The 57,671-nt window shown below is 62.5% G+C and carries 46 protein-coding genes, 1 tRNA gene and 1 riboswitch; of the genes, 28 read left to right on the plus strand and 19 right to left on the minus strand.

The annotated features are described in order from the left end of the window. Positions 1-303: 303 nt before the first annotated feature. Positions 304-804 carry a hypothetical protein gene (locus tag B5G28_RS06955; RefSeq protein ID WP_087247243.1) on the plus strand — a complete coding sequence of 167 codons (501 nt, stop codon included), beginning with the start codon at positions 304-306 and terminating at the stop codon, positions 802-804. Positions 805-885: 81 nt separating this feature from the next. Here the strand turns inward: B5G28_RS06955 and B5G28_RS06960 are convergent, their stop codons facing one another. Continuing rightward, a complete protein-coding gene (locus B5G28_RS06960; protein WP_087247245.1) occupies positions 886-1,089 on the minus strand; it encodes a hypothetical protein in 204 nt (67 codons plus the stop codon). A 114-nt stretch (positions 1,090-1,203) separates the two neighbouring features. On the opposite strand from B5G28_RS06960, the gene B5G28_RS06965 reads away from it, so the two are divergent. From B5G28_RS06965 to secA, 6 genes are all read left to right on the plus strand, one after another. Further along, entirely contained in the window at positions 1,204-2,037 is an 834-nt protein-coding gene (locus B5G28_RS06965) for a bifunctional hydroxymethylpyrimidine kinase/phosphomethylpyrimidine kinase (protein WP_242967501.1), read from the plus strand. Between the two features lie 13 nt (positions 2,038-2,050). Next, positions 2,051-2,557, plus strand: coding sequence for a tRNA (cytidine(34)-2'-O)-methyltransferase (locus B5G28_RS06970; protein WP_087247247.1), 507 nt, complete (start codon positions 2,051-2,053; stop codon positions 2,555-2,557). A gap of 8 nt (positions 2,558-2,565) precedes the next feature. After that, positions 2,566-3,435: a DegV family protein gene (locus B5G28_RS06975; protein WP_242967502.1), complete on the plus strand. Its 870-nt coding sequence runs from the start codon at positions 2,566-2,568 to the stop codon at positions 3,433-3,435. Positions 3,436-3,572: 137 nt separating this feature from the next. Then, positions 3,573-3,663, plus strand: a riboswitch (PreQ1-III riboswitch). Between the two features lie 9 nt (positions 3,664-3,672). Further along, the gene (locus B5G28_RS06980) at positions 3,673-4,212 is read left to right on the plus strand and encodes a QueT transporter family protein (protein ID WP_087247326.1); all 540 of its coding nucleotides are present in this window, start codon (positions 3,673-3,675) and stop codon (positions 4,210-4,212) included. Positions 4,213-4,242: 30 nt separating this feature from the next. Continuing rightward, complete coding sequence (locus B5G28_RS06985; RefSeq protein ID WP_087247251.1) at positions 4,243-4,884, plus strand: HAD hydrolase-like protein; 642 nt, start codon at positions 4,243-4,245, stop codon at positions 4,882-4,884. Positions 4,885-5,157: 273 nt separating this feature from the next. Next, the gene (secA, locus tag B5G28_RS06990) at positions 5,158-8,109 is read left to right on the plus strand and encodes a preprotein translocase subunit SecA (protein WP_087247253.1); all 2,952 of its coding nucleotides are present in this window, start codon (positions 5,158-5,160) and stop codon (positions 8,107-8,109) included. A gap of 67 nt (positions 8,110-8,176) precedes the next feature. On the opposite strand, the gene B5G28_RS06995 is transcribed toward secA, so the two are convergent. Next, positions 8,177-9,355: a phosphopentomutase gene (locus B5G28_RS06995; RefSeq protein ID WP_087247255.1), complete on the minus strand. Its 1,179-nt coding sequence runs from the start codon at positions 9,353-9,355 to the stop codon at positions 8,177-8,179. A gap of 322 nt (positions 9,356-9,677) precedes the next feature. Here B5G28_RS06995 and pyk point away from each other — a divergent pair, with 322 nt between their 5' ends. Then, positions 9,678-11,444: a pyruvate kinase gene (gene pyk, locus B5G28_RS07000; protein WP_087247257.1), complete on the plus strand. Its 1,767-nt coding sequence runs from the start codon at positions 9,678-9,680 to the stop codon at positions 11,442-11,444. Between the two features lie 11 nt (positions 11,445-11,455). Beyond that, on the plus strand, positions 11,456-11,914 hold the full coding sequence (locus B5G28_RS07005; RefSeq protein ID WP_087247259.1) for an S-ribosylhomocysteine lyase: 459 nt from the start codon (positions 11,456-11,458) through the stop codon (positions 11,912-11,914). 70 nt (positions 11,915-11,984) lie between these two features. Here B5G28_RS07005 and B5G28_RS07010 read toward each other — a convergent pair whose 3' ends face one another. Continuing rightward, positions 11,985-12,980 carry a LacI family DNA-binding transcriptional regulator gene (locus B5G28_RS07010; RefSeq protein ID WP_343214625.1) on the minus strand — a complete coding sequence of 332 codons (996 nt, stop codon included), beginning with the start codon at positions 12,978-12,980 and terminating at the stop codon, positions 11,985-11,987. 307 nt (positions 12,981-13,287) lie between these two features. On the opposite strand from B5G28_RS07010, the gene B5G28_RS07015 reads away from it, so the two are divergent. The 8 genes from B5G28_RS07015 (at position 13,288) to B5G28_RS07050 (ending at position 26,753) form a co-directional block, all read left to right on the plus strand. Further along, positions 13,288-14,526, plus strand: coding sequence for an extracellular solute-binding protein (locus tag B5G28_RS07015; RefSeq protein ID WP_087247263.1), 1,239 nt, complete (start codon positions 13,288-13,290; stop codon positions 14,524-14,526). 19 nt (positions 14,527-14,545) lie between these two features. After that, entirely contained in the window at positions 14,546-15,937 is a 1,392-nt protein-coding gene (locus tag B5G28_RS07020) for a sugar ABC transporter permease (protein WP_087247265.1), read from the plus strand. Between the two features lie 2 nt (positions 15,938-15,939). Next, on the plus strand, positions 15,940-16,815 hold the full coding sequence (locus B5G28_RS07025; protein ID WP_087247267.1) for a sugar ABC transporter permease: 876 nt from the start codon (positions 15,940-15,942) through the stop codon (positions 16,813-16,815). A gap of 108 nt (positions 16,816-16,923) precedes the next feature. Then, positions 16,924-18,909 carry a type I pullulanase gene (gene pulA, locus B5G28_RS07030; RefSeq protein ID WP_087247269.1) on the plus strand — a complete coding sequence of 662 codons (1,986 nt, stop codon included), beginning with the start codon at positions 16,924-16,926 and terminating at the stop codon, positions 18,907-18,909. Between the two features lie 13 nt (positions 18,910-18,922). Beyond that, complete coding sequence (locus B5G28_RS07035; RefSeq protein WP_087247271.1) at positions 18,923-20,902, plus strand: amylo-alpha-1,6-glucosidase; 1,980 nt, start codon at positions 18,923-18,925, stop codon at positions 20,900-20,902. Positions 20,903-20,953: 51 nt separating this feature from the next. Beyond that, positions 20,954-22,675 (plus strand): glycoside hydrolase family 13 protein, encoded by a 1,722-nt coding sequence (locus B5G28_RS07040; RefSeq protein ID WP_087247273.1) that lies wholly within the window; start codon positions 20,954-20,956, stop codon positions 22,673-22,675. Positions 22,676-22,711: 36 nt separating this feature from the next. Further along, complete coding sequence (locus B5G28_RS07045) at positions 22,712-24,334, plus strand: alpha-glucosidase (protein ID WP_343215545.1); 1,623 nt, start codon at positions 22,712-22,714, stop codon at positions 24,332-24,334. Between the two features lie 58 nt (positions 24,335-24,392). Further along, the gene (locus B5G28_RS07050) at positions 24,393-26,753 is read left to right on the plus strand and encodes a glycogen/starch/alpha-glucan phosphorylase (protein ID WP_087247275.1); all 2,361 of its coding nucleotides are present in this window, start codon (positions 24,393-24,395) and stop codon (positions 26,751-26,753) included. 95 nt (positions 26,754-26,848) lie between these two features. Here the strand turns inward: B5G28_RS07050 and B5G28_RS07055 are convergent, their stop codons facing one another. The 7 genes from B5G28_RS07055 to B5G28_RS07085 all read right to left on the minus strand — a co-directional run bounded on the left by B5G28_RS07055 (position 26,849) and on the right by B5G28_RS07085 (position 38,358). Continuing rightward, positions 26,849-29,263: a TIM-barrel domain-containing protein gene (locus tag B5G28_RS07055; RefSeq protein ID WP_242967503.1), complete on the minus strand. Its 2,415-nt coding sequence runs from the start codon at positions 29,261-29,263 to the stop codon at positions 26,849-26,851. A 223-nt stretch (positions 29,264-29,486) separates the two neighbouring features. Continuing rightward, positions 29,487-32,003: a TIM-barrel domain-containing protein gene (locus tag B5G28_RS07060; protein ID WP_087247276.1), complete on the minus strand. Its 2,517-nt coding sequence runs from the start codon at positions 32,001-32,003 to the stop codon at positions 29,487-29,489. Positions 32,004-32,027: 24 nt separating this feature from the next. Beyond that, positions 32,028-34,520, minus strand: coding sequence for a TIM-barrel domain-containing protein (locus tag B5G28_RS07065; RefSeq protein ID WP_087247278.1), 2,493 nt, complete (start codon positions 34,518-34,520; stop codon positions 32,028-32,030). A 159-nt stretch (positions 34,521-34,679) separates the two neighbouring features. Continuing rightward, positions 34,680-35,996, minus strand: coding sequence for a TRAP transporter large permease (locus B5G28_RS07070; RefSeq protein ID WP_087247279.1), 1,317 nt, complete (start codon positions 35,994-35,996; stop codon positions 34,680-34,682). Next, entirely contained in the window at positions 35,996-36,475 is a 480-nt protein-coding gene (locus B5G28_RS07075) for a TRAP transporter small permease (protein WP_242956780.1), read from the minus strand. The genes B5G28_RS07070 and B5G28_RS07075 overlap by 1 nt, the downstream gene beginning before the upstream one ends. Before the next feature lie 72 nt (positions 36,476-36,547). Continuing rightward, on the minus strand, positions 36,548-37,573 hold the full coding sequence (locus B5G28_RS07080; RefSeq protein ID WP_087247281.1) for a TRAP transporter substrate-binding protein: 1,026 nt from the start codon (positions 37,571-37,573) through the stop codon (positions 36,548-36,550). Between the two features lie 167 nt (positions 37,574-37,740). After that, a complete protein-coding gene (locus tag B5G28_RS07085) occupies positions 37,741-38,358 on the minus strand; it encodes a YcxB family protein (RefSeq protein ID WP_087247283.1) in 618 nt (205 codons plus the stop codon). Between the two features lie 251 nt (positions 38,359-38,609). On the opposite strand from B5G28_RS07085, the gene B5G28_RS07090 reads away from it, so the two are divergent. Continuing rightward, positions 38,610-39,533 (plus strand): helix-turn-helix domain-containing protein, encoded by a 924-nt coding sequence (locus B5G28_RS07090; protein ID WP_087247285.1) that lies wholly within the window; start codon positions 38,610-38,612, stop codon positions 39,531-39,533. 84 nt (positions 39,534-39,617) lie between these two features. Here the strand turns inward: B5G28_RS07090 and gnpA are convergent, their stop codons facing one another. The 5 genes from gnpA to B5G28_RS07115 form a co-directional block, all read right to left on the minus strand. Continuing rightward, on the minus strand, positions 39,618-41,783 hold the full coding sequence (gene gnpA / locus B5G28_RS07095; protein WP_087247287.1) for a 1,3-beta-galactosyl-N-acetylhexosamine phosphorylase: 2,166 nt from the start codon (positions 41,781-41,783) through the stop codon (positions 39,618-39,620). A gap of 52 nt (positions 41,784-41,835) precedes the next feature. Further along, complete coding sequence (locus B5G28_RS07100; RefSeq protein ID WP_087247289.1) at positions 41,836-42,030, minus strand: hypothetical protein; 195 nt, start codon at positions 42,028-42,030, stop codon at positions 41,836-41,838. A 13-nt stretch (positions 42,031-42,043) separates the two neighbouring features. Next, complete coding sequence (locus B5G28_RS07105; RefSeq protein WP_087247291.1) at positions 42,044-42,943, minus strand: carbohydrate ABC transporter permease; 900 nt, start codon at positions 42,941-42,943, stop codon at positions 42,044-42,046. A gap of 15 nt (positions 42,944-42,958) precedes the next feature. Beyond that, positions 42,959-43,843 (minus strand): sugar ABC transporter permease, encoded by an 885-nt coding sequence (locus B5G28_RS07110; protein WP_087247293.1) that lies wholly within the window; start codon positions 43,841-43,843, stop codon positions 42,959-42,961. Positions 43,844-43,926: 83 nt separating this feature from the next. Next, positions 43,927-45,291 carry a carbohydrate ABC transporter substrate-binding protein gene (locus B5G28_RS07115; RefSeq protein WP_087247295.1) on the minus strand — a complete coding sequence of 455 codons (1,365 nt, stop codon included), beginning with the start codon at positions 45,289-45,291 and terminating at the stop codon, positions 43,927-43,929. Between the two features lie 430 nt (positions 45,292-45,721). Between B5G28_RS07115 and B5G28_RS07125 the strand changes: the two genes are divergently transcribed. Together B5G28_RS07125 and B5G28_RS07130 are read left to right on the plus strand one after the other, a co-directional pair. Continuing rightward, positions 45,722-46,585 (plus strand): AraC family transcriptional regulator, encoded by an 864-nt coding sequence (locus B5G28_RS07125; RefSeq protein WP_087247299.1) that lies wholly within the window; start codon positions 45,722-45,724, stop codon positions 46,583-46,585. A 24-nt stretch (positions 46,586-46,609) separates the two neighbouring features. Beyond that, on the plus strand, positions 46,610-47,710 hold the full coding sequence (locus B5G28_RS07130) for an aminoglycoside phosphotransferase family protein (RefSeq protein ID WP_087247301.1): 1,101 nt from the start codon (positions 46,610-46,612) through the stop codon (positions 47,708-47,710). Positions 47,711-47,821: 111 nt separating this feature from the next. Here the strand turns inward: B5G28_RS07130 and B5G28_RS07135 are convergent, their stop codons facing one another. Further along, a complete protein-coding gene (locus B5G28_RS07135) occupies positions 47,822-48,565 on the minus strand; it encodes a sialate O-acetylesterase (protein ID WP_087247303.1) in 744 nt (247 codons plus the stop codon). Between the two features lie 56 nt (positions 48,566-48,621). Between B5G28_RS07135 and B5G28_RS14665 the strand changes: the two genes are divergently transcribed. Together B5G28_RS14665 and B5G28_RS07140 are read left to right on the plus strand one after the other, a co-directional pair. Next, positions 48,622-48,774 (plus strand): hypothetical protein, encoded by a 153-nt coding sequence (locus B5G28_RS14665; protein WP_158099594.1) that lies wholly within the window; start codon positions 48,622-48,624, stop codon positions 48,772-48,774. 69 nt (positions 48,775-48,843) lie between these two features. Then, entirely contained in the window at positions 48,844-49,116 is a 273-nt protein-coding gene (locus B5G28_RS07140; RefSeq protein ID WP_087247305.1) for a sporulation transcriptional regulator SpoIIID, read from the plus strand. A 55-nt stretch (positions 49,117-49,171) separates the two neighbouring features. On the opposite strand, the gene sigG is transcribed toward B5G28_RS07140, so the two are convergent. The 3 genes from sigG to B5G28_RS07155 form a co-directional block, all read right to left on the minus strand. Beyond that, positions 49,172-49,948 (minus strand): RNA polymerase sporulation sigma factor SigG, encoded by a 777-nt coding sequence (gene sigG / locus B5G28_RS07145; protein WP_087247307.1) that lies wholly within the window; start codon positions 49,946-49,948, stop codon positions 49,172-49,174. Positions 49,949-50,079: 131 nt separating this feature from the next. After that, positions 50,080-50,784 (minus strand): RNA polymerase sporulation sigma factor SigK, encoded by a 705-nt coding sequence (sigK, locus tag B5G28_RS07150; protein WP_087247309.1) that lies wholly within the window; start codon positions 50,782-50,784, stop codon positions 50,080-50,082. Positions 50,785-50,803: 19 nt separating this feature from the next. After that, entirely contained in the window at positions 50,804-51,658 is an 855-nt protein-coding gene (locus tag B5G28_RS07155) for a sigma-E processing peptidase SpoIIGA (protein WP_087247311.1), read from the minus strand. 177 nt (positions 51,659-51,835) lie between these two features. Between B5G28_RS07155 and B5G28_RS07160 the strand changes: the two genes are divergently transcribed. The 6 genes from B5G28_RS07160 (at position 51,836) to B5G28_RS07185 (ending at position 57,575) form a co-directional block, all read left to right on the plus strand. Then, positions 51,836-51,909 (plus strand) — tRNA-Asn (locus B5G28_RS07160). 495 nt (positions 51,910-52,404) lie between these two features. Next, positions 52,405-54,735, plus strand: coding sequence for a peptidase domain-containing ABC transporter (locus B5G28_RS07165; RefSeq protein ID WP_087247313.1), 2,331 nt, complete (start codon positions 52,405-52,407; stop codon positions 54,733-54,735). Positions 54,736-54,846: 111 nt separating this feature from the next. After that, on the plus strand, positions 54,847-55,224 hold the full coding sequence (locus tag B5G28_RS07170; RefSeq protein ID WP_087247314.1) for a hypothetical protein: 378 nt from the start codon (positions 54,847-54,849) through the stop codon (positions 55,222-55,224). Between the two features lie 41 nt (positions 55,225-55,265). Next, a complete protein-coding gene (locus B5G28_RS07175) occupies positions 55,266-55,643 on the plus strand; it encodes a hypothetical protein (RefSeq protein WP_087247316.1) in 378 nt (125 codons plus the stop codon). Between the two features lie 356 nt (positions 55,644-55,999). After that, entirely contained in the window at positions 56,000-56,455 is a 456-nt protein-coding gene (locus tag B5G28_RS07180; RefSeq protein ID WP_087247318.1) for a hypothetical protein, read from the plus strand. Between the two features lie 4 nt (positions 56,456-56,459). Next, on the plus strand, positions 56,460-57,575 hold the full coding sequence (locus B5G28_RS07185; protein ID WP_087247320.1) for an HlyD family efflux transporter periplasmic adaptor subunit: 1,116 nt from the start codon (positions 56,460-56,462) through the stop codon (positions 57,573-57,575). Positions 57,576-57,671 lie beyond the last annotated feature (96 nt).

Consider the following 57,671-nt stretch of genomic DNA (forward strand, 5'->3'; position numbering starts at 1 on the left):
CTCCAGACAAAGACTGGCCTGGCTCCGCTCTCGCTTCGCCAGGCCAGTCTTTAATTCGCTTGTTCTACCCCTTGCAGGCCTCTTTTTTGTACTGTCCGCACAATATGGGGCGGTTCAGCACCGCGGCCAGGGAGGGCGTTTTTTGTTTTGCCTGCGCGGTTTTGGCCCGGCAGGCCCCGGGCCCCGCGCCGCGGAATTTGACGCGGTCTTGACAATTCCTTGAAAGGGTGCTATCTTGATAGTGGGGCAGTTTGCACAGTCCGACAGGCTGCTGCGCCGCCCCTCAGGAAAGGATGTTAGAACATGACCTGTACTCTTTGTTATAAACGGCTGTGGGCAGCCCTGCTGGCCCTGGCAATGATTCTGGCAGGCGGCCTAGCGGCCGGGGCCACCGGCCCCACCGGCGGCGTCACCGCCACATTGCCGGTGGCGGTGTCCTTCTGGGAGCAGGACACCGAGAACCCCTCGGTGGTGAACGACGGCGTGGACGCCAACCGTGAAGCCACCCTGGTCCGCCAGTCCAACGGCACCTACACCCTCCAGCTGCCCATCCAGACCGTCTCGACGGTGGTCTTCAACGGCCATCTGTCGGGTCTGACCATCGGGGATATCTCCTACGACGGCGAGATGTCGGGCAGTCTGGACGACGGCACCGCCGTCCTCACCATCAAGAACCTGCCCTCCTCGGTGCTGACCGGCAGCAACATCAGCCGGTCCCTGCTGGTGACCTGCGTCATCGAGCTGGACATGGATCTGCTGGGTGAGACGACCAAAACGGCCCGGATGTGCGTCACCGTTCTCTGAGCGCTGGGCGCTGGCATCAAAAAGGCTGCGGGGCTCATGCCTGCCGCAGTCTTTTTTTGCCCGGATGCCCCGGGCCGGTGATCAGAAACGTTCCATCAGGTCGTTGGCCATCTGGTCCAGGCGGCCCACCGCCTGCTCGGCGCCCTTGGCCATTTTGCGCGCCGTGCGGCGGACGCCCCGCGGGTTCTGCTGAACGGCGGCCATGACGCCCATAGCGCCCACGGCAGCCCCTGCGGCCATGCCCAGCAGCAGGCCGGCGGTGGATTGTACCCGATTGTCTTTCATACTCAGTGCCCTCCCGTTGTACAAGTTTGGATCATCTGTGCCGTTTTCGGACGGCCTGTCATAGTATGCCCGGGAGGGTTCAGGATATGTATTTATAAAAAGGAGGCCTGTTCCTTGGCAACTGAACCCAAAAAAGTCCTCTGCATTCACGATTTGTCCGGCGCCGGCCGGTGCAGCCTGTCGGTGATCCTGCCGGTGCTGGCGGTGATGGGCCTGCAGCCCATCGCCCTGCCCACCATGCTGCTGTCCACCCATACCGGCGGCCTGGGCCAGCCCGCCCGGCTGGACTGCGAAGCCTATGGCCGGGCCGCCCTGGAGCACTACCGTGCCCTGGGCCTTGTGCCCGACTGCATTTATGTGGGATACCTGGGCACCGAGGCCCTGGTGGACCTGGCCGCCGAGGCCTTCCGGCTGTGGCCGGAGGCGGTCAAAGTGGTGGACCCGGTGATGGCCGACGGCGGCAAGCCCTACAGCGGCTTCACCCCCGCCGTCATTGAAAAGGTCCGCAGCCTGTGCGCTGCCGCCGACCTGATCCTGCCCAACCTGACCGAGGCCCGGCTGCTGCTGGGCCAGGACCTCGCCCTGCCCGCCGAGCCCATCACCCAGGAACAGGCTCTGGACCTGGCCGCCCAGCTCACCCGGATCGCCGGGCGTGTGGTGGTGACCGGCCTGCCCATGGGCAAGTTCGTGGGCTGCGCCGGCGCCGGCGACGAGCCCTTTGTGGTGCGGCACCTGCACATCGACCGCAGTTTCCCCGGCACCGGGGACCTGTTCGGCGCCATCGTCATCGGCTCGCTGCTGCGTGGCAACGTCCTGAGCGCCGCCGCCGACGCGGCCGCCGGCTTTGTGGCCCAGGCCATCCAGCACACCCCCCGGGACGCTGATACCCGGTTCGGCGTGTGGTTCGAGCCGCTGCTGCCCCGTCTGGCCCCCATGGGCGAGCTGTAAACTGGAGGAAGACATGGAACATAAACCCACCTTAAACATCGTCCTAGTGGAGCCCCGCATCCCCCAAAACACCGGCAATGTAGCCCGTACCTGCGCCTGCACCGCCTGCCGGCTGCACCTGGTGGGGCCCATGGGGTTCACCATCGACGACAAAAAATTAAAGCACGCGGGTCTTGACTATTGGCCCATGCTTGATATAACATATTATCAGGGCCTCGACGATTTTTTTGCCCGCAATCAAGGCCCCTTCTATTATTTTTCGACCAAGGCGCCCCGCCGCTATACTGACGTGGCATACCCGGACGGGGCGTATCTGGTTTTCGGCAGAGAAGACGCAGGCCTGCCCGAGGCCCTGCTGGCCGCCAATCAGGACTGGTGCATCCGCCTGCCCATGCGGGAGGGATGCCGCAGCCTGAACCTGTCCAACAGCGTGGCGGTGGGCGTCTACGAGGTTCTGCGCCAATGGGATTTTCCCGAGCTGCTTGACCACGGCCATCTGCGTGACTACGAATGGAAATGAGGATTACTATGAACAAAATCGCGATCCTGACCGACTCCTCTTGCGACATCCCCCAGTCGATGGCCGACAAGTACGGCATCGACATCATGAGCTTCCACATCCTGCTGGACGGCACCGACTATCTGGAGCGTGTGAGCTGCAACAACGAGGAATTCTATGACCTGATGCGTCAGGCCAAGGGCGTGCCCTCCACCGCAGCCATCACCCCCATCCAGTTCTGCCAGAAGTACTGCGAGTATGTGGACGCCGGCTACACCAACGTGATTCACGTCACCATCAACCGCGGCGGTTCCTCCACCTATGACAACGCCGTCATGGCCCGCGGGATGCTGCGGGAGGAGCGCCCCGAGCACAAGATGCGGATTCACCTGCTGGACAGCCACACCTATTCCATGGTGTTCGGCTGGTACGTCTGCGAGATGGCCCGCAAGCTGCGCAACGGCGCCGAGCTGCGCCACGTCCTGAGCGAGTTCGAGACCCAGATGGACAAAATGGAGATCATTCTGGGACCCTACAGCCTGCGCCAGATGAAGAAGAGCGGCCGCATTTCGGCTGCCGCCGCCTTTGCGGGCGAGCTGCTGGGCCTGCGCCCCATCATCAGCCTGATCGACGGCAAGACGGTGGTGGAGAGCAAGGTCCGCGGCGATGACAAGGTCATCCCCGCCATGGTGGACCTGTGCAAGAAAAAGGTCGCCGGTGTGGACGATTTCGAATACATGATCGGCCACACCAACATCAAGCAGGCGGAGGATCTGCGCCGCGCCTGCAAGAAGGCCTTTGGTCAGGAGCCTGTGGTGGTCTTTGAGCTGGGCGGCGTGGTCTCGGCCAACACCGGCCCCGACACCATCGCCATTGCCTACGTGGGCAAGGCCCGCTGAACCCCGGTCTGAATCTGATTTCATCTGCCCCCGGTTTGCCGCCGGGGGCATTTTTCTCTTGTTTCCGGCGTTTTTCTGTGGTATAGTATTGGATAGTGCGCTCTGCGCACTCCTTGAAATCCAAATAGCGACCCAAAGAGCAACTTAGGATTTTAGGCTCCCCGGCGCATGCCGGGCCAAACCTCCGGGGGCTGGCGGCCCCGGAAGGTCAAAATCTTTCCGCTGGAGTATTGTATCATGAACAAGGAAACTCTCACCGTCCGCAAACTCACCCGCTGCGCCGTGGTGGCGGCCATCTATGTGGCCCTGTGCCTGGGCCTGGCTCCCTTCTCCTATGGGGCCATCCAGGTCCGCGTAGCCGAGGCCCTGTGCCTGCTGCCCATCTTTGGCCCCGAGTACATCCTGGGCGTCACCCTGGGCTGCGCCCTGGCCAACCTGCTGGGCTCCACCATGATTGACGTGGTGTTCGGCACCCTGGCCACCTTCCTGGCCTGCCTGTGCACCTATGCGGTCCGCCGCTGGCGTGTGGGCGGCCTGGCCATCCCGGCCTCCATTCCCCCGGTGCTGTGGAACGCCGTTATCGTGGGCACCGAGATTGCGGTCTTTTTCTCCAACACCCCGGCAACCCCGGCCCTCATCTTTGCCAACGCCCTGTCGGTGGGCGCCGGCGAGATCATCAGCTGCTGTGTGCTGGGCGTCCTGCTGGTCCGCCTGATTGAATCCAACCCGCGTCTGGCCCAGATCTTCACCGACGAGACCACCCGCCAGCACGCTTAACCCCCCATACACCCTGACAGGAGGCGCTTTATGGCAGACACGCAGCTTGTGTTCTGGGACTGGAACGGCACCCTGATGGACGACGTGGACTACTCCTGCGACTGTCTGAACGGCCTGCTGGCCGCCTACCACTACCCGCAGCGGTATGAGGTGGAGGAATACCGCAGGGTGTTCGGCTTTCCCATCCAGTCCTATTACCGCCGGGTGGGCTTTGACTTTGACCGCACCCCCTTCCCCCAGCTGGCCGAAACTTACATGGACCTGTACAACGCCCATGTGGACGGCTGCCCCCTGACCCGGGGCGCTGCCGGCGCCCTGGAGGCGATGGCCGCCCGGTGTGAAGGCCAGGTGCTGCTGTCGGTGTCCCGCCGGGACTACCTGGTGGACCAGGCCCGCCGCCGGCAGGTGGACCGGCGCTTCATCGAGATGCTGGGCCTGGACGACATCCACGGCGTCAGCAAAGTGGAGCTGGGCCGCCGGTATATGGCGTCCTGCAGGGCCGACCCGGTCCGGTGCGTCATGATCGGCGACACCGACCACGACGCCGAGACCGCCCGGGCCATGGGAGTGCGCTGCATCCTCTACACCGGCGGGCACCAGACCCGCGCCCGCCTGGAGGCCACCGGCAACCCCACCATCGACCGGCTGGAAGACCTGCCCGGCCTGCTGTAAACTCTGATTTCACCGCCCTGTTTCCCCCGCAAAGGGGCCTTACAGGGCGGTTTTTGCGGTCTGTTCACAGAAATTTTACCTGAATCCGCCGCAAATGTTTGACACCCCTTCCCGCTTTGGTGTATCATAGGGGCAGTGTCATTGGGGCCGGGCCCTGCCGCGGCCCCCTGCACAGCCTTTCCGCTTTCCTGCGAAAGCCGGCGCCGCCCGCGGCATTTTCCGCCCCGGGCCCCGCCTTACAATACACGAACACTCCTATTTTGAGGTGAAACTATGTCCCTGGTAGAAAAAATCTTTGGCACCTTCTCGGACCGGGAGCTGAAAAAAATCAACCCCCTCACCAAGAAGGTCCTCGACCTTGAGCCCACCTATGCGGCCATGTCCGACAGCGAGCTTCAGGCCCAGACCCCGGCCCTGAAGGAGCGGCTGGCGGGGGGCGAAACCCTGGACGACATCCTGCCCGAGGCTTTCGCGGTCTGCCGCGAGGCCGCCTGGCGCGTGCTGGGCATGAAGCACTTCCCGGTCCAGATCACCGGCGGCATCGCCCTGCACCGGGCCAACATCGCTGAGATGCAGACCGGTGAAGGCAAGACCCTGGTGGCCACCCTGCCCGCCTACCTGAACGCCCTGTCGGGCGAGGGCGTCCATGTGGTCACCGTCAACGACTACCTGGCCAAGCGCGACAGCGAGTGGATGGGCAAGCTGTACCGCTGGCTGGGCCTGACGGTGGGCCTGATTGTCCCCGGCCTGGACGGCGCCGCCCGCCGCAAGGCCTACAACGCCGACATCACCTACGGCACCAACAACGAGTTCGGCTTTGACTATCTGCGCGACAACATGGTCACCTACAAGGCCAACATGGTGCAGCGCGGCCACGCCTACGCCATCGTGGACGAGGTGGACTCCATCCTGATCGACGAGGCCCGCACCCCCCTGATCATCTCGGGCCGGGGCGAGGATTCTTCCTCCCTCTACACCCAGGTGGACCAGTTTGTCCGCGGCCTGCGCAAGAGCGTGGTGGTGGAGCTGGAGACCAAGGAGGAGGCCGACGACCAGGCCGACGGCGATTACGTGGTGGACGAAAAGCACAAGACCGCCACCCTGACCGCCAGCGGCATCAAGAAGGCCGAGGAATACTTCAAGGTGGACAACCTGGCCGCCGCCGACAACATGACCCTGGTGCATCACATTGAGCAGGCCATCAAGGCCCACGGCGTCATGAAGAAGGACATCGACTATGTGGTCAAGGACGGCGAAGTCATCATTGTGGATGAGTTCACCGGCCGCCTGATGATCGGCCGCCGCTACAACGAGGGCCTTCACCAGGCCATCGAGGCCAAGGAAGGGGTCACCATCGCCTCCGAGAGCAAGACCCTGGCCACCATCACCTTCCAGAACTATTTCCGCATGTACAAGAAGCTGTCCGGCATGACCGGTACAGCCCGCACCGAGGCCACCGAGTTCACCGAGATTTACGGCCTGAACATCGTGACCGTTCCCACCAACAAGCCCACCATCCGCAAGGACTACCCCGACGTGGTGTATTCCACCGTGGCCGGCAAGTACCGTGCGGTCATCGACCAGGTGATGGCCTGCCACGAAAAGGGCCAGCCGGTTCTGGTAGGTACCGTCAGCGTGGAAAAGAGTGAGATCCTGGCCAAGATGCTCCAGAAGCGGACCCGGGACTTCAACGTCCTGAACGCCAAGAACCACGAGCGTGAGGCCGAGATCGTGGCCCAGGCCGGCAAAAAGGGCGCCATCACCATCGCCACCAACATGGCCGGCCGTGGTACCGATATCATGCTGGGCGGCAACGCCGAGTTCATGGCCAAGGCCCAGATGCGCAAAGAGCAGTTCTGCGAGAAGCTGCTGAACCCCGACGCTCCCCAGGACGCCCTGCCCGAGCAGGTGGAAGCCCTGCTGATCGAGGCCGACGGCCACAGCGACACCACCGACGCCAACATCCTGGCGGCCCGGGCCCGCTTTGACGAGCTGTACCGCCAGTACAAGGACGAAATCGCCTCCGAGGCGGAGGAAGTCCGCGCCGCAGGCGGCCTGTTCATCATCGGCACCGAGCGCCACGAGAGCCGCCGCATTGACAACCAGCTGCGTGGCCGTGCCGGCCGTCAGGGCGACCCCGGCGCTTCCCGGTTCTATCTGAGCCTGGAGGACGACCTGATGCGCCTGTTTGGCGGCGAGCGGGTCCAGAACCTGATGAATTCCATGGGTCTGGATGAGGACACCCCCATCGAGACCCGGATGATTACCTCCACCATCGAGAGCGCCCAGAAGAAGCTGGAAGGCCGCAACTTCGAGATCCGCAAGAACGTGCTGCGTTACGACGACGTCATGAACCAGCAGCGCGAGATCATCTACGGCCAGCGCCGCAAGGTTCTGGACGGCGAGGACGTCAGCGCCGACATCCACAAGATGCTGCGGGACAACATCGACAGCAGCTGCGCTCTGTTCCTGACCGGCGAGGTCAAGGAGGACTGGGACTTTGCCGCCCTGCGCCGCCATTACAAGGGCTGGCTCACCACCGACAACGACTTCCACTACACCGCCGAGGAGCTGGCCGATCTGACCTCCGAGCAGGTGGCCGACACCCTGTACGACCGCGGCATCAAGGTGCTGGAAGACAAAGAGACCCGCTACGGCGCCGCTCTGATGCGGGAGCTGGAGCGCATCTGCCTGCTGCGGTGCGTGGACCGGTACTGGATGGACCACATCGACAACATGGACCAGCTGCGCAAAGGCATTTCCCTGCGCAGCTACGGCCAGAAGGACCCCGTGGTGGAATACCGCATCGAGGGCTTTGACATGTTCGACCAGATGGTGGACTCCATCCGTGAGGACACCGTCAAGATGCTGCTGATGATTGAGGTCCGCCCGGTCCAGCAGGGCCAGCCTGCACCCCAGGCCGCTGCCCAGCAGCCGGCCCCCGCTGCACCTGCGGCAGCCGCTCCCGCTGTTGCCGCCGCCCCCGCCGCAGCGGCCGCTCCGGCCGCCCCTGCTTCGGCTGACATCGCCGCCCTGCGCCAGAAGATGACCGGCCAGAGCGCCGGCGCCCGGGCCGCAGCCGCCGGCCAGGTGGCAGGCGCCGCCAACAAGCCGGTGCGCGTGGGCAAGATCGGCCGGAACGATCCCTGCCCCTGCGGCAGCGGCCTCAAGTGGAAAAAGTGCACCTGCGCCCAGTACCACCCCGACCTGGCATCCAAAAACTAATCCAGCATAAACGCCCCCGCCTTCCACAAACAGAAGGCGGGGGCGTTTTTATCGGCGGGAAAACAGGTTAAGCTTTGATCTCGTTCCAGACGCTCTGGCCGTCCAGGCTGGAGGCGTCCACGCCCAGATATTCACAGATGGTCCGGGCGATGGTGGAAAAGCTCATGCGGGTGCCCAGGTTGACGCCGGGGCGGATCTTTTTGCCGTAGACCAGCCAGGGCACATACTCCCGGGTGTGGTCGGTGGTCTTGAGGTAGGACGGGTCGCAGCCGTGGTCGGCGGTGACCATCAGTATATCGTCCTCCCGCATGCCGGGCAGGAAATCGGTCAGGAACCGGTCAAACTCGGTGGCGGCGGCGGCGTAGCCGGGGATATCGCGGCGGTGGCCGTACAGCATATCGAAGTCCACCAGGTTGACAAAGGCCAGGCCCTCAAAGTCCCGGGTCTGGAGGGCCTGGGTGAAGGCAATGCCGTTGGTGTTGCCGGTGGTCTTGATCTTTTCGGTGACGCCCTGGCCGTCGAAGATGTCGAATATCTTGCCCACGGCGATGACGTCCTGGCCGGCCTTGCCGATCAGGTCCAGCATGGTGTCGCGGGGAGGCTTGAGGCTCAGGTCGTGGCGGTTGGTGGTGCGGCGGAAGTTGTCCGCCTTGTCCCCCACAAAGGGCCGGGCAATGACACGGCCCACGCCGTACTTGCCTTTCAGCATCTCCCGGGCGATCTCGCAGCAGCGGTACAGCTCGGGCACAGGCACCAGGGCCTCGTTGGCCGCCACCTGGAACACGCTGTCGGCGCTGGTGTAGACGATGAGGGCGTTTTCCGCCATGGCCTGCTCGCCGTAGTCCTTCAGCACCTCGGTGCCGGAATAGGGCTTATTGCACAGGACCTTGTAGCCGGTTTTGGCCTCATATTCGGCGATCAGCTCGTCGGGGAAACCGTTGGGGAAGGTGGGCAGCGGCTCGGGGCTGACCACGCCGGCAATCTCCCAGTGGCCGATGGTGGTGTCCTTGCCCATGCTCTGCTCCTGCAGCCGGGCAAAGGCGCCGATGGGGGCGGCGTCCGGCTGGCCCGCCGTCACGCCGTCGATGTTGAACAGGCCCAGACGGCCCATGTTGGGGCAGTCAAAGGCCGGGTCCCGGGCAATGGCTTCCAGGGTGTTGGTGCCCTCGTCGCCAAAGGCGGCGGCGTCCGGCTCCGCACCGATGCCAAAGCTGTCCAGAACGATCAAAAATATACGTTTTGCCATAGTGTTTTAGTCCTTTCTGCGGGGCCCCTGCCGGGCGTCCCGCGGGTCAAAGGGCGCCGGGGCCTGTCCATCCTCCTGGGCGGAGAACGGCGCGCCGGGGCGCTGGTTTGATTTCAGTATACCATATTTCCCCACCCCGCAAAAGAGGCAAAGTCACACTTTCACCGATCTTCCGCGAAGGCTTTCCGGCCTCCAAAACGTTGCCCGTCACAACATTTTCGCAAAAAACTTCTTGCTCATTGGTATCCATCAAGTTATAATAAGAGTGTATGGCATAAAATATCATTCATATACGGCATTGGTATGCCAGGAGGTAAACGCTATGCGCAAAACCAAAATTATCTGCACCCTGGGTCCCTCCACCGACAAGGAGGGCGTGCTGCGGGCGCTTGTAGAAAACGGGATGAACGTGGCCCGTTTCAACTTTTCCCACGGCTCTCACGAGGAGCACAAGGGCCGTTTCGACGCCCTGAAGGCCATCCGTGAAGAGCTGAACCAGCCTGTGGCCGCCCTGCTGGACACCAAGGGCCCCGAGATCCGTCTGAAGGACTTCAAGAACGGCTCCGAGATGCTGGACGAAGGCCAGACCTTCACCCTCACCACCCGCGAGGTGGAGGGCACCAAGGAGATGGTCAGCATCACCTACAAGGACCTGCCCCACGACGTGGCTCCCGGCGGCACCATCATGCTGGATGACGGCCTGATCAAGCTGTCCATCCGCGAGGTCACCGACACCGACATCGTCTGCACCGTCCTGAACGCAGGCAAGATCAAGAACAAGAAGGGCGTCAACGTTCCCGGCGTCCACCTGTCCATGCCCTATATGAGCCAGCGGGACCGGGACGACATCATCTTCGGCATCGAGCAGGGCTTTGACTTCATCGCCGCCTCCTTTGTGCGGACGGCCCAGGACGTCTACGAGATCCGCAACCTGCTGAACATGTACGACTCCAAGATCCGCATCATCGCCAAGATCGAGAACCCCGAGGGCGTCGAGAACATCGACAGCATTCTGGCTGCCGCCGACGCCGTCATGGTGGCCCGCGGCGACCTGGGCGTCGAGATCGACTTCTCCGAGCTGCCCAGCATCCAGAAGTCCATCATTGACCGGTCCTACTCCTTCGGCAAGCCCATCGTCACTGCTACCCAGATGCTGGACAGCATGATGAACAACCCCCGCCCCACCCGTGCCGAGATTTCGGACGTGGCCAACGCCATCTATGACGGCACCTCCGCCATCATGCTGTCGGGCGAGACCGCTGCCGGCGCCTACCCGGTAGAGGCTCTGCGGACCATGTCCCAGATCGCCGAGCGCACCGAGGCCGACGCCCACTACCAGGTCCACCGCCTGAGCCGGATGAAGGTCAACGGCACCACCAGCGTCAGCGACGCCACCGCCCACGCCGCCTGCCTCACCGCCCAGGACGTCAACGCCTCGGCCATCGTCACCGTGTCCGAGTCCGGCAACACCGCCCGTCTGCTGAGCAAGTACCGTCCCGACCAGCCCATCATCGCCTTTGTCATGCGCCAGCAGGTCCAGCGTCAGCTGGCCCTGTCCTGGGGCATCACCCCGCTGCTGATGCCTCTGGCCCACAGCACCGATGAACTGATCGACGTGTCCACCAGCCTGGCCGAGAAGTACGGCTATATCCACAACGGCGAGCTGGCCGTGGTCACCGCCGGCGTGCCGGTGGGCGTCAGCGGCACCACCAACATGGTGAAGATCCACATGGTGGGCAACTGCCTGGCTTCCGGCGTGGGCGTGGGCCGCGAGGACGCTGCCAACGCCAGCGCCACCGGCAAGGCCTGCGTCTGCCACAGCCTGGACGAGATCAAGGCCCGCTTCAAGCCCGGCATGATCCTGGTCCTGCCCTTCACCAGCAACGAGATGATGCCCTATATCCGTGAGGCCGCCGCTCTGGTGGTGGAGGAACCCGGCATGAACAGCCATGCCGCCATCACCGCCAATGCCCTGCTCAAGCCCGCCATCGTGGGCGCACAGGGCGCCACCAGCCACATCCGCGACGGTCTGGACATCGCGGTGGACTGCGCGCACGGCAGCGTCCAGTCCCTGCAGGGCCAGGCCTAAGGAGGCGCCCCATGGAACGGATCGCCAGTTTCTGCGTGGATCACACCAGGCTGCTGCCCGGCATGTACCTGAGCCGCCAGGACGGCGACGTCCTGACCTGGGACATCCGGATGAAGCGCCCCAACCAGGGCGACTATCTCTCCACCGGCGCAGCCCACACCCTGGAGCACCTGTTCGCCACCTATGCCCGCAACAGTGCCTGGAGCCAGGGGGTCATCTATGTGGGCCCCATGGGCTGCCGCACCGGCTTTTACCTGCTGACCCGGGGCCTGACCCCCGCCGAGGCCCTGGCTTTGACGGTGGAGGCCTTCCGGTTTATGGCGTCCTATGACGGGCCCATTCCCGGTGCCAGCGAGGTGGAGTGCGGCAACTGGCAGGATATGGACCTGCCCGCCGCCCGGGCCGAGGCCGCCGCCATGGTACCGGTGCTGGAGGCCCTCACCGCCGACCAGCTCCACTACCAGGACTGATGTTTTGACAGTATAAAACGCCCTTCGGCTTTCGCCGGAGGGCGTTTTTCTGTCTCTGGGCTTTGTGTTTTCATCGGTTCCGGGGCAGTTTGGGGGCGGGGCCGGTGGAACCCCGGAGAATCAGCTGGCCGTGAAGCAGCAGACTGCTGATGGGCACCCCGTTCATCAGGCTGTCCAGGGCGTAATAGCCGCTCTTGCCGATCTGGAGCCGGTCCTGGCGGATGGTGGTGAGGGGCGGGGCGGTGTGGGCGCAGAAAGGCAGGTCGTCAAAGCCCACAATGCTCAGCCGCCGGGGCACATCGATGCCCAGTTCCTGGCAGCGGATCAGCACCGTATGGGCCAGCAGGTCCGAGCTGCACAGGATGGCGGTGACCCCCTGGTCCAGCAGCCGGGGCAGGTGATTGTCCAGGCATTCGGAGAAGTAATAGGAATACCCCGCCAGGCTCTTGGAGCTGGGCAGCTTGCGGCGGTTCAGCTCATAGAAAAAGCTGCGGTACCGCACCTGGGTGATGTGAGAGCCCAGCGCCCCGCTCAGGTAGCCGATTTTCCGGTGACCCATGCCGTACAGGGCCTCCACCGCCTGGCCGATGGCCTCGTTGTTGTCGATGCCCAGGGTGGCCACGGTGGGGTTGCCCAGGATCAGGTTGTCGTACAGCACCGCCGGGGTGCGGCTGCGGGGAAATTCCTTCATCCAGGGGTCGTTCAGGCTCATGCCCAGAACCAGGGCCCCCAGATACCCCTCCCGCAGCATGAAGGTATCGTAAGGCACCGACTGCTGCAGCTCTTTGGTCAGCTCCACCACCCGCACGCCATAGCCCGAGGGCTCCGCCATCTGGCGGAAGCCGGTGACGATATCGGTGCCGAAATCCTCCGGTTTGCTGCAGCTCATGTTCTCGATCAGGATACACAGGCTCCGCACCGCGCCGCGGCGGGCCCGGGTATAGCCCAGGGCCACCGCTGTCTCCAGGATGGTCTTGCGCAGCGCGTCGCTGACGTCGGGCGCGCCGTTCAGCGCCTTGGATACGGTCCCCTTGGAGACGCCCACTTTCTTTGCGATATCATCCATTGTGACCATCCCGGCCGGCACCTTCCTTCTATGCCAATATGGCTTTTATTATACCTTCTCCATGCCAAAAAGGCAAATGTCGAAACCTTTAAAAAAGTTTCGATAGTTTCAACTGTATACTTCGTTTTGTCATATCACCATAAAGTCAGACACTTTTGTTGTATAACCTTCACAAATTATTCACGAACCACCAAAAAAGACTTGATTCTTCGCTAAAACAGGTTTATATTTATCCCAGAGCGAAACATTACGAAACTTTCGCATTTTGGTTCACACGGCCATACTACACGATAGGAGGAATTGCCACATGCGCAAAAAATTGTCCGCAGCCCTTGCCCTGTTGCTGGCAGGGGCCACCATGCTGGGTTTGCTGACCGGCTGCTCCAGCCAACAAAGCGGCGCGAGCGAAGAGGTTCGGCTCATGGTTTGGAGTCCGTCCGAGGACCAGTCCAAAGACAGCGGCCAGTGGCTCCAGACCTGCTGCGAGCGGTTTGCCGAGCTTCACCCCGAGTGGGACATCACCTTTGTCTACGGCGTTGTGGATGAGACCAGCGCCGGCACCACCATCTCCCAGGACCCCGAGGCCAGCGCCGACGTCTTTATGTTCACCAACGACGTTTTGACCAACCTGACCGATGCGGGCGCTGTGGCCAAGTTTGGCGGCAAATACGCCGATCAGATCAAGTCCACCAACAGCGACGCTTTGCTGGACTCTCTGACCCTGGACGACTACCTGTACGCCGTCCCCTTTACCACCAACACCTGGTATATGTATTATGACAAGCGGGTCTTTTCGGAGGAGGACGTGAAGAACCTGGACACCATGCTGGAAAAGGGCGTGGTCAGCTTCCCCTTCACCAACTCCTGGTACCTGCCGGCCTTCTACTTCGGCAACGGCTGCACCCTGTTCGGTGACGGCACCCAGGAAGAGCTGGGCGCCGACTTCGGCGGCGAGAACGCCGTGGAGGTCACCAACTACCTGATCGACCTGTACAATCACCCCAACTTCGTGGTGGATGCCGACGGCTCGGGCATTGCGGGCCTGCGCGACGGCAGCATCAACGCCATGTTCAGCGGCTCCTGGGATGCAGCCTCCATCAAGGAGATCCTGGGCGAGAACATGGGTGTGGCCGCCCTGCCCACCTACACCCTGAACGGCGAGGAGAAACAGATGTACGCCTACGCCGGCAGCAAGGCCATCGGCGTCAACTCCCACAGCAAGTACATGGTGCAGGCCATCGAGCTGGCCATCTATCTGGGCTCCGCCGAGGCCCAGCAGCTCCACTATGAGCTGCGCAACGTGATCCCCTGCAACACCGAGCTGCTGGCCGACCCCGCCATCGCCAGCGACCTGGTGGTGGCCGCCCAGAACGACACCTTCGACAACACCTCGGTTCTGCAGCCCTTCGTGGCCTCCATGAGCAACTGCTGGACCCCCGTGGAGAACCTGGGCAAGGGCATCCGCAGCGGGACCGTCACCCACGAAAACGCCGCGGAACAGACCATCGCCATGAACGACGCCATGAACAGCAACGGCATCTCGTAAGGAAAGGGAGGAATCGAGGATGAACGCGACAAGCGCATTGAAACTGCGCCGTGCCTATGTGGCCGAAACCCCCTGCACCTGCACGGCAGCTTTGAAAGACGGCGGCATCGAGACCAAACTCTCGGCCCTGGTCATGGGCCTGGGCAACATCGTCCACGGACAGGTGGTCAAGGGCCTGCTGTTCCTGGCGGTGGAAGTAGCCTATCTGGTCTTTATGTTCACCCAGGGCTTCTATAACCTGTCCATGCTGGTGGGCCTGGGCAGCGTGGAACAGCAGGAGTACTGGAACGAGGAACTGCAGATTTTTGAGTACACCCAGGGCGACCAGTCCATCCTGCTGCTCCTGTACGGCCTGGCCACCCTGTTCATCACCGGCCTGGTGTTCTGGATCTGGCGCGGCACCCTCAAGAGCGCCTACCACGCCGAGTGCATGGCCAAGGCCGGCAAGCACATCAACACCTTCACCGAGGACCTGAAGGAGCTGCTGGACTCCAACCTCTACCGCCTCCTGATGACCCCCTCCATGTTCTTCATCACGGTGCTGACCATCCTGCCCCTGGTCTTTATGATCTGCATGGCCTTCACCAACTACAGCAAGATCGGCAACCATCTGGTCCTGTTCGACTGGGTGGGCCTGGACAACTTCCGCACCCTGTTTGACTCCAACTCGGTTCTGGGCTCCACCTTCTGGCGGGTCCTGGGCTGGACCCTGGTCTGGGCCTTCTTCGCCACCTTCACCAACTACTTCGCCGGCATGATCCTGGCCATCGTCATCAACCGCAAGGAAACCAAGTTCAAGGGCTTCTGGCGCTTCTGCTTTGTGCTGCCCTGCGCGGTGCCCATGTTCGTCTCCCTGCTGATCATGCGCACCATGCTCCAGCCCGAGGGCGCCGTCAACGTCCTGCTGCGCCAGCTGGGCTTCATCGCCGAGGGCACCAGCCTTCCCTTCTTCACCGATCCCACCTGGGCCCGGGTCACCGTCATCCTCATCAACATCTGGGTGGGCGTCCCCTACACCCTGCTCCAGCTCACCGGCGTGCTCCAGAACATCCCCACCGACCTCTATGAGGCCGCCACGGTGGACGGCGCCAACTCGGTGCAGACCTTCTTCCGCATCACCCTGCCCTATATGTTCTACGTCACCACCCCCTATCTGATCGCCACCTTCACCAGCAACGTCAACAACTTCAACGTCATCTATCTGCTGTCGGGCGGCGACCCCGTCACCGACCTGGCCTCCACCGCCGGCAGCACCGACCTGCTGGTCACCTGGCTGTACAAGCTGACCATCGACAAGCAGTACTACAACGTGGGCGCCGTCGTCGGCATTCTGACCTTTATCATCCTGGCCATCGGCTCGCTGCTGACCTATCGCCGCAGCAAGTCCTACCGTGAAGAAGGAGGCTTCTGAGCATGAGTTCCAATCAAAAACAGGCCAGCGCCAAGCGCATCAAGGCCCGCAACAACGCCATTGTCTATGTGGTCCTGTCCATCCTGGCGGTGATCTGGCTGTTCCCGGTCCTGTGGGTGGTGCTGACCAGCTTCCGCGCCGAGAAAGGCAGTTACGTCTCCACCTTCTTCCCCAAGTCCTACACCCTGGACAACTACATCAAGCTGTTCACCGACACCAGCATCCTCAACTTCCCCCAGATGTTCATGAACACCCTGTTCATCGCCGTCTGCTCCTGCATTTTGTCCGCCTTCTTCCTGCTGTCGGCCTCCTACTGCCTGTCCCGGCTGCGGTTCAAAATGCGCAAGCCCTACATGAACATGGCCATGATTCTGGGCCTGTTCCCCGGCTTCATGTCCATGGTGGCCGTCTACTTCATCCTGAAGGCGGTGGGCCTCACCGAGGGCAACAACGTCCGTCTGGCCCTGATCCTGTGCTATTCGGGCGGCGCGGCCCTGGGCTTCCAGATTACCAAGGGCTTCTTTGACACCATCCCCATGGCGCTGGACGAAGCCGCCCTGCTGGACGGCTGCACCCGCTGGCAGATCTTCACCAAGATCACCCTGCCCCTGTCCAAGCCCATCGTCATCTACACCGTCCTGACCTCGTTCATCGGACCCTGGGTGGACTTCATCTTCGCCAAGGTGATCTGCCGCGCCAACTCCGACCAGTACACGGTGGCCATCGGCCTGTGGAAGATGCTGGAGAAGGAGTACATTGACAACTGGTACACCTGCTTCGCGGCCGGCGCCGTGCTGATCTCGATTCCCATTGCGATCCTGTTCCTGAAACTGCAGAAATACTACGTCAACGGCATGGCCGGCGCGGTCAAGGGCTGATCGGTATTCTCTGAGCGCATTGTTTCCCCCAAGTCCCAACCCACGCAGCAGCCGTCAGACCCCCATATCTGGCGGCTGCTGTCCTTTTGACAGACCGAAGGAGCTTTCATGCAGACTGAAACCCAAACCGCGGCCGCACGCCGCAAAATGTACGATTCCAAGGCATTTGAAGTCCAGTTCCACACCGACGCCCCCCTGGGGGCCCTGTGGACGGCCCAGTCCACCCGCTTTGCCCTCTGGGCCCCCACCGCCCGCAAGGTGACCCTGTCCCTGTACGAGGACGGCAGCGACGGCGACAGCGCCCTGATGATCGACCTGGTCCGGGGCGAGCGCGGGGTCTGGCAGACCGAGGTGGAGGGCAACCTGGACGGCCGCTATTACGACTACGCCGTCACCGACAGCGAAGGGGTCACCCGGCAGACCGCCGACCCCTGGGCCCGGGCCTGCGGCCGGGATGGGTTCCGCAGCATGGTCATCGACCTGCGCCGCACCGACCCCGAGGGCTGGGCCGCCGACCAGCCCCCGGCCCGCCATCCCGAGGACATCATCTGGGAGGTCCACGTCAAGGACTTTTCCCACGACGTCCACAGCGGCGTCCCCGAGGAACTGCGGGGCAAGTACAAGGCCCTGACCCTCACCGGCACCACCCTGGACGGCGACGGGGTCCACCCCACCTGTCTGGACTACCTCAAGCGGCTGGGCATCACCCATGTGCAGCTGATGCCGGTGTACGACTATGGTTCGGTGCCCGAGAGCGATCCCGAGGCCTTCAACTGGGGCTATGACCCGGTGAACTACAACGTCCCCGAGGGCAGCTACGCCTCCGACCCCTGCGACGGCGCCGTCCGCATCCGGGAACTGAAAGAGGCGGTCCAGGCCCTCCACCGCAGCGGCTTCCGGGTCATCATGGACGTGGTGTACAACCACACCTACAAGCTGGATTCCTGGCTGTGGCGGACCGAGCCCTGGTACTTCTACCGCCAGAACCCCGACGGCAGCCCCGCCGCCGGCTCGGGCTGCGGCAACGACCTGGCCAGCGAGCGGAGCATGTGCAGCCGGTACATCCTGGAATCGGTGCTGTACTGGGCCCGGGAATACCACATGGACGGCTTCCGGTTCGATCTGATGGGCCTGCTGGACACCGGCCTGATGGAGCGGATTCGTGCCGCCCTGGACGCGGAATACGGCCGCGGCGAAAAACTGCTGTTCGGCGAGCCCTGGAGCGCCGGCCGCAGCCCCATGCACCGGAAGGCGGTCCCTGCCGGCAAGCGGGCCCTGCCTACCCTGGATGAAAACATCGGCGCCTTCTGCGACGCCACCCGGGACCTGGTCAAGGGCCATATCCTCCACGCCGAGCGTCCCGGCTTTGTCAACGGCGGCTCGGCCCGGCTGGCCGACCTGAGCGCCGCCGTCACCGGCTGGGCCGGGGTGAAGGGCGGCCGGTTCGCGGTGCGGACCCCCTCTCAGACCATCACCTACCTGTCCAGCCACGACGACTGGACCCTGTGGGACAAGCTGGTCATCACCATGGACCCCACCCGAAGTTTTGACACCCCCACCCCTGAGGTACTGGGGGCCAACCGGCTGGCGGCGGCCTTCTGCTTTGGCTGTCAGGGCCGCCTGTTCCTGCTGGCGGGCGAGGAATTCGGCCGCACCAAACAGGGCCTGCAGGACAGCTACAACGCCCCCGCCCGGCTCAACCAGCTGGACTGGACCCGGGCCTGGTCGGGGCCCTGGCATGAGCTGGAGGAATATTACCGGGGCCTGATGGCCCTGCGCCAGCATCTGCCCGCCCTGTGGGACAAGACCGAGCAGGCCCGGAACCGGCTTCTGGCCTCCTGGCGGCCCAGCCGCCTGTGCGCGGCCTTCCTGCTGGACAACAGCGGCCCCGCCAGCCGGTGGGATCAGCTGCTGCTGTTCTACAACGCATCCGACCGCATCCGTCCCGCCGCCCTGCCCGAGGGCCGGTGGCAGCTGCTGGCCGACGAGGGCCGCAGCACCTGCTGGCAGGACCAGGCCCCCGTCCTGCTGGACGGCCTGGCCGAGCTGCCCGCCTCCGGCGCCCTGATTCTGGGCCGGACATCACTGGATTAAGGAGTACATTGCTATGGACTTTCTCTTTGGCCGGCAGGACTTTGCCGGTGAAAACGCCCAGCAGAACTGTTTTTTGCTGGCCAACGGCCTGGGAGGCTACTGCTCCCTGTCGGCGGCCTTCTCGGCCACCCGCAACGACCACGCCTTTCTGATGGCCTGCCTGCGGGCCCCCACCGCCCGCTTTGACCTGGTCCACCGCCTGTCGGAACAGCTGGACGCAGGCGGCCAGCGCCTCTGGCTCTCCACCCAGGACAAGGCCGGCGCCCCCGCCGAGGACGGCTGGCGGCATCTGATCCTGATGGACGCCGAGAGCCCCTGCTGGGTCTATGAGGCGGAGGGCGTCCGGGTCACCCGCCGGGTGGCCATCCAGTACGGCGCCAACACAGCGGCGGTCCGCTACACCATTGAAAACGGCTCCGCCTCCCCCTGCGCCCTGACCGTCACCCCCTGGCTGCGCTTTGTGCCCAAAGGGGGCAAGATGACCCGCCGCCGCATGTTTGACTGGCAGCCCGACCGGGTGTCCAGCGGCGGAATGGACCTGTATTTCTCGGTGGAAGGAGGCCGGGCCGAGGCCCTGGAAGCGCCTCAGTTCGAGACTCTGTTCTTCCGCCACGACGCCCCCGACGGCCGCACCCCCACCGGCCTGTGCGGCGCAGCGGGCCGCTTTGTGTTTGAGGCCGCCCCCGGCGAGACCCGGGAGGCCGCCGTGGTATTCAGCACCGAGCCCCGGCTGCCCAAAGCCGATGCGGTTCTCTCGGGCCAGGCCCGCCGCCGCAAGGCCCAGGCCGCGGCCGCCGGGCTCCGCAGCCCTCTGGGCAAGGTTCTCTCGGAGGCCGCCGACGCCTTTGTGGTGGACCGGGCCTCCACCGGCGGCAAGACCATCATCGCCGGTTACCCCTTCTTCACCGACTGGGGCCGGGATACCATGATCGCTCTGCCCGGCTGCACCCTCTCCACCGGCCGGTGGGAGGACGCCAAAAGCATCCTGCGCACCTTTGCCGAAAACGAGCGGGACGGCCTGCTGCCCAACCTCTTCCCTGACCAGGACGCCCCGCCCCAGTACAACACGGTGGACGCCGCCCTGCTGTTCATCAACTGCCTGTGGCTGTATCATGTCCGCACCGGGGACGACGCCTTTGTCCGGGAGGTCTGGCCTTGTGCCGCCCGCATTGTGGAGCGGTATCAGGCCGGCACCCTCCACGGCATCCACATGGACGCCGACGGCCTCATCTGCGCCGGCCAGGGCCTGGACCAGGTGACCTGGATGGACGTGCGGATCGGGGAAATCCTCCCCACCCCCCGCCACGGCAAGCCGGTGGAAGTCAACTCCTACTGGTACAACGCCCTCCGGATCATGGCCCGGCTGGCCCCCCTGACCGGCGCCGAGGGCGCATCCTATGACGCCCTGGCCGACCGGGTGGGCGAGAGCTTCCGCCGCAGCTTCTGGATGCCGGACCATCAGCGGCTGCGGGACGTCATCGGGAATGTCCCCTCCGAGGCCGACACCCAGCTGCGGTGCAACCAGATCTGGGCGGTGTCCATGCCCTTCACCCCCCTCACCCGCTCCCAGGCGGAAGGGGTGGTGCGCAGCGTCCGCCGGGCCCTGTGGACCCCCTGCGGCCTGCGGACCCTGGACCCCGCCGATCCCAATTTCCACCCCGTCTACGGCGGCCCCCAGAAGGTACGGGACCTGGCCTATCATCAGGGCACCGTCTGGCCCTTCCCCCTGGGCGGGTACTATCTGGCCGAGCTGCGGCTGGGGAATTTCGGCTCCGACGCCTGCCGCCGGGTGAGCCGGGATCTGGACGCCCTGGTCCCCGCCCTGCGGGAGGGATGCCTGGGCCAGCTGCCCGAAATCTACGACGGCGCCGCGCCGGGACCCTCCCGCGGGTGCTTCGCCCAGGCCTGGAGCGTGGGCGAGATGCTGCGGGTCTGCGAGGCGCTGGAACGCCCCGCCGCCGCGGGTCTGGACAACGGCTGGGCCCAGGAGTAAACTGAGGCTGTACGCCCATTTTCCCATCAAAACAAGGAGGCAACGCCATCTATGAATCTGGCTGCCATCACCCATCAGGCCCGCACCCCCATGTGCTGCGCCCTGGACCAGGAAACCCTTCAGATCACCCTGCGCACCGGTCGGGACGCCGACGCGGTGGAACTGATTTACGCTGACCCCTATGAGGGCGGCATCGCCGGCGGCGAGGCCGCCTGGCAGGGCCGCCGGGCCCCCATGTCCCCCGCCTTCACCCTGGAACATCACCAGCTGTGGACTACCACCCTCCGCCCGCCCTACCGCCGTCTGCGCTACTGCTTCGCGGTGCATCAGGGGGAGGAGTGCTGGTATTACTATGAGGACGGGCTGCGGCCCTTCCTCCAGCTGGACAACCGGGTCCAGTGCTTCACCATGCCCTGGATGAACCCCGCCGACTGCATCGCGCCCCCCGACTGGGTCCGCCATACCGTCTGGTATCAGATCTTCCCCGACCGGTTCTGCCGGGGCGGCAGCGGCCGGCCCGGGGCCCTGCCCTGGCGGCGGGGGCCGGTCACCAACGCCGACCGCTTCGGCGGAGATCTGGCGGGCATCACCTCCAAACTGCCCTATCTGGCCCGGCTGGGCATCGGCGGCCTTTACCTGACCCCCATTTTCGCCTCCCCCAGCATCCATAAATACGACACCGCCGACTACACCCGCATCGACCCCGATTTCGGCACCGAGGCGGATCTGTCCCGTCTGGTCCGCGCCGCCCATCAGAACGGCATCCGGGTGATGCTGGACGCCGTGTTCAACCACTGCGGCCCCGGCTTTGCCCCCTGGCGGGATGTGGTGGAGCACGGCCCCCAGTCCCCCTACTGGAAGTGGTTCTTTGTCCGTCAGTGGCCCTTCACCGAGGGGGACACCCGGGACGGCCGGTACTTCTCCTTTGCCTTCCACGGCGGGATGCCCAAGCTCAACACCAACGAGCCGGAAGTGCAGGAGTACTTCATCACCCTGTGCGAGAACTGGGTCCGCCGGTACGACATCGACGCCATCCGCTTTGACGTGGGCAACGAGATTTCCCACGCCTTCCTCCGCAAACTGCGGGTCCGGCTCAAGGCCCTCAAGCCCGACCTGTACCTGCTGGGCGAGATCTGGCACGACGCCTCCCCCTGGCTGGAGGGGGACGAGTACGACGCCGTCATGCACTATCCCCTCCAGAGCGCCCTGCGCCGCTTCTTCGAGGACGACGCCCTCCCCGCCGAGGCCTTCGGCTGGGATGTGGGCCAGTGCCTGGCGGCCTACCCGCCCCAGGTGGACACCGCCCAGTTCACCCTGCTGGACTCCCACGACACCATCCGGCTGCGGACCCGCGCCGCCTCGGAGGCGGATTTCTGGCAGCAGCTGGCGGCCTTGTTCACCCTGCCCGGCAGCCCCTGCATCTACTACGGCACCGAGCTGGAAATGGAGGGCGGTCCTGACCCCGACTGCCGCCGGTGCATGCCCTGGGAGGAGCTGGACACCCCCGCCGGCAAGGCCAGCCATGACGCCCTGCAGGCCCTCATTGCCCTGCGCCGGCAGGAACCCGCCCTCCAGGGCCGGGAGATCGCCTTTGACCCCGGCCCCGGGCGTCTGGTCCGCTACCGCCGGGGCAATCCGGCCGAGGCGCTGGAAATCTGCCTCAACGCCGGCAGCCAGCCCCAGCCCCTGGCCCCCGGCGGTGAGGAACTGTTCTGCCGCGGCTGGGACGGCGGCGTCCTGGCCCCCGGCGGCATCCTGATCCGCCGGGCCTGAGCGCCCATCCCATCCACAACAAGGAGGTTTTTCCCTATGATGAATTTCAGCAAAAAAGACTGGTGGAAACAAGCTGTCATCTACCAGATTTATCCCAAGAGCTTCCAGGACTCCAACGGGGACGGCATCGGCGACCTGCCCGGCATCCTCTCCCGGCTGGATTATCTCCAGAAACTGGGTGTGGACGCCCTGTGGCTGTGCCCGGTGTTCGCCTCCCCCCAGGCCGACAACGGCTATGACGTGGCCGACTATCAGGCCATCGACCCCATGTTCGGCAGCCTGGACGACATGCGCACCCTGATCCGGGAGGCCAAGGCCCGGGGCATCGGCATCCTGCTGGACCTGGTGCTGAACCACACCAGCGACCAGCACCGCTGGTTCCAGGCGGCCTGTCAGAGCCGGGACAATCCCTGCCACGACTACTACGTCTGGCGGGACGGCGAGCCGGGGGTCCTGCCCAACGACATGCGGGCCGCCTTCGGCGGGCCGGCCTGGACCTATGTGCCGGCGGTGGGACAGTATTACTTCCATCAGTTCGCCCCCCAGCAGCCCGACCTGAACTGGTTTAACCCCGCCGTCCGGCAGGAACTGTACCGGATGATCCGGTTCTGGATGGAGGAAGGGGTGGAGGGCTTCCGCCTGGACGTCATCGACCAGGTGGCCAAGGAGCCCGACCGCAAAATCACCGCCAACGGCCCCCATCTGATGGAGTTTCTGCGGGAACTGAACCGGGAGACCTGGGGCGGGGCCAACCTGGTGACGGTAGGCGAGGCCTGGGGCGCCAACCTCGACCGGGCCCGCCAGTACAGCGCCCCCGACGGCACCGTGTTCAGCATGGTGTTCCAGTTTGAGCAGATGGTGCTGGACCACACCGGCAACAAGTGGGAGCCCAAAGACTTCGCCCTGCCCCAGCTCAAGGAGAGCATTGCCCGCTGGCAGAAGGGCCTCCACGGCTGCGGCTGGAACAGCCTTTTCTGGAACAACCACGACCTGCCCCGGATCGTCAGCCGCTGGGGCGACGACGGCGCCCATCGGGTGGACTCGGCCAAGGCCCTGGCGGTGGCCCTCCACGGCCTGCAGGGCACGCCCTACATCTACCAGGGCGAGGAGCTGGGGATGACCAACGTGGACTTCCCCCTGGAGGACCTGCGGGACCTGGAGAGCATCAATGCCTACCACGAGCTGATCGCCAAGGGCGAGCCGGAGGAGCTGGCCATGGCCCACATCCACCGGATGATGCGGGACAACGCCCGCACCCCCATGCAGTGGACCGCCGGGCCCAACGCCGGATTCACCACCGGCACCCCCTGGATGAAGCTCAACCCCAACCACACCCAGATCAACGCCGAGGCCGCCCTGGCCGACCCCGACTCGGTCTTTTACACCTACCAGAAGCTGATTGCCCTGCGCAAGGAGCATCCGGTCTTTGTGGAGGGAGATTTCACCCTGCTGTGCCCCGAGGACAAGCAGGTCTTTGCCTACCTGCGCCGGGGGGCCGGCCAGGAACTGCTGGCCGCCGTCAACCTCAGCGGCCAGGAGGCCGCCTTTGACCTGCCCGAGGCCTTCCGGGGCTGCACCCCGCTGCTGGCCACCCAGGGCGCGCCCCGGGATGGGGTCCTGCGCCCCTGGGAGGCCGTCCTCTGGCTGCGCAGCCTGTAAGTCTAACTTGTTTGGTTGATCCATACTCTGTTTTGTCACAGAAAAGGAGGGGTTTCCCATGGAACTCAAACAACAGCTGTCCGCCATCACCCAGGAGCGCTTTGGCTGTCCGCCTGCGGACTGCACCGACGCCCAGCTCTATCAGGCCCTGCTGGCCCTGACCCAGGAGCGGGCCGCCGCCCTGCCGGCCCCCGACACCGGGCGCAAGCTCTACTACTTCTCGGCCGAGTTTCTGCTGGGCAAGCTGCTCAGCAATAACCTTTTGGCCCTGGGCCTGTTCGAGCCGGTCCGCACCCTGCTGGACGAGATGGGCCGCTCGCTGGCAGCTTTGGAGGAATACGAGCCCGAGCCCTCGCTGGGCAACGGCGGACTGGGCCGTCTGGCCGCCTGTTTTCTGGATTCCATTGCGGCCCTGGGCCTGCCCGGGGACGGCGTGGGCCTGAACTATCACTATGGCCTGTTCCATCAGAAGTTCACCGACCGCAGGCAGCAGGAACAGCCCGACCCCTGGATTCAGCCCGAGAGCTGGCTGATTTCCACCGGCAAGACCTTCACCGTTCCCTTCGGGGGCTTCGAGCTGACGGCCAACCTCTACGACATTCTGGTGCCCGGCGCCCACAGCGGCATTGCCAACCGGCTCCACCTGTTTGACGTGTCCGACCCCGCCCAGCCTCCTGCCGACGGCATCCGGTTTGACAAGCGGGACATCCCCCACTGCCTGACCTCCTTCCTCTACCCCGACGACAGCGACTACGAGGGCCAGCTGCTGCGGGTGTATCAGCAGTACTTCATGGTGTCAGCGGGGGCCCAGCTGATTCTGGAAGAACTGGCCGGCCGGGGCTTCGGGCCCGCGACCCTCAGCGACCATGTGGCCATCCAGATCAACGACACCCACCCCTCCATGGTGATTCCCGAGCTGATCCGGCTGCTGACCGGTCTGGGCCTGACCTTCGACCAGGCCCTGGCCCAGGTGGAACAGACCTGCGCCTACACCAACCACACCATTCTGGCCGAGGCGCTGGAAAAGTGGCCTCTGGACTACATCCGGACGGTGGCGCCCCAGCTGGTGCCCATCATTGAGGAGCTGGACCGCCGGGCCCGCCAGCGCAGCGGCGACGACCGGGTATCCATCCTGGACCCCTGGGGCCGGGTGCACATGGCCCATATGGACATCCATTACGGCCACTCGGTGAACGGCGTGGCGGCCCTCCACACCGAAATCCTCAAAAACAGCGAGCTGAAACCCTTCTACGACCTGTACCCCGAAAAGTTCAATAACAAGACCAACGGCGTGACCTTCCGCCGGTGGCTGGAAGCCTGCGACCCGGCCCTGGCCCGGTGGATCACCCAGCGGATCGGCGACGGATGGACCCGCGACGCCGCCCAGCTGGAAAAGCTGCTGGACTACGCCGGCGACGCCGACAGCCTCAGCGCCCTGCTGGAGGTCAAGCAGCACAACAAGCGGAAATTCCAGGCTCTGCTGCGGCAGCGCCAGGGGGTGGAGATCGACCCCAACTCCATCTTTGATATCCAGGTCAAACGGCTCCACGAGTACAAGCGCCAGCAGATGAACGCCCTGTGGGTCATCTACAAGTACTGTGAGATCAAGTCGGGCCGCCGGCCGGCCCGGCCCATCACCGTCCTGTTTGGGGCCAAGGCGGCCCCGGCCTACACCATGGCCAAGAACATCATCCATCTGATCCTCTGCCTGCAGGCTCTGACCGAGTCGGACCCCGACGTCCGGCCCTGGCTCCATGTGGTGATGGTGGAGAACTACAACGTCAGCTGGGCCGAGGCCCTGATCCCCGCTTGCGACCTGTCGGAACAGATCTCCCTGGCCTCCAAGGAGGCCAGCGGCACCAGCAACATGAAGTTCATGGCCAACGGCGCGGTAACGCTGGGCACCATGGACGGCGCCAACGTAGAAATCGCCGATCTGGTGGGCCCGGACAACATTTTCACCTTCGGCGCATCCAGCGACCAGGTCATCGACCTCTACGGTCACAATGCCTACCGGCCTCTGGACTACTACCACCGGCCCAACCTGGAATATCTGGTGGACTTTTTGCTTACTCCCCAGATGCTCTCGCTGGGGGACCCCAACCTGCTGTGGCCCCTGTGGAACGACCTGAAGTACAAGGACTGGTTCATGGCCCTGCTGGACCTGGAGAGCTACATCGCCGCCAAGGAGCGGGCCCTGGCCGCCTACGAGGACCGCACCGCCTGGGCCAAAAAGATGCTGGTGAACATTGCCAAGTCGGGGTATTTCTCCTCCGACCGCACCATCGCCCAGTACGACGCCGACATCTGGCATCTGCGCCCGGCCGCCGCCCCGGAAGCTCCCGCAAAGGCTGAGACCGCCCCAGAGGCCGCAGAGGCCCCCGAAACGCCCGCCGCGGCCCCGGAGAAGGACGAATAACCAGCCCCGGGCAGGCCGCCCACACACAATAAAAAGCCGGAAGACGCGGATTTCACTCCGCAGCCTTCCGGCTTTTCTTATTTTACAGGTGCAGCTCAGCGGGTTTCCGCCAGCAGCACTTCCGACAGCATCCCGCGGACGGCGTCGGTCAGCTCCATGGTCTGGAGGACGCCCAGCAGTTCGGCGGCGTTCATGCCGCTCTGCAGGTAGCCGTAGATCCGCTCTTTCAGGTTGTACTCCATCTCGGCCTTGTACAGCAGCTGGAAGGTCTGGCCCAGCAGGTCATTGGACCGCACCGCCACCGGATGGCCGAACCGCACCTCCAGCCGGTCGGCGGGAGTGATGGCGGGGGCCTGCACCGTCAGGGTGTGGGTGTCCTCCTGATAGCTGCACGCGGCCTCCGCCGGCTGGCCGTTTACCATCACCTCCACCGGCTGGTCGGCCACGCCCCGGAATTCCAGGGTGTAGGTCCGCCGGGCGGGGACGGTGGCAGGATTGCCCTCCACCGGGGCGATGGTGAAGCAGCCTTCTTTCATGCAGTCCCAGGTCATATGGGTGACGGCGGCGGTGGGAGCCGGGTCCAGGCTGACGCCGTCGTCCTCATACAGGTCAAAGGCGCCGTCGCTGCCCGGGAACACCTTGACCACCATGGCCTCGGGGTTGTCGATGCGGTTGCTGTAGGGTTCCAGGGCAGCCATGGGCAGGATGCCGCCCGCCCTGGCCAGCACCGGGATGTCCTCGATGCCCCGCCAGAGGATCAGTTTCCGGCCGCCGTCGTAGACCCGGCCGTTGAACAGGTCAAACCACTTGCCCGCCGGCAGCCACGCCTCAAAGGAGGCGGCCCCGGCCTTTTTGTCCATGGGCCGGGTGATGGGGCAGGCGATGAGCTGGGTGCCGAAATAGTACTCGTTGGGCACCTCGTAGGCCTCGGGCTGTTCCGGCTCCAGGTAGTACATGGGCCGCACCAGCGGCTGGCCTTCCTGGCTGGCCAGCCGGTTCATGGTGTAGAGATAGGGCACCAGCTGATGGCGCAGGCGCAGGTATTTTTTCATCACCGTCTCGGAAATCAGGTTGTAGTTCCAGGGTTCCTTGCCGGTGAAGCGGCTGTTGGAGCTGTGCAGCCGCATGATGGGCGAAAAGACACCCAGCTGGACCCAGCGGGTGGACAGTTCATCGTCCTTGTAGCCCATCATATGGCCGCCGATGTCGTGGCTCCACCAGCCATAGCCCACATTGCTGGCGTTGGCGGTGAAATAGGGCTGGAAGTCCAGCGATTCCCAGGTGATGATGGTATCCCCCGAGAAGCCCACCGGGTACCGGTGGCTGCCCACGCCGGCGTAGCGGGAGAAGGTCATCCCCCGCTTGCCGTCCCGCATGCTGTCCAGATAGTGGTAGTGATTCAGCATCCACAGGGGGTCCAGACCGGGGATTTTGGTGCGGGTGCCCTGCTGCCAGTCCAGCCACCAGAAGTCCACCCCGTCCTTTTCCTGGGGGTGGTGGAGGCACTCGAAATAGGCTTTCAGGAACTTGGGGTCGGCGATGTCGAACTCGATGGTCTCGCCGGTGCGCCAGTCCCGGCCCAGCGCCTCGGCCATGGGCCGGTAGGCCTCTTCAAAGGCCCGGACGCCGTCCGCCGGGTGAACGTTCAGCGTCACCCGCAGGTTGTGCTGGTGCAGCCAGTCCATGAAGGCCGGCGGGTCGGGGAACAGTTCTTTGTTCCAGGTGTAGCCGGTCCAGCCGCTGCCGTACTTGGGGTCTACGTCCACCAGGTGCCAGTCCATGTCGATGACCGACACCGAGAAGGGCACCTGTTCCTTCTCAAACCGCTGGACCAGTTCCTTGTACTCCTGGTCGGTGTAGCGGTGGTAGCGGCTCCACCAGTTGCCCAGGGCGAACCGGGGCAGCATGGGGGTATCCCCCGTCAGGCGGTAAAAGTCCCGCAGGCAGCCCTGGTAGTCGTGGCCGTACCCGAAGAAGTACAGGTCCACCGTCTCCCCTTTCCGGGTCTCCACCCAGCCGTCCTCCCGGATCACCAGGGAATGGCTGTCGTCCAATACGCCATACCGTCCCCGGGACACCACGCCGTGGTCCAGCTCCACCGCGCCGTCCGCCCCGTCCAGGGTGCGGGCGGTGCCCCCCAGGTCCTCCACCGGCTCGCCGTAATGCCAGACGGCGTTGTGGGCGTCCTTGCTGGCCTTGACCGTCAGGGACAGGCCGCTGGGGGAAAAGGCCTGTTTGTTGTACAGCAGCTCCACCCCTTCGGTGACGATTTTGAGGGAGTGCTCGGTCTCATACACCTCAAAGGCGGGCACCGGGAACTCCCGGTTCATCACGCACTGGGTGGGGCGGTCCTCAAAGATCCCCGCCTCATTGTACTCCAGCCGGAACAGCCGCGGCGTCAGCAGGCTGAACCGGTATTTGTCCCCCTGCACCACCGCTTCCCGGCGGCAGATGGGACGGCTCTTGATCTGGGTCGTTTCCATAGGCAGCATCCTTTCCTTATCCTTCATCCATCAGGCCCTCTTTTTGGTCTGCGGCCCTATTATAGCAGATTGCAGCCGCCGTTCCAAGACAAGGTTTTGTATTGTTTCGTTTTTTCTTTTACACTGCCCGGGGCGTTTGAAGCGGCCGGCATTCCGGCGCGCAAAAGTGCCCGGACGTCCCCAAGGCAGGAGGGGTGCGTCCGGGCGCTGCGGGAGGGAATGGCGCAGGAATGCTCAGGAAAAAGGAGGGTTACTCCTCTTCCTTGACCATGCCCACCAGGTCGAACTTCTCGGTGGAGATGACCACGTCGTAGTTATCGCGGGCGGGCTTGGGATATTTGACCCAGATGGTCCGGTCAGACATATTGTAGTACCAGGCGCAGGGAGACTCGTCAAAGACCTCCCGCACGATGGTGCGGGGCACCGGCTGGCCGTCCACCGTCACCCAGTAGGCGCCCTTGGCCTTGCTGACCAGGCGGATGGTGAGGCTGTCCACGGTGTCGGTGTAGCTGCCCTCCTTGCGGAAGGACAGGACGGTCTGTTCCCCGGCCTTGACCTGGATTTCGGTGCGGGAATAGACCCCGTTCTGATAATCCTGGGTGTGGCCGTCGTCGTCGTACAGGACAAAGCTGGTGTCGGTCTCGGCAGCCACCAGGAGATCCAGGTGGCGCAGGGTGTCGCTGAGGATGTGCTTCACGTCCTCGCTGGTGACGAACACCGCCGAGCCCCGCAGGAACATGGGGATGCTGCCCAGGTCCACCGGCACTTCGATGGTCTGGCCGCCGGCATAGGGCCGGAGGTTGTCGTTCATGTCGTACCAGGTGCAGCCGGCGGGCAGGTAGATGGTGCGGGTCCGGGCCCCCTTCTCCACCACGTTGGCCACCAGGACGCTGCTGCCGTACATAAAGGTCAGGTTCTGGTCGCTGTAGCAGGCGGGGTCGTCGGGGAACTCCAGGAACAGGGGCCGCATGGCCGGCATGCCGGTCTGGCTGGCCTGGTACATCAGGGAGTACAGATAGGGCAGCATCCGGTAGCGCAGGGCGTAGGCGGCGCGGATGTAGTCGTTGTTCTCTTCGTACATCCAGGGCTGGGTGACGGTGTTGTCGTCGTTGGCCGAGTTCAGGCAGAAGCGGGGCTGGAAGATGCCGCTCTGAATCCACCGCAGCAGCAGTTCCGCCTCGGGGGCGGGGCCATGGAAGCCGCCGATGTCGCAGCCCATGTTGGCGCAGCCCGACAGGCCCATGCCCAGGATGGTGGCGATATTGAACTTGACGGTGCGCCAGTCGGTGAGGTTGTCGCCGCCCCACACCTGGGCATAGCGCTGGATGCCTGCAAAGCCGGCCCGGTTGATGATGTAGGGGCGCTCGCCGGGGTAGACCTCGGCCAGGGCTTCCTTGCCCACATAGGCCATCAGGTTGGAATGAAGGATTTTGAGCTCGGCCATGGTTCCCTTCTGGCCCTCAAAATCGCACTGGGCGGTGCGGTCCTCCACGCCGTCCATCTCGCAGTTGTCGTTCCAGACCGTCTTGGCCCCCAGCTCCAGGACATTTTTCTTCAGCAGCTGTTTCCAGGTGTCCCGGCCGGCCTTGCCGGTGAAGTCAAAGAAGCGGCCTTCCCCGCCCCACCAGCGGCCATAATAGTCGCCGGTGCCGTCGGGAGTTTTGACAAAGACGCCGTTCTTCTCAAACAGAGGCATGTAGGGGTGATTTTTCAGGATGCCGGGCTTGAGGTTGGGGATGACATTGATCCCCATCTCGTTCATCCGGGCAAAGAAGCCCGCCGGGTCGGGGAAGCGCTTGTAGTTCCAGTTGAAGACATACCGCAGATTGTCCTCTTCCCCGCTGGTGTAGCCCGACGCCAGCCAGAAGTTGTCGATCAGGACGCCTTCCTTCTTGTGCTTGTCGATGACCTTGTAGATCTCCTGGTCGCAGTCCTTTTCCAGCTCGGCGTAGTACATGGTGGAGGCGCAGTAACCCAGGGACTGCTTGGTGGGCAGGGCCGGGCGGCCGGTGAGCTGGGTATAGTGGTCCAGCACCTGGCGGATGTCGGGGCCGTTGAGGAAGAACAGGTCGATGTCGCCGCCGTCGGTCTGGTAGTAGCTGTACCGGTCCCAATAGCCCGAAATCTCCTGGCCCATGTCAAAGACGCTGTCGTAGGAGTTGTGGTAGAACAGGCCCAGGGCGTGGCGCTGCTGGTCGCTGACCCGGATGTAAAAGGGAATATGCTTGTACATGGGGTCCCCGATCTCAGGGTCGTGGCCGATGGCGTCCTTGGGGGCCATCCGCATCCGGCGGCCCTTCTTGTCCAGGTGGCCGGTCTTTTCGCCAAAGCCGTAGAAGTGGTCGTGGGCGGCGTCGATCCGGGAATAATGGGACAGCCGGCCCAGCTGATCCCGCTCAAAGGCGCGCTCCCGCAAATCGGCGTAGATCAGCTCACCTTCGGCGGTGTACAGCCGGAAGGACAGGGGGCACTTGTTCATCACCAGGGTCAGGGTGCGGGTGCGGAAGGTCAGGGTCTTTTCGCTCTCCTCACAGGGGACGTCCAGGGCCGTGATGCGGACCCGCTCGTCCTTGAGCAGCTCGTCCATCCGGTCGGGCCACGCCGTGGTGACCAGGGTATAGGATTCCTCCTTGAAGGCGCGGTCAAAGGACACCCGCACCCGGATGATATCGTCGGTCATGAACACCAGCAGAATGTCCGCCGTGTCGCCGTGAATCTTGTATCCGTTCCCGGTCTTTTCCAGAGACTGGAAGTGTTTGAGCAGCATAATCGTTCTTCCTTTTTGTTTTATTTACATGCCGATGAGGTCAAAGTCCTCAAAGGACACGGTCAGGGTAACATCCTTGCGGGGGTTGGGGTACTTGACCAGCACAGCCTTCTTGGTCTGGCTGTAGTACCAGCCCTCGGCGGCGGCCTCGAACTTGCGGCGGTTGAGGAAGTGCTCCAGCTTCTGCCCGTCCAGGGTGACCCAGAAGGGGCTGCGGTCCTTGCGGACCATCTCCACCATCACCCGTTCCACAAAGTCGGTGTAGCTGCCCTCGGCGGCAAAGTCCACCTTCACCACGTCGGTGCCCGACACATGAATCCGGGTCTTGCGGCAGACGCCGTCCTTGAAGTCATTGGTGACACCGTCGTCATCGTAGAGGGTGTAGGTCCGCTCCCCGCCGGGGATCACCGTCAGGTGCAGGTCGGTCATATGGTCGTTGGCCATGCTCATCAGCTGGTTATCGGCCATGGGCACAATGGCGCCCTCCCGCAGGAACGTGGGGATGGTGCTGATGTCCACCGGGATTTCGATGGTCTGGCCGCCCTCGTAGCAGGTGAAATGGTTGTTCCAGTCGTACCACTTGCAGCCGGCGGGCAGGTACACCTTCCAGGTCTTTGCACCCGGCTCCAGCACGTTGGCCACCAGGATATCCCGGCCAAACAGGAAGGTAAAGCTCTCGTCGTAGACCTTGGGGTCCTGCTGGAACTCATACACCAGAGGCCGCATGATGGGCGCGCCGGTCCGGCTGGCCTCGTACTCGGCCGAGTACAGATACGGCGTGAACCGGTAGCGCAGCAGGATGGCGTCCCGGATCAGCCCCGCCGAGCCGCGGTACATCCAGGGCTCGGTGACGGTGTTGTCGTTGCTGGCCGAGTGGATGGAGAACCGGGCCTGGAAGATGCCATTCTGAACCCAGCGGACAAACAGCTCCTCGTCGGGGGCGGGGCCGTGGAAGCCGCCGATGTCGGCGCCCTCGTTGGGCTGGCCGGACAGGCCCATGCCGGTGATGATGGGGATGTTGTAGCGGAGGGTTTTCCAGCTGGTGTAGTTGTCGCCGCACCAGGTCTGGGCGTATTTCTGGATGCCGGCCGAGCCGCTGCGGCAGACGATGTAGGGGCGGGCCTTGGGGTTGTGCTCCACCACCGCCTCGGCGCCCAGCTTGCACATCAGGGTGCTCATCAGGGGTTTGAGCTGGGCGATGGTGCCGCCCTTGCCGTCAAAGCAGCAGCGGCAGTCCTTGTCCAACAGGCTGTCATACTCGCAGTTGTCGTCCCAGATGGAGTCGGTGCCCACGTCGATGACGTTGGCGGTCAGGTATTCCTTCCAGGCTTTGCGGGCCTCGGGGTTGGTGTAGTCCCAGAAAGCGCCGTCTCCGCCCCACCACTTGCCGACGCCGTAGGTGTCCTCCTGGGAATCCTTGACAAAGACGCCCTTCTGGACAAACTCGTCGAACCAGGGATGGCACAGCAGGATGCCCGGCTTGACGTTGGGGACGTTCTGGGCGCCCTTCTCGTTCATGGCCGCAAAGTAAGCCCGGGGGTCCTTGAATCGCTCGGTGTTCCAGGTGAAAACACAGCGTTTATTGTTATAGCTGGTATACCCCGAGGACAGGTGGAAGCCGTCGATGGGGAAGCCTTCCTCCTTGACGGTGTCGATGAAGTCCAGGACGGCGTCGTCGCTGTCCTTCTCCAGCTCGGGATAGTACATGGAGGACCCCTGGTAGCCCAGCGCCCGCTTGGGCAGCAGGGCGGGACGGCCGGTCAGGAGGGTATAGTTGTCCACCAACCGGCGGATGCTGTCGCCTGCCAGCAGGAACAGGTCGATGTCGCCGCCGTCGGCCTGCCAGTAGGTGTAGCGGGACCAGTAGTTGCTCTTTTCGCAGCCCATGTTGAACACGGACTCATAGAAGTTGTGGTAGAACAGGCCCACCGCCTTGCGGGTGGTGCGGGAGAGACGGATGTAGAACGGGATGTGCTTGTAGAGGGTGTCCATCTTCTCGGCGTCATAGCCCATGGCGTCGGTGGCACGCTCCCGCAGGAAGGTCTTGTTCTTGTTCAGGGCGCCGGCCTTCTCGCCGAAGCCGTAGAAGCAGTCCTCTTCCTCCATGGCGCTGTAGTGGGTGATGCGGCGGTTGGAGTCCAGGGTGTAGGGGGTGCCGGCCAGATCGCTGTACAGCAGATCGCCGTCCCGGTTGTACAGCTGGAAGCAGAGGGGGGATTTCCGTGCCACCAGCTTCACCTTGCCGGTGTCGAAGGTGATCTCCCCTTCGGTCTCCTCCACCGCGGGGGTGCAGGGGGTCAGGCGGGTGCGCTCCGCCTCGAACAGACCGTCCAGACGGTCCTCCCAGGCGGTGGTGGACAGAACATAGGACTCCTCGGCCAGTTCCCGGTCAAAGGATACCCGCAGACGGACGATTTCGTCGGTGACAAAACAGACCTTGATGTCCGCGCAGTTGGTATGGAACAGGAACGCGCCGTCCAGGCGCTCCATGGCCTGGATTTCCTTGCAAAGATACATGGAATTACTCCTTTCCGGAAGGGCATTTTTTCACAAGTATAACATACCTGTGTTGGTATGGAAAAGAGCCCCCGACCATTTGACGGGCAGACAGTCAGGGGCTCCATCCGGTAACCAGCGGCCTTTATGCCGCAGCGGGAAAATGCAGGGAATTCACGCTCATGCCCACCAGAAGGTATCCACCAGGCCGCACAGATAGGGCACAATCATGGGGATGGCAGGGATGAAGGTGATGAGCAGCAGGGCCACCACCATGCCGACGAACAGAGGGATAATGTACTTGGTGACGCCCTCGATCTTGACCTTGGCCACGCCGCAGCCCACGAACAGGCAGGAACCGACGGGCGGGGTCACCGAGCCGATGCCCAGGTTGGTAATGAGCATCAGGCCGAAGTGGACCGGGCTCATGCCGATGCTGGTGGCGATGGGCAGGAAGATGGGGGTAAAGATCAGGACGGCGGGGGTCAGATCCAGGAAGCAGCCCATGATCAGCAGGAAGACGTTCATGATGAGCAGGATCACATAGCGGTTGCTGGAGATGCTCATGAGGCCCTCGCTGATGGCGGCGGGGATGCCCGAGTAGGACATGACGTAGGACATGATGGAGGAAGCCGCGATCAGGAACAGGATGGTGGCCGAGCTCTTCATGGTGTCCGCCAGCATGTTGTAGAAGGTCTCGAAGCTGATTTCGCGGTAGACCACAGCCAGCAGCAGGCAGTACAGGCACATGACCACGCCGGCCTCGGTGGCGGTGAAGAAGCCGCCCAGGATGCCGCCCATGACGATGATGACGGCCAGCAGGGAGGGAACGGCGTCGATCCAGACCCGGAGGGCGGAGGCGTCCTCCTTGACGGTGGAGGCCTTGTAGCCCTTCTTGACGGCCAGATAGATGGTCAGGGCTGCCACGCACAGGCCCAGCAGGATGCCGGTCAGGTAGCCGCCCATGAACAGGGCTGCCACCGATACGCCGCCGGCGGTGATGGAGTAGAGGATCAGCGGACCGGACGGGGGGATCAGGATGCCGGTGGGGGCGGAGCAGATGTTGACGGCGGCGGAGAAGTTGGGGTCATAGCCCTCCTCTGCCTCCAGGGGGCTCAGGATGGATCCCATGGCCGAGGTGGCGGCCACCGAGGAGCCGGACACGGCGCCGAAGAACATATTGGCCAGCACGTTGGTGGCGGCCAGATAGCCGGGGATCTTGCCCACCAGCAGGCGGGCCAGACGGATCAGGCGGCGGGCAATGCCGCCCTTGTTCATGATGTTGCCGCCCAGGGTGAAGAAAGGCAGGGCCAGCAGCGAGAAGGAGTCAAGGCCCGAGAAGCACCGCTGTGCCGCGATGAGGGCAAAGATGTCCGCGGGCATGCTGAACAGGGCGGTGATGACCGAAGCGATGCCGATGCCGGCCGAGATGGGGACGCCCGCCAGCAGCATGACGAAGAAGGAGCCGAAAAGGCTCAGGGTTGCCTGTACGACCATCAGTTTTTGCCTCCTTTCTTCTCAGCGAACAGCTGGGCGTACTTGAGCACGCGGGCCAGCACGATAAAGACGCCCGAGATGGGCAGGATCGAATACAGGAAGGTGAAGGGCAGGTGCATGACCGACGAGATGTTCAGGGCGTTCATGGACAGCTTGAGTCCGCCGTAGATAAAGACGTAGCAGACAAAGAACAGGGTGGCCGCCTCGATGAAGATGTTGAGGGCCACGGCTGCGCCGCCCTTGACCCGGCCCTTGATCAGGTCCAGGGACAGGTGCTCGTCCCGGTAGAAGCAGTAGGCCGAACCAATGAGGGAGGCCCAGATCAGGACGTAGCGGAGGAACTCATCGGTGAAGGTGGAGGGGTCGCCCAGCACCATACGGCTGAAAATCTGCCAGGTACCGCCCGCCAGCAGGGCGAACATGGACAGCGCCAGCAGGAAACGCATGACGGTGTCCAGGATTTTTTCAAATGTTTTCACAGTCTCATCTCCTCATTTGTAGGCGCAGGCGGTGGGGACAGCCCGCGCCGGGTACAGATGCGCGGGGCCGTCTCACACGGCCGCCTGCTGAATCCGCTCCACGTAGGCGTACACCTCGGGGGAATCCGCCTGCAGGTCGGTGTAAATGGACTGGCACGCCTCCTGGAAGGCGGGGATATCCACGTCATAAATCAGCTCGACGCCCTTTTCCTCGGCGGCGGCCAGGACTTCGTCCTCAAAGGCTGCCCAGGACGCCTTATAATCCTCGGTCATGGACCGGGCGCAGGCGGTCACAATCTCCCGCTGGTGGTCCGAGAAGGCGTTCCAGGTCTCGGTGGACATGAGCAGGATATCGGGGATGCGGGTGTGCTCGTCGAAGCAGTAATACTGGGTGACGTCGGCGTGGTCACGCAGGGCGGTGACGTTGTTCTCGGCGCCGTCGATGACGCCCTGCTGCATGGCGGTGTAAATCTCGGAATAGCTGGTGACGGTGGCCGAGCCGCCCAGGGCGGTCATCATGTTAATGGCCATCTGGGAGTCCATGGTACGGATCATCAGACCCTTCAGGTCCGCGGGGGTGCGGATGGCCTTGTTGGCGGTGTAGAAGGAGCGGGCGCCCGAATCCATCCAGGTCAGTCCCATAAAACCCTTGCTCTCGGTGAGCTTGTACAGGTCCTGGGCGATTTCGCCGTCCATGACGCTGTAGTAGTGGGCCTGGTCGTTGAAGACATAGGGCACCGACAGGACATTCCACTCCTGCTGGAAGTTGCCCAGGGTGGACGCCGAGACCTTGGCCATATCCAGCGCACCGGCGCGGATCTGGGTGATGTTGTCCACCTCGCTGCCCAGGGTGGCGTTGGGGAAGATCTCGATGTTGATGGTGCCGCCGGTCTGCTCGCGGACCGCATCGGCAAAGGCACTCAGGGCGATGTGGACCGCATGGTCCTCGGCCAGACCGTGGGACAGGGTCAGGTCAAAAGTTTTCTCGTCGCCGTTGGCCTGGGCTGCCTGCTTGCCGCCGCAGCCAGCCAGGGCGCCTGCCGCAGCCACAGCGCCCAGCGCTGCCAGAAAGTTACGGCGGGAAATCAGCTTTTTCATTGGGATACAGTACCTCCTTTTCACTTGCGGCCTGCCTTTTCAGGTGCCGCACTCCGAATCTTCCGTCTTTCCTTGGGTCCGCCCCCTCCTTTCCGTGGTTCGATTGTATATCCAAAGCAGCCCGGGACCGGGGCGTGCAGCCGCCGCATCCCTCACAGGGCGCAAGGTTACCGTTTGGATCTTCCGGCCTTCTTTTTGCCTCTTTGGGCGGCCGGGGCCTTCCCTGCTTTCCGGTTGTCCCAGATGCGCAGGATATCCCGCAGGCTGAAGGTCAGCAGGGAGAAAGGCGCCTCCCACTGTTTGCCGGTGCGCTCGCTCACCAACTGCATCACGTCCTCGGCGGTGCCCGGCTGGATGGTGGACCGGTCCACCATCACCACCGACTCCGGCCCGAAGAACAGGTACAGATACCGCCGGTCCTGGACGATGCGGTCCAGCTTGTCGTAGCACAGTTTTTTTCGGATGCCGCCCTCCTCCAGCTCCATGTGGCCGACGCAGAAGGTGCACACCGACGAGGGCAGCGCCCCGCCCCGGGCCTCGATGACCCCCTCGGCCCGGACAATGGCCGGAAAATCCCGGCCCACAAACAGCAGGCATCCCGCCAGCAGCAGAAGCCCCTGGACCAGCATGGGCACCGGTGCGAACAGCCCGGCTGCCGCCAGCGCCACTCCGGCCACCGCCGTCACGACCACACGGCCCATCCGGTAGGTGTTGTACTGGGTCTCAAACAGCTCCTGAATGGTGTTTTCGGTGTGGTCCATCCGGCCCTGGTACTGTACGGCCATGGGTTTTTCCTCCTTTGTCCGGCGCAGAAACGGCGCATCATTTTTTGCGTGTGCTGTTGCATCCAAGCTATGTGAGAATTGTACAATAATATTCTCCATATTTTGGATAATATGTTTAATTTTCGACTTACCGTCATAATAATAACAAATTATCGGAGGAAAATCGTCTGAATGTGTGATAAAATGTTCGCAAAATGTGACCTGTTGTGATATACTGGGTTCAGCAGCAAAACCATGCAGGAGGGACGTTCATGCGTTCGTTTGTCACCCCCTACGCCGACCAGAACATCACCCCCGAGGAGGCCAACCGCCGCCTGCCCTGGGACAAAGTGGTGGTGGGCTGGTATTCCAACCGCCGGGTTCACCAGTCGGTGACCCACTACCACCCCTATCACGAGTACATTTATATGGTCAGCGGCAAGGCCCGCTATTACGTCAGCGGCGGCCAGTACGAGCTGCACCCCGGGGAGCTGATGCTGATTCCCCCCAAGGTGGTGCATACCGGCTACTACGACACCTACGACCGGCTCATCATCCAGATCGACGACGCCTTTTGGCAGCAGACCCTGGAGACCAGCGGCCTGGGAGCGGCGGGCTGCACCATTCCCGACCGGCTTCTGATTTTCCACGAGGACGCCGGCTACAAGTGGAAGGTGCGGTCCCTCATCGAGCAGGCCGCTGCCGCCCTCACCATCCCGGACGAGGCCGAGCGGGAACAGATGTACCGGCTCCTCCTGAGCCAGCTGACCATGATCATCCGCCAGATCATCCGGGAGGACGGCCTGGGCAACCCCACCTCCACCAACGCCCTGGTGGCGTCGGTGACCAACTACATCCAACAGCATTTCCGGGACCCCGACCTGACCGTCACCCAGCTGGCCCAGTACGCCTACGTCAGCCGGGAGCACCTGTCCCGCATCTTCAAGGAATACACCATGCAGAGCATCCACGACTATCTCACCGAGCTGCGGATGCAGAGCTGCCGCCAGGACATTGCCGACGGCAAGCAGATTCTGTCCGCCTGCACCGAAAACGGCTTCAGCAACTACAGCAGTTTCCTGAAAACCTTTCGGAAGCTGTACGGCATGACCCCCGCCGACTACCGCAGCCACCTGAACGCCCTGGACACCAAGGTCTCCCCTGCCCCGTCCGCCGGCCCGGCTCCTCTCCTTTGAACAAAACAAAAAACAGCCCGCACCCTCCGGAAGTCGATCCGGTTGGGTGCGGGCTGTCTGGTTTTATGGGTTCAGGTCAGGAGCTCAGTGGATTTCGTACCACTTGATCTCGTTGGCTTCCAGGTGGAGGTCAAAGCTCTGGCCGTCGGTGGTGTAGACGGTGGTGTCCTGGGGCTCGTAGGTGTTGTTGACCACGCAGTACTTGTGGTTGGCCACGTAGGCGTGAACTTCCACGTTGTAGTTGGAGCTGAACCAGGTGTGGAGCTCCTCCTCGCTGTGGGCGCTCCACAGGATGGCGCGGTAGAGGGCGCGGCTGTTGGCAAAGCTGTAGGGCAGGCCGCTGATGTAGACGGCGCGGCCCTGGCCAAAGTCGTTGGCGGCCAGCTGGACTTCCTTGTCCCGCTGGATCAGGACCTGGGCGCCTTCCAGGGCGTAGATGCTCTTCTGGCCCTCGCCGAAGTCCATGTCGTGGTCGGGGCAGTCGGCCAGGATGAAGTGGTCGCGGTGCTCCTCCCAGTTGTACTTGTCGTAGTTGAGGGTGAAGCCGTTCTCCTTCTCCACGCCCAGGACGCCGGCCAGCTGCAGGTAGCGGCCCTGGTACAGGTGGCCGGAGGGCTCGCCCACGCCGATGAGGCCGCCGCCATTCCACACGAACTGCTTGACCGCCGAGGCCACGGCGGGGTCCTCCCACCAGCGGCCGCCGGTGTGGGCGGTGTCGGCGTCGCCCACGTTGATCAGGACGTCGATGTTGTCCAGCAGGTGGGGATCGGCCTTGATGTCGTCGAAGCTGATGAACTGGACGTCGAAGGGTGCGCCGCTCAAAGCCTCGATGACGCCGGCGTAGCTGTAGTTCTTCTTATAATAGAGGGCGTGATGGACCATATGGCAGCCCCAGGCCCGCATCTTGCCCCAGCAGTTCAGCACCGCCACCCGCTTGACGCAGTAGGGCGTGGTGCCCTTGATGTTGTCGTACAGCTCCCGGAACTCGTTGCAGACGCTCTCCACATAGTCGATGAACTCGGGGAACTCCAAAGCCAGCTTCAGATAGCCGCCGTAGCCGATGCGGTCGATGGGCTTGCGCAGGATGGCCCGCCGGGCGGTGACCCAGTTTTCCTTGGCCTCCCGCACCGGGTCGCCGCCCTCGTGGAAGGTATCGGGGAAGAAATAGGGCAGGAACCGGCCCTCGGTGTACTTGACCCCCTCGATGTCCGAGATCAGGCGCAGGGTGGAACCATTGCCCACGCTGCCCACCACGGCGTCCAGGCCGATGGTCTTGAACTCCGGCATGAAGGGCTCGGTGCCGATCCAGTGGTCGCCCAGGAACATCATGGCCTCGCAGCCGCACTCGTGGGTGATGTCCACCATCTCCTTGGCCAGCTTGGCCACTTCCCGGCGCTGGAAGGCCTGGAAGTCCCGGTATTCCTTGCTGGGAACCCGGTACTGGTTGTTGTAGTAGCCCTGGTCGATGATGTATTCGGGGCGGAACTTATAGCCCACTTCCTTCTCGAACTGCTCCAGAATGTAGGGGCTCACCGAGGCGGAGTAGCCGTACCAGTCCACGTACTTCTCCCGCTTCAGCTCGTCGAAGATGAGGGTGAACTGATGGAAGAAGGTGGTGTAGCGGATGACGTTGACGTAGGGGTGCTCCTGGATGAACTTGCGCAGCCGCTCCATGGAGTACTTGTGGGTCTTGGGCTGGCGGACGTCGAAGGTGATCTGGTGCTCAAAGTTGGTCCAGCCGTTGGTGGTGGCGTTGTACATGTGGACGGGGTCCCAGATCAGGTAGGCCAGGAAGCTGACGGTATACTCGTGGAAGGGCACGGCCTGCACCGTCACGCAGCCGTCGGCGTAGCTCCACTGGCTGGAGGGCACCGGCTGGCCGGTGGTGCGGTCCATGACTTCCCACCAGCGGGTGATGTCGTCCCGGGTGTTCACCTCCATCAGCTCGGGGCTGATCCCCTTCATCAGGGGGATGGTGACGGTGTCCCCATGGGCGGTGTAAAAGCCGGTCATGATGTAGCACTGCTGGATTTCATCGGGGTTGGCCTTGGCCCAGGCGTTGTCCTTGCGGGTGGTGTAGTAGGTGGAGTAGATCTTGGCGTCGGCGCCCCGCAGCTGCTGGGGGAAGTCGGTGCCGTCACAGTCGCGGATGGCGTCAGCGCCCCACTTTTTCAGGATTTCCAGGGTTTCGGGCACCACATCCAGGTCGGTGGGGATGGTTACGCGCCCTTTTTTCTGCGTGTCGTTCATGCGTATGCTCCTTTGTTTCCTTTTCCGTTTTCCAACATTCCCTCGGGGCAGGTCAGCGGCGGTCCCGGAAGGGACTGTTGTAGATGGCCAGCGCCGCCAGCAGCAGCGCCACGCCCACTACCATCACGCCGAGGCCCGCCAGCTGGCCGGTCATCTGCCAACCTTTCACCACCAGCACCATTGCCAGGACGAACAGCACCGCGATTAAGACGATGCGCAGGACAGGGTGTTCTTTCCAAAATTCCATGGTGTCTCCTCCTTTAGCCCTTCAGGCCGCCCACGGTCATGCCCTGGGTCAGCTGCTTCTGCACACAGATATAAAGGATGAGGGTGGGCAGCATCACCAGCACCAGGCCGGCGTACATGGTGCCGTACTGGGCCGCGCTCTGCTGGGCCTGCATCAGGTTCAGCAGGCCCACCGGCAGGGTGCGGGGGGCGCTGGTGGAGCTCATCAGGGTCATCGAGATGATGTACTCGTTCCAGAACGAGAGGAAGTTGAACAGGATGATGGTGATGATGGAGGGCTTGGCCATGGGGAAGATGATCTTGACCATGGCCGAGAAGTAGCCGGCGCCGTCGATGTAGGCGGCCTCCTCAAAGTCGTGGGGCAGGGTGGCAAAATAGCCCGACAGCAGATAGATGGTGAAGGGCAGGGCCGTGGAGGCGTACACCACCGCCAGGACCACCAGGTTGTTCAGCAGGAAACTGGTGCCCACCACGTTTTTCAGCCAGGTATCGCCGTCCCGCAGCATCAGGAAGATGGGGACCACAATGTAGTTGACGTTGATGAACAGGCCCGCCATGAACAGGGTGTTCAGCAGCTTGCTGCACCGGAACTTGAACCGGGACAGGCAGTAGGCCGCCGGCAGGGCGATCACCAGCAGCAGCACCAGGGCCAGGGCGGTGACCATCACCGAGTTGAGCATGTACTGGCCCATCTTGGCGCCGTTCCATGCGTCCACAAAGTTCTGCCAGTAGAAGCCGGCGGGCAGGGCCCAGGGGTTGCCGTAAAACTCCGAGTTCTGCTTGATGGAGGCCATAAAGACCCAGGCCACCGGCACCAGGATGGTGACGGCCAGCAGAATCAGGACAAAGTAGATGAAGAATTTGTACAGCCCCTCGGCCGAGCGGGGGGTTTTCTGTTCCTGTTTGTTTTCCATACAGTTTTTCCCTCCTTAGAATTCCAGGGGCTCACGGCTGGTAGCCTTGTTGACGCAGGCGGACAGGGCGAAGGAGAACACAAAGATCACCACACCGATGGCCATGCTGTAGCCGTACAGGCCGGCGTTTTTCTGGCTGTACATGTAGTTCAGGGCCACGTCCGACGCGCCGTTGGGGCCGCCGCTGGTCATGGCGGTGACGAACAGGAAAGCCATGTTGATGGTGGAAATGATGAAGAAGGTCAGGGTGGTGCGGATGTTGGTCCAGATCAGGGGGATGGTGATCTGGAAGAACTGGGTCAGCCGGCCGGCGCCGTCCAGGTTGGCGCTCTCATACAGGCTGGCGGGCACCGACGCCATGGACGCCATGTACATGACCATGTAGTAGCCCACCGCCTGCCAAACCATGGCGATGATGAGGGAGGGAATAACCAGTTTTTCGCCCTTCCACAGGATGGGGTTGATCATGTCCCGGAACAGGCCGATGATGCTGTTGAGCATGCCGTTCTCCGGCTTGTAGATGGCCGAGAAGATACCCGAGATAACAACCACCGACAGGATGTTGGGGATGTAGAAGACGATGCGGAAGAAGTTCTGGCCTTTGATTTTCTCCCGGGTGAGGATGGCCGCAAAGACCAGGGCAAAGGCGAAGGTGACGATGGTGACCACCACCACCAGCAGGATCATATTCTGCATCGAGCGGATGAACTGGGTATCATGGATCAGCTGCTGGAAATTTTTCAATCCGACGAAGGTCTCATTGGGAGAATAGGCCCCCCGCTCATACAGCGACATCCGGAACACGTTCAGGGTAGGCAGGATCATGAAGATAAAGAACAGGATCGTCGCCGGGGCGACGCACAGCACCAGAAAGCGGCTGCGGCGCTTATTGGACTTCATACAGGGGACCGCTCCTTTCAAATCAAAAGCGGAGGCGGCTTAACCGCCCCCGCTGGGCAGGGCTTGGGTTGGGAAAGGATGGATTACTCCACCAGGTTGGCCCGCATCTGATCGCTGGCCGACTTGATGCCGTCGATCCACTCCTGCTCGGTGATGCTGCCCGAGACCAGGGAGTTGACGGGATCGAAGAAGACGGTGCGGATCTCGATGCCGGGGATGGCGGTGAAGGCGGCGAAGTTGCCCATGGCAGCCTTGGCGCCGTTGTCGTAGATGGAGTAGAACAGCTTGTTGTCGCCCTCCAGGCTATCGGCGATGCCCAGGACAGGCTGGATGGCGTTGGACTCAGCGAACAGCTCGCAGGCCACGTCGCTGTACAGGAAAGCCAGGAACTGCTTGGCGGCGTCGATGTGTTCTGCGCCGGCGGGGATCCAGGCCTGCTCAAACCAGGTGTAGCTGTAGCGGTCGCCGCCCTCGGAGACTGCAGGCAGGGCGGTCATGCCCCACTCGAAGCCCTCGGCGCGGGGAGCCTCGGCCATTTCGCCCACGATCCAGGTGCCGTTGGGCATAAAGATGGCCTTGTTGTCCAGCACCAGCTGCTGGTTCTGGGTGAAGTCCTGATCGTTGGCCTGGGCGGGGGTGATGGGGTTGGTGTAGGTGGCCAGCTTGGTCACGATGTCGAAGCAGGTCTGTGCCTCGGGGGTATCCCAGATGCCCTCCTCGTAGTGGGTGGCCTTCTCGAAGAACTCGGGGCCGCCGGCTGCGTACATCAGAGCGTAGAAGAAGGCGTCAAAGTAACCGGTGGTGGGGTAAGTAAACAGATAGGTGCCTGCGGCCAGAGCGGCGTCGCCCAGCTCCCACATCTCGTCCCAGGTCTGGGGCACTTCCCAGCCGTTCTCAGCCAGGAAAGCGGCGTTGTAGAACAGGCCGCAGGGGCTGTAGAACATGGGGGCCAGATAGGTCTTGCCGTCGTTGTAGGGGTTGGTCAGGCTGGTGTCGGTGAAGCCGCCGGCGATCTTGTCGCTGACCTTCACGGTCTCGCCGGGAACGGTCATGCTCAGCACGTCGGTGATGTCGGCGATCAGGTTGCCCTTGATGAACTGCTCGGTGAGGGCTGCCTCACGGCCGGTGGCCAGATGGACCACGTCGGGGTAGTCGCCGCCCTGCATGGAGGGGCCGATGACGTCCTCCAGGTTCTTGTCGGTGGTCAGCTCCACGGCGATGCCGGTCTGCTCGGTGAAGGCGTCGGCCACCTTCTGCCACATCTCGGAACCATAAGCGGTCTCGATGGCGGCCACCTTGATGCTCTCAGCGGGGGCGGCTGCACCGGAGGAGGCAGCGCCCGAAGCGGCGGTGGAGCTGGACGAGCTGCTGCCGCAGGCGGCCAGGCCCAGGGCAGCTGCGCCAGCGCCCACAATCTTGATAAAGTTGCGACGAGAAATGCGTTTCATAAGTCAATCCTCCAACTTGGATTATCCTGTCCGTTCAAGACGGGCGGCCGCACAGGTCCGGCCAGGTGCCGCGTCTTTTTCTCTGTACCCAATATAGAAGATTTCCACTTGTTTCACAAGCGCATTCTTGTTCCGTTTTTTAGAAATCTTGCTTTCAGTAAAATACAACAGGTCAAATTGCTGTGCAATTTCCAACAACTTTGTACATATTGCTTATATAGGACTGATACCGTCAAATATTTACAAAAAAGTGACAAACCACAGAATTTTCTCTGCACAATCCGACCGAAATTGGCCCTTGCAAAATGCGGCGGGATTCTCTATAATAAAACCAAATTCCGGAGCTTCCGCCAGGACGGAAAGTGCAATCTTGCTCTTATTTTTATAAATATTGCTTCGCATTTTAGAGGTTTCGGCCAGGAGGTTTTTCATGAGCACCGACCGCTTTGACATCAGCCACGCCCCCGCCCCGCGGGAGGCATTCCGGCTGCTGTACATCAGTAAAAGCCGCTTCGGCGGCGACTGGAACAGCACGGCCCACACCCATTCCTGCACCGAGCTGTTCTACTGTCTCAGCGGCGAAGGCCAGTTTTACATCAGCGGGCAGCTGTACCCGGTCCACCCCGACGACATGGTGATCGTCAACCCCCAGGTGGAGCACACCGAGCTGAGCCTCAACGCCGCCCCTCTGGAATATGTGGTGCTGGGGATCTCGGGCATCGAGGTCCTGTTCGGCAACGCCGACGCCCCCTACGCCATCCTGAACTGCAAGGAGCACCGGGAGCGGCTGGGCACCCTGCTGCACATGCTGCTGGCCGAGGCGGACCACAGCCTGGACGGCTACGAGACGGTGTGTCAGGACCTGCTGGAAGTGCTGCTGATCTGGCTGGTACGCACCACCACCCTCTCCCTCCAGATCCAAAAGACCGTGGCCCGCTCGGACAACCGGGAGTGCGCCGAGATCAAGCGGTACATCGACGTCAACTACAAAGAAAATCTGACCCTGGACAAGCTGGCGGCCCTGGCCCATATTAACAAGTATTATCTGGCCCACACCTTCCAGAAGGAGTACGGGGTCTCCCCCATCACCTACCTGAGCCGCCGCCGGATTGAGGAGAGCAAGTACCTGCTGGGCAACACCAACCACACCCTGGCCCAGGTCAGCGAGCTGCTGGGCTTTTCGTCCCCCAGCTACTTTTCCCAGTGTTTCCGCAAGGCCGAGGGCATCAGCCCCAACGAATACCGCCGCCAGGTGCGGCAAGGTCAGCGTCCCGCGCCGCCCACACGGCGCTGAAAATAAAAACGGAGGAATTGCATTATGAAACCCATTACAGAAGCTCTGCTGCACCAGGCTGCCGCTGCTTTCGCTTTTGACTGCGCCACGGGCGACATCGAGCGGTACGGTGCGGGCCACATCAACGACACCTTTGCGGTCTGGGCCGCGGACAAAAGCAAGCGCTTTATCCTACAGCGGATCAACACCGATACCTTCACCGACCCCGCCGGGCTGATGGAGAACATCTGCGGCGTCACCAGCTACCTGAGCCGCCAGATTCTGGCCCGGGGCGGCGACCCCGCCCGGGAAACCCTGAACGTCATCCCCACCCGGGACGGCAAGCCCTACTACACCGACTCCGAAGGGGGCGCATGGCGGGCTTACATCTTTGTGGAGGGGACGGTCTGTTTACAGAAAGTAGAAAACGAGCAGGATTTTTACACTGTGGCCGAGACCTTCGGCGGATTCCAGAACCAGCTGGCCGGCTACCCCGCCGCCACCCTGCACGAGACCATCGCCCGGTTCCACGACACTCCCAACCGCTACGCCAACTTTGAGAAGGCCCTGGCCGCCGACGTCATGGGCCGCGCCAAGGACGTGGCCGCCGAGATCGCCTTTGTCCGGGCCCACGAGGCCGACTGCCATGTGCTGGTGGACCAGCTGGCCGCTGGCGTGCTGCCCCTGCGGGTCACCCACAACGACACCAAGCTGAACAACGTCCTGATCGACGAGGCCACCGGCAAGGGCATCTGTGTCATCGACCTGGATACCGTCATGCCCGGCCTGTCGGCCTATGACTTCGGCGACTCCATCCGGTTCGGCGCCAACGACTGCGCCGAGGACGAGCCCGACCAGAGCAAGGTCCACTTCAGCCTCCACCTGTACGAGGTGTTTACCAAGGGCTATCTGTCGGCCGCCGGCAGCGCCATGACCGAGGCCGAGCGCAAGAGCCTGCCCTGGGGCGCCAAGCTGATGACCCTGGAGTGCGGCATCCGGTTCCTGACCGACTATCTGGAGGGAGACCACTACTTCAAGATCAGCCGTCCCGACCAGAACCTGGACCGCGCCCGGACCCAGTTCACCCTGGTACAGGGCATGGAGAAGGAATTCGACGCCATGACCCGGATTGCCCTCCATGTCTGAGCCGTTCCTATATATAAATAGAAGGGACCCGCCGTCCCCTGCTGAAAACGCCCCCTGCCCGGGGTTTGTCCACCGGTGCAGGAGGCGTTTTTTGTGTGTTGTGCGATTTTCTCAGCGGGCGGCGAGGGCCTGGTAGCCCTCCAGGTACCGCAGGCCAAAGGTCCGCAGGGAAGGCGTATCAAAATGGAGGCCGTCCCCCCGGCAGGTGAGGCCCTGGGCCGAAATCACCCGGCAGCCGGGAATCCGGGCCGCCAGGTCGGGCAGACGGCGGTTGAACTCCCGCAGCAGCGGAGCGGGGGTGCCGGTGAAGCCGTGTTCGGGGTAGCCCAGCTCCCCCACCAGGATGGGCAGGTCCCCCAGCTGGGCCCGGACCCCCTCCATGGTGCGGAGGAACTGTTCAGGATAGGCTTCCAGCTGTTCGGGGGCCAGACAGTCGCTCTCCCCCTGGTGCCACAGGATGGCCCCCAGCCGGGAGGTGCGCATGGCCAGCCGGGCCTGGAACACCGCATGGTCAAAGAGGATCTCCCCCGGCTGCCACTGGGCGATGGTGGTGCCCCCGTCGGCGCAGGGGATCAGCCCCACCTTCCGCCCTTCTTTGGGGAAGGCCGCCGCAAAGCTGGCTGCCAGACAGGCCCCGCTGCGGGGACTGGACCCTTCCAGCACCCCGCGGTCCACGTTCACCGGCTCGCTCATGGCCTGCCAGCGCCCCATCCGCAGCATCAGACAGTCGGGCGCGGTGACGGCGTTCTCCGCCGTCAGGTCTCCCCGGCCCGCCATGTTGGACTGGCCCGCCAGCAGGAAGGAGACAATTTCCCCTTCTGCCCCATGGAGGCCGTCATCAATCCATAATCCCATCAAAACGCCCCTTTTCTCCCTTGGTTTTTCTCTATCATACCAGAAAACCGCCGCTTTTGCCAGAGAAAACCGCCCCGCCGGGTTGCACCGGCGACCAGCACCTGGCCGCCGCCCTCTACGCCATCAGCACCCCGTTGTCCAAACTGCTGCTCCAGGACGTGGCCCCCATCATGATGGCGGGGGCCTACTTCGCCTCCACCGACGCATAATCCCCCCGGCCTGTACATATTCTCCCCGGGTCCCTCATACCTTTTAGAAAGGTGAACGGAGGGATCGGTATGAAAGGTGACCCGGAACAGCGGGCCGTTTTGCTGGGAGAATACATTGTGCAGCACAGCGCCACCGTGCGGGCGGCCGCGGCCGCCTTTGGCTTCAGCAAATCCACGGTCCACAAGGACGTGGCGTTCCGCCTGCGGGAGGTCAGCCCCGGCCTTTTTGAACAGGTCAAGGCCATCCTGGCCCGCAACAAGGCCGAGCGCCATCTGCGGGGCGGGGCCGCCACGCGGGAAAAATACAGCCGCCTGCACCACGCCGGGCAGGCCGGACACTGAAAAGCTGCCGCACGGGTTTCGGGCCCATGCGGCAGCTTCTGCTTTCGGATTCCGTTCAGGAGGATTCCCCCATCTTGCGGAACTGCTGCAGCGCGCTTTTTTCCAGCCGGCTCACCTGGGCCTGACTGATACCGATTTCTTTGGCCACCTCCATCTGGGTTTTGCCAAGAAAGTAGCGCAGCTCCATGATTTTGCGTTCCCGGTCGGACAAACCCTGCACCGTCTGGCGAAACTCCAGCCCGCTGATCCAGCTGTCCTCTCCGTCGGTGTCCCGCACCTGGTCCATCATATACATGGCGTCGCCGCCGTCGCTGTACACCGGCTCCTCCAGGCTCACCGGCTCCACCACCGACTCCAGCGCCGCCGTCACCTCCCGCCGGGACAGGCCCACCGTGTCGCAGATTTCCTTCATGGTGGGTTCCCGGCCCAGCTGTTTTTCCAGCTGTTCCCGGGCCTGCATGGCCCGGTAGGCGGTATCCCGCAGGGAGCGGCTCACCCGCAGGGCGTTGTTGTCCCGCAGAAACCGCCGGATCTCTCCCACAATCATGGGCACCCCATAGGTCGAAAACCGGACATCCAGCCCGGGGTCGAAATGGTCGATGGCCTTGATGAGGCCGATACACCCCACCTGAAACAAATCGTCCAGGTTTTCGCTCCGCTGGGAAAACTTCTGTACCACGCTCAGCACCAGCCGCAGATTCCCCTCGATCATCCGGCGTCGGGCGGCCTGATCGCCGGCCCGGGCCGCGGTGAGGAGGATACGTTTTTCCGCCTCGGTCAAAACGGGCAGCTCGGCGGTATTGACGCCGCACAGCTCCACCTTGTTGTACATCCTGTGCCTCCCGGTCTTTGTGTTACCGGAAGTATGGCCGCCCTGCCTGCGGCTCATGCAGGGGGCGGCCTGTCAAATCATTCCACGTTTTTTCACAGGATATGCCATAAAGGTTGGAAAACCGCGCCTCCTTACTCCTGTTCGAGCTGACGGCGCAGGTCCCGGATGATCCGCTTTTCCAGCCGGGAAATATAGCTCTGGCTGATGCCGATGGCGTCGGCGGCCTCCTTCTGGGTTCGCTCCACCCCGTCCACCAGCCCGAACCGCAGCTCCATAATCTGCCGTTCCCGGGCGCTGAGGCGCTCCACCGACCGGCGCAACACCGCCCGCTCGGCGTCCTGTTCCAGCCGCTGGCCCACCTGGTTCTCGTCGGTGCCCAGCACGTCGGACAGCAAAAGCTCGTTGCCGTCGCTGTCCACGTTGAGGGGCTCGTCGATGCTGGCCTCCTGGCGGCGGTTGGAGGTTTTGCGCAGGTACATCAGAATCTCGTTGCCGATGCACCGGCTGGCGTAGGTAGCCAGCTTGATGTTCCGCTCCATGGTAAAGGTATTCACCGCCTTGATGAGGCCGATGGTCCCGATGGACACCAGATCCTCCGACGGCACCCCACTGGATTCAAACTTTTTGGACAGGTACACCACCAGCCGCAGATTGTGGGTGATGAGTTCATCCCGGGCGGCCGCGTCGCCGGCGGCCATCCGGCCCAGCAGCTCCTTTTCCTCCTCGGGGGTCAGGGGCGGCGGCAGGCTGGGCCCGCCCGTCAGATAGTGGACCGCGCCCCAGGCTCCCGCCCGGGCCCACAGCCTCTGCCACGCTTTGAGAATCCATTTCAGCATTCCGATGTCCCCCTTATTCTCAGGATAATCCCATCCGGCCCGCCAGGTCCGACCCCAGCAGGAGGGTCCAGCCCTCCTCGGCGCCCCCCGGGCAGAAAGCCGCCAGCAGCCCCGTCTGGCTCCAGGTGCGGCCCCCGGCCTGACGGATCAGGGCCGCAGCGGGCAGGGCGGGCAGAAGGGTCCGCCCCGCGATGGTGCCGCAGACCAGGTACCGCATTCCCAGGGCCGGGTCGGGCGGCTCCCCCGTCCCGGCAAAGACGGCGTCCAGGCAGGCCCGGTGGGCCTCGGGAAGGGCCGTGCGGACGGCATCGTACCGCACCAGCACCACCGGCCGGCCCGCCACCGGGTCGGCCAGGGTGAAGCCGCTGTCGTAGAAGGCGGTCACCTTCACCCGGGCGTTCCCCAGCTCCAGCACGGCGGGCACCGCCGCCTGGCCCGGCCGGCCCAGAAAGCTCAGCAGAGCCCGCACCGCCAGGTACACCGCCGCCGTCCCGGCCAGAAGCCGCCCCGGCGTGATGTCCATATAGGCGGTGAGGTTGGCGGTGTGGGCCTGGGGCGCCAGCGCCGCCGCCCCGGTGAGCAGCAGGTTCAAAGCCAGAAACCACCCGCCCAGCCGCAGGAATACCCGCGCCCCGGGACAGCCGTAGGCCAGCGCCACCGCCCCCGCGCCGGTCCCTATCTTATAGAGAAGGGCCGGCCCAAATCCCATGGGCGGCGCCAGCAGCACCAGGCAGCTGACCGCCCCCAGGGCCGCCCCCGCCACCAGCCGCGGCCCGCTGCAGCGGACCCCCGCCAGCAGCCCCGCCGCCAGCAGAAAGGCCGCCGCTGCGGCAAAATTGGTCAAGAGCAATTCGTCTATGTACAAAACTTTCACGGTGCATCGCCCCTGACATCCAGCATACCGCTCCCCGGCCGGGAAAAGCGGCGAACCAGAAAAACGGCTCCTTTTCGCCCGGCCGGCCCCCTTCCCGCAGGGCAAATCATCTTTTTCACAAAACCCCTTGCAAAATCCTTTCGGTTGCGCTATAATATCGCTTGCAAACTTTGATATGCCTCTTTAGCTCAGTCGGTTAGAGCACCTGACTGTTAATCAGGGTGTCGCCTGTTCGAGTCAGGCAAGAGGCGCTTCGGGCACAGATCACAGGATCTGTGCCATTTTTTGTATATTCCGTACAATTCAACGCCCGATTTTTGGCGTAAACAACACTGTTTTTTTCCTTGAATTTAACATTGGCCCCTTGAAGAAGCTGTCGCATTGTGGTAAACTACACATGAGCTTTAAGAGCCGGCAGGCGCCTTAAAGCCGCAGCACCTTGATCAAAGGGTAGGCGCTCCCTTCTTTTGATAGCAGCTGACCTCTGCTTTGTCCTGTTTCTCCGCAGGGCAGGGCAAAGCAGAGGACTGCGTGCTGCTATAGGGGTTTTCTCCTTTTGTTTCATGCCGGGCGGGCCTGAAAAGCCGTGTTTTGACCTACATTCGTACAGGATGGAGCAATTTTCCTCTTGTGAATTCGGGCAGAATATGATAGAATGTGTCCATAGTCCCGTGTGAACAAAATAAAAATACATTGTAAAGAGACCATGGCGTTCGCCGGGCGAATCTCTTGTAAAGGAACCATCTATGCGCTATACTTATGTGCGGCAGCACGACACCACAGACTGCGCGGCTGCCTGCCTCGCAATGGTGTGCCTCCATTACAAAAAGGAAATCACGATCACGCGGCTGCGTGACATGATGGGCACAGACCTGAAGGGCACCAACCTCGTAGGCTTGCAGAAAGCTGCCAACGAACTGGGGTTCACCTCAGCTGCCGTTCGGGTTGATCGCGAGAACTTCTTAAGTGATTTTTCTCTTCCCTGCATTGCGCAGGAGATTACCGACCAGGGCTTGACCCACTTTGTGGTCGTATTCAAAAAGACAACCATCCCTGACGAGGGTGCACGCCGCAAGCATATGCTGGATGTGAACTCCGCCAAGGAGGAAGCCGAAAAGACCGGCAAAAAGTACAAGGACAAAGAATACGTTGTCGTGGGTGATCCGGCCACCGAGCTGAAAAAGATGACCCTCGACGAGTTCTACAAGAACTTTACCGGCGTTCTTCTGCTGCTCAACCCCACCGCTGATTTCCAGCCGGGCAAGGTTGAACAGGGCAGCATCTTCAAGCGGTATGTGAATCTTCTCTGGCCGCAGAAGAAGCTGTTCGCCTACGCGATTCTCAGTTCGGTTCTGTTGACCATCCTGGGTATTGCCTCTTCCCTCTTCAACAAGATCCTGATGGACGAGGTGCTCCCCTACGGGCTGCAAAACCTGCTGCTGACACTGGTTCTGGTGTTCAGCGTCGTCAACATAACCTCTGCACTTGTCACCTTCGTGCGGCAGTGGATTCTGGTCCATCTGTCCATTAAAATTGATATCCCGATGATGCTGGGCTACTTTGGGCACATCTACAAGCTGCCCATGAAGTTCTTTGCCACACGCAAGACCGGTGATATCACCACCCGTTACTCCGACGCAAACACCATCAAATCCATCTTCACCAGCGTTGCGCTGAGTTTGGTTATGGATATTTCGATGGCTGTCATCACCGGCGTCATCTTGTTCAAGATGAACGCCACCCTCTTCTCCATCGCTTTGTTCATGACGCTGGTCAGCATCCTGCTGGTGCTGGTGTATAAGCGTCCCTACAAAAAGATCAACGAAGAGACGATGCAGCAGGCGTCCATCCTGAACAGCCAGATGATCGAGGGCCTGCGCGGCATCGAGACCATCAAGTGCAACGCAGGTGAGGACAACGAGCTGGAGCGGCTGGAACGGGAATATATCAAGAGCCTGAAAATCAGCATCCGGTCCAGCAAACTCTCCACCACCCAGACGCTGATTACCACTTTGATCTCCACGGGCTTCAGCATGCTGACCACCTACGTCGGCATCTCGCAGGTCCTGCAGGGAGATATGACCCTGGGTTCGTTTATGGCGTTCAGTACCCTGTCCAGCTATTTTACCAGCCCGGTCAGCAACCTTGTCAATCTTCAGCTCCAGATCCAGGAAGCCTCCATCTCCATGAAGCGTCTGACTGAGATCATGGACTATGAGACCGAGCAGTCCGACGAGCAGGAACACACCGACCTCGAACGGATGGAGGGCGATATCGAATTCCGCGATGTGACCTTCCGCTACGGCAACCGCACCCCCGCACTGGATCATGTGTCCTTCACCATTCCCGCAGGGAAGAAGGTGGCGCTGGTCGGTTCGTCGGGCAGCGGCAAATCCACCATCACCAAGATGCTGCTCAAGTATTATGAGCCGGAATCGGGTGAGATCCGGGTGAATGGCGTGAACCTGGACGAGTACACCAATGACTCGGTCCGCCGCGCTATCTCCTATGTCCCGCAGAACATTGAGCTTTTCAGCAAGACCATTCTTGACAATATCCGCATTTCGCGCCCTGACGCGACGGTGGATGAGGTCAAGGAGGCGGCCAAGAAGGCGGATGCACATGACTTTATCCGCAAACTGCCGCTGCAGTATTACACCTACCTGGAAGAAGCCGGCAACGGCCTGTCGGGCGGTGAAAAGCAGCGCATTGCGTTGGCCCGTGCGTTCCTGAAGAACTCAAACCTCTATATTTTGGACGAATCCACGAGCAACCTCGACTTTGCAACAGAAAATGCCATTTTTGACATGATCTACAACCAGCTGGCCGATCGCTCGATGCTGATTGTCGCCCACCGCCTTTCCACTGTGCGCGGCTGTGACGAGATTATCGTCATGGACGAAGGCCACATTGCAGAGCGCGGTACCCACGATGAGCTGATGGCAAAGCAGGGCAAGTATTACGCTCTGTGGAACCTGCAGCAGGGTATCTTCCGCAAGCGCGAAGAGCCCAAGCCGGTTGTTGAGACAGTCTCCGCCTCGGATGATGAGGATGATGACGACTCGATAACCTATTGACGGTGCAACCAGGTGCGCACCTGGTTACATAAATGGTTTCCGGACGGTTGCGCAACCGACCGGCAATCGACACATTTTTTCGTTTCAATCATTTGAAGGGAGTAATTCATTATGATGATGCCTGCAAACTACTCTGTTATCGCAGAGAACGAAATGACCTACGTTAACGGCGGCGCTCTGATCGACTGCTTCGCCCCCATCATGAACGAGGGCAACTGGAAGACCTTCAACACCAACCTGATCAAGATCGTTGGCAACAGCTTCATGACCAAGGTTGTTGACGCTACTCTGGGCGTTATGTTCGGCGGCAACTGGGGCAATGACACCCTGTTTGGCAAGGACGGCAGCATCTCTGGCTACTACACCAGCGACGCTTCTGTTCTGAACAAGATCATGGGCACCCTGGGCGGCCTGGCTGTTGTTTACACCCTGGGCACCGGCGATGCTAAGACCAAGCACACCGACAGCGTTGTGACCTTCGCTCTGTAATTAAGTCAGATTTCATTCCAACTTAAGAAAGGTGGTTCATCATGACCTTTCCTGCAAATTACGCAGTAATGGCAGAGGATGAGCTGACTTATGTCACTGGCGGCGGCGTGATCGCTAACGTTCTGCCCGCTGTCATGACCAGCGAAAACTGGCGCACCTTCAGCATCAACGTCATCAAGATTGTTGGCAACAGCTTCATGAGCAACTTTGTGAGCACCGTTCTGGGCACCGCTTTCGGTACCAACTATGCTTTCGGTGCTATCTCTGATAGCATCGGCTCCAAGCTGTCCGGCATGAATTTCCTGAACGGCGCTATGCAGGTTGTGGGCGGTCTCGCTACCATCTACACCCTGGGTATTGGCGATGCTAAGGTGAAGCAGTCTGGTGTCATCGGTGTTGATGGCGAGAAGGTTGCCTAAGCTGGTGTTTCAGCTCTAATCTCGATTGCAAGTGTATTTTAGTCTGACCCCGCCCCACGGGGTTGGGGCAGATCAAAATGCCTCGTTATGGTGTGCCAGGAGGCAAGTCCCTCCTGGCGCACCTTATTTTTTTGCAACCCAAATTTTCCCTGAAACTTGTCTGTTCCATCCCAGTGGATGCGACAGGCAAAAGCGGACTGTGAGCGATTTAAGCAAACCAAGGTCACAGCCGGCTTTTGCCTGCTGCGCCCCGCATGGCCCCTGCCCCGCCCCCTTTGCGGCGGACGGGCGCGGCCTGTGCGGCCAGAGGGACGAAGTGCAGGGGCAATACACTACAATAAAACAGGTGAATCATTATGCATGAAATTCAAGTAAGTGAAAGCAAAACCCTCAAGCTCACCAACGTGCTCAGCCGCCGCATCATGCCCGAGGAGTTTGCCAACATCAATCTGATTGTGACCCAGATGGAGAACTTCGTCCGCAGCCACAACGCCCAGCCCATCGGACCGCTGGTGCAGCACATTCTGGTCACCAAAGGCCCCAATCCGGAGCCCCAGATGTATCTGCTGCGCCAGGCCAACCAGATGATTCCCCGCCTGGACCCCCAGTACCACATGGACGCCGTCCTGCGGGTGAAAGATTGCCTGTACGCCCGCTTTATGGGTCCCATGAACCGCAACGACCTGGCCGCCCAGAAGCTGAACATCTATGCTTTTGAGCATGACATCAAGCTCTCGGGCAGCGTGTACAGCATTTTTGTCAATCAGGACGACGATGAAGGCGTTGTCGACGTCTTTATGGAAAAGGAATAACCCTATGACCAACATTCGTGTCACCAATCTGTACGATCTGCAGGACCGCCGGATTATGATGGAGAAGAAGCTGCCCCCCTACGGGTACGCTCTGATCCTGATTGTGGCGGCGCTGATGATCGGCCTTGTGGCCTGGAGTACCGTGACCCCCCGCATCTATATCGCCCAGCTGTCGGGCACCGTCCAGTCGGCCAACAAGACCTATATTATGTCCTCCTATTCAGGCCAGATCACCGAGCTGAATATCTCGGAGGGCAGCTACGTGGAGCAGGGCGACCTGATTGCCCACGTCAAGAGCACCGACCTGGATATCCAGCAGAGTCAGCTGGAAAACCAGATGGCCATCTACCAGACCCAGCTGGCCCAGTACAACAAGCTGATTCAGTCCATCCAGGACAACACCAACTATTTCAGCGAGAGCGACCCGGCCGACCAGACCTACTACTATCAGTACGAGAACTACCAGAGCCAGGTTGCCCAGCACACCTTTGACTCGTCGGCCTACCGCGCCGCCGGCTACACCGAGGCGCAGATCCAGTCCCTGATGGAGCAGAACCAGAGCGAGCTGGAGCAGATCTACTACTCGGCCCTGCAGTCTGCGGCCCAGAACGTCAGCAATGTGCAGGCCAACATCGAGAACCTGCAGTCCCAGCTGGATGCCCTGAGCACCGGCGCCAACGATTACTATATCTACGCGCCCACCTCCGGCGTCATCCACATGGATACTCCCTACAGCGTGGGCATGGTTCTGTCGGCTGGCTCGGTCCTGGCCACCGTCGCCAGCGAGAACTCGGATTATGAGATCGTGGCCTATGCCGGCCTCAGCGACCGTCCCCTGATTGAGGTGGGCGATCCCTGCACCATCGCCATCACCGGCCTGGCCCAGACCGCCTACGGCACCCTGACCGGCACCGTCACCGCCATCGACAGCGACGTGACCTCCTCCAACGGCACCTCCTTCTACAAGGTGACCGTCCGTCCCGACAGCACCTACCTGATCAGCAAGAGCGGCGACCAGGTGGACCTGTCCAACGGTATGAGCGTCACCGCCCGCGTCCAGTACGACGAGGTCACCTACTTCCAGTACGCGCTGGAGGCTCTGGGCGTCCTGGTGCGCTGATCCGGTACGATTCCATGTCATGCATTTCCGGCGAGCGGTGAAGGACCCAAACCGTCCTCCCCCTCGCCGAAAATTCCCCCTGTAGGTGGTTTTGCC

It is taken from the genome of Faecalibacterium sp. An77 (genome assembly GCF_002161315.1).
Lineage (GTDB): Bacteria > Bacillota > Clostridia > Oscillospirales > Ruminococcaceae > Faecalibacterium.

Coding starts and splice junctions, on each gene's coding strand:
- B5G28_RS06955 (WP_087247243.1), top strand. CDS start 304: ATGACCTGTACTCTTTGTTATAAACGGCTGTGGGCAGCCCTGCTGGCC.
- B5G28_RS06960 (WP_087247245.1), bottom strand. CDS start 1,089: ATGAAAGACAATCGGGTACAATCCACCGCCGGCCTGCTGCTGGGCATG.
- B5G28_RS06970 (WP_087247247.1), top strand. CDS start 2,051: ATGGAACATAAACCCACCTTAAACATCGTCCTAGTGGAGCCCCGCATC.
- B5G28_RS06975 (WP_242967502.1), top strand. CDS start 2,566: ATGAACAAAATCGCGATCCTGACCGACTCCTCTTGCGACATCCCCCAG.
- B5G28_RS06980 (WP_087247326.1), top strand. CDS start 3,673: ATGAACAAGGAAACTCTCACCGTCCGCAAACTCACCCGCTGCGCCGTG.
- B5G28_RS06985 (WP_087247251.1), top strand. CDS start 4,243: ATGGCAGACACGCAGCTTGTGTTCTGGGACTGGAACGGCACCCTGATG.
- secA (WP_087247253.1), top strand. CDS start 5,158: ATGTCCCTGGTAGAAAAAATCTTTGGCACCTTCTCGGACCGGGAGCTG.
- B5G28_RS06995 (WP_087247255.1), bottom strand. CDS start 9,355: ATGGCAAAACGTATATTTTTGATCGTTCTGGACAGCTTTGGCATCGGT.
- pyk (WP_087247257.1), top strand. CDS start 9,678: ATGCGCAAAACCAAAATTATCTGCACCCTGGGTCCCTCCACCGACAAG.
- B5G28_RS07005 (WP_087247259.1), top strand. CDS start 11,456: ATGGAACGGATCGCCAGTTTCTGCGTGGATCACACCAGGCTGCTGCCC.
- B5G28_RS07010 (WP_343214625.1), bottom strand. CDS start 12,980: ATGGATGATATCGCAAAGAAAGTGGGCGTCTCCAAGGGGACCGTATCC.
- B5G28_RS07015 (WP_087247263.1), top strand. CDS start 13,288: ATGCGCAAAAAATTGTCCGCAGCCCTTGCCCTGTTGCTGGCAGGGGCC.
- B5G28_RS07020 (WP_087247265.1), top strand. CDS start 14,546: ATGAACGCGACAAGCGCATTGAAACTGCGCCGTGCCTATGTGGCCGAA.
- B5G28_RS07025 (WP_087247267.1), top strand. CDS start 15,940: ATGAGTTCCAATCAAAAACAGGCCAGCGCCAAGCGCATCAAGGCCCGC.
- pulA (WP_087247269.1), top strand. CDS start 16,924: ATGCAGACTGAAACCCAAACCGCGGCCGCACGCCGCAAAATGTACGAT.
- B5G28_RS07035 (WP_087247271.1), top strand. CDS start 18,923: ATGGACTTTCTCTTTGGCCGGCAGGACTTTGCCGGTGAAAACGCCCAG.
- B5G28_RS07040 (WP_087247273.1), top strand. CDS start 20,954: ATGAATCTGGCTGCCATCACCCATCAGGCCCGCACCCCCATGTGCTGC.
- B5G28_RS07045 (WP_343215545.1), top strand. CDS start 22,712: ATGATGAATTTCAGCAAAAAAGACTGGTGGAAACAAGCTGTCATCTAC.
- B5G28_RS07050 (WP_087247275.1), top strand. CDS start 24,393: ATGGAACTCAAACAACAGCTGTCCGCCATCACCCAGGAGCGCTTTGGC.
- B5G28_RS07055 (WP_242967503.1), bottom strand. CDS start 29,263: ATGAAGGATAAGGAAAGGATGCTGCCTATGGAAACGACCCAGATCAAG.
- B5G28_RS07060 (WP_087247276.1), bottom strand. CDS start 32,003: ATGCTGCTCAAACACTTCCAGTCTCTGGAAAAGACCGGGAACGGATAC.
- B5G28_RS07065 (WP_087247278.1), bottom strand. CDS start 34,520: ATGTATCTTTGCAAGGAAATCCAGGCCATGGAGCGCCTGGACGGCGCG.
- B5G28_RS07070 (WP_087247279.1), bottom strand. CDS start 35,996: ATGGTCGTACAGGCAACCCTGAGCCTTTTCGGCTCCTTCTTCGTCATG.
- B5G28_RS07080 (WP_087247281.1), bottom strand. CDS start 37,573: ATGAAAAAGCTGATTTCCCGCCGTAACTTTCTGGCAGCGCTGGGCGCT.
- B5G28_RS07085 (WP_087247283.1), bottom strand. CDS start 38,358: ATGGCCGTACAGTACCAGGGCCGGATGGACCACACCGAAAACACCATT.
- B5G28_RS07090 (WP_087247285.1), top strand. CDS start 38,610: ATGCGTTCGTTTGTCACCCCCTACGCCGACCAGAACATCACCCCCGAG.
- gnpA (WP_087247287.1), bottom strand. CDS start 41,783: ATGAACGACACGCAGAAAAAAGGGCGCGTAACCATCCCCACCGACCTG.
- B5G28_RS07100 (WP_087247289.1), bottom strand. CDS start 42,030: ATGGAATTTTGGAAAGAACACCCTGTCCTGCGCATCGTCTTAATCGCG.
- B5G28_RS07105 (WP_087247291.1), bottom strand. CDS start 42,943: ATGGAAAACAAACAGGAACAGAAAACCCCCCGCTCGGCCGAGGGGCTG.
- B5G28_RS07110 (WP_087247293.1), bottom strand. CDS start 43,843: ATGAAGTCCAATAAGCGCCGCAGCCGCTTTCTGGTGCTGTGCGTCGCC.
- B5G28_RS07115 (WP_087247295.1), bottom strand. CDS start 45,291: ATGAAACGCATTTCTCGTCGCAACTTTATCAAGATTGTGGGCGCTGGC.
- B5G28_RS07125 (WP_087247299.1), top strand. CDS start 45,722: ATGAGCACCGACCGCTTTGACATCAGCCACGCCCCCGCCCCGCGGGAG.
- B5G28_RS07130 (WP_087247301.1), top strand. CDS start 46,610: ATGAAACCCATTACAGAAGCTCTGCTGCACCAGGCTGCCGCTGCTTTC.
- B5G28_RS07135 (WP_087247303.1), bottom strand. CDS start 48,565: ATGGGATTATGGATTGATGACGGCCTCCATGGGGCAGAAGGGGAAATT.
- B5G28_RS07140 (WP_087247305.1), top strand. CDS start 48,844: ATGAAAGGTGACCCGGAACAGCGGGCCGTTTTGCTGGGAGAATACATT.
- sigG (WP_087247307.1), bottom strand. CDS start 49,948: ATGTACAACAAGGTGGAGCTGTGCGGCGTCAATACCGCCGAGCTGCCC.
- sigK (WP_087247309.1), bottom strand. CDS start 50,784: ATGCTGAAATGGATTCTCAAAGCGTGGCAGAGGCTGTGGGCCCGGGCG.
- B5G28_RS07165 (WP_087247313.1), top strand. CDS start 52,405: ATGCGCTATACTTATGTGCGGCAGCACGACACCACAGACTGCGCGGCT.
- B5G28_RS07170 (WP_087247314.1), top strand. CDS start 54,847: ATGATGATGCCTGCAAACTACTCTGTTATCGCAGAGAACGAAATGACC.
- B5G28_RS07175 (WP_087247316.1), top strand. CDS start 55,266: ATGACCTTTCCTGCAAATTACGCAGTAATGGCAGAGGATGAGCTGACT.
- B5G28_RS07180 (WP_087247318.1), top strand. CDS start 56,000: ATGCATGAAATTCAAGTAAGTGAAAGCAAAACCCTCAAGCTCACCAAC.
- B5G28_RS07185 (WP_087247320.1), top strand. CDS start 56,460: ATGACCAACATTCGTGTCACCAATCTGTACGATCTGCAGGACCGCCGG.